Annotated in this window: 55 protein-coding genes and 1 riboswitch (1 of these 56 only partly in view); of the genes, 11 read left to right on the top strand and 44 right to left on the bottom strand. The window is 69.6% G+C overall.

Annotation, left to right across the window (positions count from 1 at the left end):
• Positions 1-54: 54 nt before the first annotated feature.
• Positions 55-162: riboswitch (TPP riboswitch) on the bottom strand.
• Between the two features lie 23 nt (positions 163-185).
• Entirely contained in the window at positions 186-1,292 is a 1,107-nt protein-coding gene (rlmN, locus tag OHU89_RS35215; RefSeq protein WP_405648989.1) for a 23S rRNA (adenine(2503)-C(2))-methyltransferase RlmN, read from the bottom strand.
• A gap of 42 nt (positions 1,293-1,334) precedes the next feature.
• The gene (locus tag OHU89_RS35210) at positions 1,335-1,868 is read right to left on the bottom strand and encodes an NUDIX domain-containing protein (RefSeq protein ID WP_405648988.1); all 534 of its coding nucleotides are present in this window, start codon (positions 1,866-1,868) and stop codon (positions 1,335-1,337) included.
• Positions 1,869-2,005: 137 nt separating this feature from the next.
• Between OHU89_RS35210 and OHU89_RS35205 the strand changes: the two genes are divergently transcribed.
• The gene (locus OHU89_RS35205; RefSeq protein WP_405648986.1) at positions 2,006-2,410 is read left to right on the top strand and encodes a hypothetical protein; all 405 of its coding nucleotides are present in this window, start codon (positions 2,006-2,008) and stop codon (positions 2,408-2,410) included.
• 34 nt (positions 2,411-2,444) lie between these two features.
• Here the strand turns inward: OHU89_RS35205 and OHU89_RS35200 are convergent, their stop codons facing one another.
• From OHU89_RS35200 to rpsB, 6 genes are all read right to left on the bottom strand, one after another.
• Positions 2,445-2,894: an SRPBCC family protein gene (locus OHU89_RS35200; protein ID WP_405648983.1), complete on the bottom strand. Its 450-nt coding sequence runs from the start codon at positions 2,892-2,894 to the stop codon at positions 2,445-2,447.
• A 133-nt stretch (positions 2,895-3,027) separates the two neighbouring features.
• Positions 3,028-4,161, bottom strand: a complete 1,134-nt coding sequence (locus tag OHU89_RS35195) for a phosphatidate cytidylyltransferase (protein ID WP_405648981.1) — start codon at positions 4,159-4,161, stop codon at positions 3,028-3,030.
• A complete protein-coding gene (gene frr / locus OHU89_RS35190; protein ID WP_266821475.1) occupies positions 4,161-4,718 on the bottom strand; it encodes a ribosome recycling factor in 558 nt (185 codons plus the stop codon). Before frr ends, OHU89_RS35195 begins: the two co-directional genes overlap by 1 nt.
• Before the next feature lie 170 nt (positions 4,719-4,888).
• Positions 4,889-5,647: a UMP kinase gene (gene pyrH / locus OHU89_RS35185; RefSeq protein WP_405648979.1), complete on the bottom strand. Its 759-nt coding sequence runs from the start codon at positions 5,645-5,647 to the stop codon at positions 4,889-4,891.
• A gap of 180 nt (positions 5,648-5,827) precedes the next feature.
• The gene (tsf, locus tag OHU89_RS35180) at positions 5,828-6,664 is read right to left on the bottom strand and encodes a translation elongation factor Ts (protein WP_266887490.1); all 837 of its coding nucleotides are present in this window, start codon (positions 6,662-6,664) and stop codon (positions 5,828-5,830) included.
• Positions 6,665-6,759: 95 nt separating this feature from the next.
• On the bottom strand, positions 6,760-7,713 hold the full coding sequence (gene rpsB, locus OHU89_RS35175; protein WP_405648977.1) for a 30S ribosomal protein S2: 954 nt from the start codon (positions 7,711-7,713) through the stop codon (positions 6,760-6,762).
• Between the two features lie 245 nt (positions 7,714-7,958).
• Here rpsB and OHU89_RS35170 point away from each other — a divergent pair, with 245 nt between their 5' ends.
• Positions 7,959-8,573, top strand: a complete 615-nt coding sequence (locus OHU89_RS35170) for a murein hydrolase activator EnvC family protein (RefSeq protein ID WP_405648975.1) — start codon at positions 7,959-7,961, stop codon at positions 8,571-8,573.
• Here the strand turns inward: OHU89_RS35170 and OHU89_RS35165 are convergent.
• From OHU89_RS35165 to OHU89_RS35085, 17 genes are all read right to left on the bottom strand, one after another.
• On the bottom strand, positions 8,545-9,102 hold the full coding sequence (locus tag OHU89_RS35165; RefSeq protein WP_405654785.1) for a TetR/AcrR family transcriptional regulator: 558 nt from the start codon (positions 9,100-9,102) through the stop codon (positions 8,545-8,547). The two genes, OHU89_RS35170 and OHU89_RS35165, sit on opposite strands and share 29 nt — an antisense overlap.
• Positions 9,103-9,195: 93 nt before the next feature.
• Entirely contained in the window at positions 9,196-10,035 is an 840-nt protein-coding gene (gene whiG, locus OHU89_RS35160; protein WP_405648974.1) for an RNA polymerase sigma factor WhiG, read from the bottom strand.
• A 283-nt stretch (positions 10,036-10,318) separates the two neighbouring features.
• Entirely contained in the window at positions 10,319-11,482 is a 1,164-nt protein-coding gene (dprA, locus tag OHU89_RS35155; protein WP_405648973.1) for a DNA-processing protein DprA, read from the bottom strand.
• Positions 11,479-13,104, bottom strand: a complete 1,626-nt coding sequence (locus tag OHU89_RS35150) for a YifB family Mg chelatase-like AAA ATPase (protein ID WP_405648972.1) — start codon at positions 13,102-13,104, stop codon at positions 11,479-11,481. Before OHU89_RS35150 ends, dprA begins: the two co-directional genes overlap by 4 nt.
• A 1-nt stretch (position 13,105) precedes the next feature.
• Positions 13,106-13,477: a YraN family protein gene (locus OHU89_RS35145; protein ID WP_405648969.1), complete on the bottom strand. Its 372-nt coding sequence runs from the start codon at positions 13,475-13,477 to the stop codon at positions 13,106-13,108.
• A gap of 107 nt (positions 13,478-13,584) precedes the next feature.
• Positions 13,585-13,893: a DUF2469 domain-containing protein gene (locus OHU89_RS35140; protein ID WP_005311352.1), complete on the bottom strand. Its 309-nt coding sequence runs from the start codon at positions 13,891-13,893 to the stop codon at positions 13,585-13,587.
• Between the two features lie 56 nt (positions 13,894-13,949).
• Complete coding sequence (locus OHU89_RS35135) at positions 13,950-14,474, bottom strand: NUDIX hydrolase (RefSeq protein WP_266887503.1); 525 nt, start codon at positions 14,472-14,474, stop codon at positions 13,950-13,952.
• Positions 14,464-15,243, bottom strand: a complete 780-nt coding sequence (gene lepB, locus OHU89_RS35130) for a signal peptidase I (RefSeq protein WP_266887505.1) — start codon at positions 15,241-15,243, stop codon at positions 14,464-14,466. The genes OHU89_RS35135 and lepB (OHU89_RS35130) overlap by 11 nt, the downstream gene beginning before the upstream one ends.
• A 94-nt stretch (positions 15,244-15,337) precedes the next feature.
• Positions 15,338-16,297 carry a signal peptidase I gene (lepB, locus tag OHU89_RS35125; protein ID WP_405648967.1) on the bottom strand — a complete coding sequence of 320 codons (960 nt, stop codon included), beginning with the start codon at positions 16,295-16,297 and terminating at the stop codon, positions 15,338-15,340.
• Positions 16,185-17,279 carry a signal peptidase I gene (gene lepB / locus OHU89_RS35120; RefSeq protein WP_405648965.1) on the bottom strand — a complete coding sequence of 365 codons (1,095 nt, stop codon included), beginning with the start codon at positions 17,277-17,279 and terminating at the stop codon, positions 16,185-16,187. The genes lepB (OHU89_RS35125) and lepB (OHU89_RS35120) overlap by 113 nt, the downstream gene beginning before the upstream one ends.
• A complete protein-coding gene (gene lepB, locus OHU89_RS35115; protein WP_267014781.1) occupies positions 17,272-17,988 on the bottom strand; it encodes a signal peptidase I in 717 nt (238 codons plus the stop codon). The genes lepB (OHU89_RS35120) and lepB (OHU89_RS35115) overlap by 8 nt, the downstream gene beginning before the upstream one ends.
• Before the next feature lie 47 nt (positions 17,989-18,035).
• Positions 18,036-18,386: a 50S ribosomal protein L19 gene (gene rplS / locus OHU89_RS35110; protein ID WP_046258836.1), complete on the bottom strand. Its 351-nt coding sequence runs from the start codon at positions 18,384-18,386 to the stop codon at positions 18,036-18,038.
• A 133-nt stretch (positions 18,387-18,519) separates the two neighbouring features.
• A complete protein-coding gene (gene trmD / locus OHU89_RS35105) occupies positions 18,520-19,353 on the bottom strand; it encodes a tRNA (guanosine(37)-N1)-methyltransferase TrmD (RefSeq protein ID WP_266887515.1) in 834 nt (277 codons plus the stop codon).
• Positions 19,350-19,895, bottom strand: coding sequence for a ribosome maturation factor RimM (rimM, locus tag OHU89_RS35100; RefSeq protein ID WP_266887517.1), 546 nt, complete (start codon positions 19,893-19,895; stop codon positions 19,350-19,352). The genes trmD and rimM overlap by 4 nt, the downstream gene beginning before the upstream one ends.
• Before the next feature lie 84 nt (positions 19,896-19,979).
• Positions 19,980-20,219 carry an RNA-binding protein gene (locus OHU89_RS35095; protein WP_005479813.1) on the bottom strand — a complete coding sequence of 80 codons (240 nt, stop codon included), beginning with the start codon at positions 20,217-20,219 and terminating at the stop codon, positions 19,980-19,982.
• A gap of 2 nt (positions 20,220-20,221) precedes the next feature.
• The gene (gene rpsP, locus OHU89_RS35090; protein WP_046258839.1) at positions 20,222-20,641 is read right to left on the bottom strand and encodes a 30S ribosomal protein S16; all 420 of its coding nucleotides are present in this window, start codon (positions 20,639-20,641) and stop codon (positions 20,222-20,224) included.
• A gap of 268 nt (positions 20,642-20,909) precedes the next feature.
• Entirely contained in the window at positions 20,910-21,506 is a 597-nt protein-coding gene (locus OHU89_RS35085) for a hypothetical protein (protein WP_046258840.1), read from the bottom strand.
• 787 nt (positions 21,507-22,293) lie between these two features.
• Between OHU89_RS35085 and OHU89_RS35080 the strand changes: the two genes are divergently transcribed.
• Positions 22,294-23,151 carry an SAM-dependent methyltransferase gene (locus OHU89_RS35080; protein ID WP_405648961.1) on the top strand — a complete coding sequence of 286 codons (858 nt, stop codon included), beginning with the start codon at positions 22,294-22,296 and terminating at the stop codon, positions 23,149-23,151.
• A gap of 42 nt (positions 23,152-23,193) precedes the next feature.
• Here the strand turns inward: OHU89_RS35080 and ftsH are convergent, their stop codons facing one another.
• The 6 genes from ftsH to OHU89_RS35050 all read right to left on the bottom strand — a co-directional run bounded on the left by ftsH (position 23,194) and on the right by OHU89_RS35050 (position 32,967).
• Positions 23,194-25,131: an ATP-dependent zinc metalloprotease FtsH gene (gene ftsH / locus OHU89_RS35075; protein ID WP_405648960.1), complete on the bottom strand. Its 1,938-nt coding sequence runs from the start codon at positions 25,129-25,131 to the stop codon at positions 23,194-23,196.
• 103 nt (positions 25,132-25,234) lie between these two features.
• Positions 25,235-26,788, bottom strand: coding sequence for a signal recognition particle protein (ffh, locus tag OHU89_RS35070; protein ID WP_266887527.1), 1,554 nt, complete (start codon positions 26,786-26,788; stop codon positions 25,235-25,237).
• 220 nt (positions 26,789-27,008) lie between these two features.
• Entirely contained in the window at positions 27,009-29,462 is a 2,454-nt protein-coding gene (locus OHU89_RS35065) for a [protein-PII] uridylyltransferase (RefSeq protein WP_405648959.1), read from the bottom strand.
• Between the two features lie 25 nt (positions 29,463-29,487).
• Positions 29,488-29,826 (bottom strand): P-II family nitrogen regulator, encoded by a 339-nt coding sequence (locus tag OHU89_RS35060; protein ID WP_003997576.1) that lies wholly within the window; start codon positions 29,824-29,826, stop codon positions 29,488-29,490.
• Positions 29,823-31,160 carry an ammonium transporter gene (locus OHU89_RS35055; protein WP_266887531.1) on the bottom strand — a complete coding sequence of 446 codons (1,338 nt, stop codon included), beginning with the start codon at positions 31,158-31,160 and terminating at the stop codon, positions 29,823-29,825. Before OHU89_RS35055 ends, OHU89_RS35060 begins: the two co-directional genes overlap by 4 nt.
• A gap of 313 nt (positions 31,161-31,473) precedes the next feature.
• A complete protein-coding gene (locus OHU89_RS35050; protein WP_405648957.1) occupies positions 31,474-32,967 on the bottom strand; it encodes a hypothetical protein in 1,494 nt (497 codons plus the stop codon).
• 434 nt (positions 32,968-33,401) lie between these two features.
• On the opposite strand from OHU89_RS35050, the gene OHU89_RS35045 reads away from it, so the two are divergent.
• On the top strand, positions 33,402-34,067 hold the full coding sequence (locus OHU89_RS35045; protein WP_405648956.1) for a bifunctional DNA primase/polymerase: 666 nt from the start codon (positions 33,402-33,404) through the stop codon (positions 34,065-34,067).
• A gap of 104 nt (positions 34,068-34,171) precedes the next feature.
• Here OHU89_RS35045 and ftsY read toward each other — a convergent pair whose 3' ends face one another.
• Positions 34,172-35,374: a signal recognition particle-docking protein FtsY gene (gene ftsY / locus OHU89_RS35040; RefSeq protein WP_365402678.1), complete on the bottom strand. Its 1,203-nt coding sequence runs from the start codon at positions 35,372-35,374 to the stop codon at positions 34,172-34,174.
• A gap of 109 nt (positions 35,375-35,483) precedes the next feature.
• Here ftsY and OHU89_RS35035 point away from each other — a divergent pair, with 109 nt between their 5' ends.
• Genes OHU89_RS35035 through OHU89_RS35025 form a run of 3 tightly spaced genes read left to right on the top strand, consistent with a single transcriptional unit; the run spans position 35,484 to position 38,450 of the window.
• Positions 35,484-36,953: a purine-cytosine permease family protein gene (locus OHU89_RS35035; RefSeq protein ID WP_405648954.1), complete on the top strand. Its 1,470-nt coding sequence runs from the start codon at positions 35,484-35,486 to the stop codon at positions 36,951-36,953.
• Positions 36,954-37,006: 53 nt separating this feature from the next.
• Positions 37,007-38,035: an LLM class flavin-dependent oxidoreductase gene (locus OHU89_RS35030; protein WP_405648953.1), complete on the top strand. Its 1,029-nt coding sequence runs from the start codon at positions 37,007-37,009 to the stop codon at positions 38,033-38,035.
• Between the two features lie 37 nt (positions 38,036-38,072).
• Positions 38,073-38,450, top strand: a complete 378-nt coding sequence (locus OHU89_RS35025; protein WP_405648951.1) for a hypothetical protein — start codon at positions 38,073-38,075, stop codon at positions 38,448-38,450.
• Positions 38,451-38,558: 108 nt separating this feature from the next.
• Here the strand turns inward: OHU89_RS35025 and OHU89_RS35020 are convergent, their stop codons facing one another.
• The 4 genes from OHU89_RS35020 to OHU89_RS35005 form a co-directional block, all read right to left on the bottom strand.
• Complete coding sequence (locus tag OHU89_RS35020) at positions 38,559-39,974, bottom strand: sugar porter family MFS transporter (RefSeq protein ID WP_266887546.1); 1,416 nt, start codon at positions 39,972-39,974, stop codon at positions 38,559-38,561.
• A gap of 239 nt (positions 39,975-40,213) precedes the next feature.
• Positions 40,214-43,822: a chromosome segregation protein SMC gene (gene smc / locus OHU89_RS35015; RefSeq protein ID WP_405648950.1), complete on the bottom strand. Its 3,609-nt coding sequence runs from the start codon at positions 43,820-43,822 to the stop codon at positions 40,214-40,216.
• A 228-nt stretch (positions 43,823-44,050) separates the two neighbouring features.
• Positions 44,051-44,254, bottom strand: a complete 204-nt coding sequence (locus OHU89_RS35010) for a hypothetical protein (protein ID WP_037649730.1) — start codon at positions 44,252-44,254, stop codon at positions 44,051-44,053.
• Positions 44,255-44,636: 382 nt separating this feature from the next.
• A complete protein-coding gene (locus OHU89_RS35005) occupies positions 44,637-44,918 on the bottom strand; it encodes an acylphosphatase (protein WP_266887551.1) in 282 nt (93 codons plus the stop codon).
• A 173-nt stretch (positions 44,919-45,091) separates the two neighbouring features.
• Here OHU89_RS35005 and OHU89_RS35000 point away from each other — a divergent pair, with 173 nt between their 5' ends.
• Both OHU89_RS35000 and OHU89_RS34995 read left to right on the top strand, forming a co-directional pair.
• A complete protein-coding gene (locus OHU89_RS35000; protein ID WP_405648949.1) occupies positions 45,092-46,264 on the top strand; it encodes a CAP domain-containing protein in 1,173 nt (390 codons plus the stop codon).
• 84 nt (positions 46,265-46,348) lie between these two features.
• A complete protein-coding gene (locus OHU89_RS34995) occupies positions 46,349-46,732 on the top strand; it encodes a helix-turn-helix domain-containing protein (RefSeq protein ID WP_266887555.1) in 384 nt (127 codons plus the stop codon).
• Here the strand turns inward: OHU89_RS34995 and mutM are convergent.
• The 8 genes from mutM to recG form a co-directional block, all read right to left on the bottom strand.
• On the bottom strand, positions 46,705-47,565 hold the full coding sequence (gene mutM, locus OHU89_RS34990) for a bifunctional DNA-formamidopyrimidine glycosylase/DNA-(apurinic or apyrimidinic site) lyase (RefSeq protein WP_405648948.1): 861 nt from the start codon (positions 47,563-47,565) through the stop codon (positions 46,705-46,707). The genes OHU89_RS34995 and mutM overlap by 28 nt on opposite strands.
• 72 nt (positions 47,566-47,637) lie before the next feature.
• Positions 47,638-48,429: a ribonuclease III gene (gene rnc, locus OHU89_RS34985; protein WP_266887559.1), complete on the bottom strand. Its 792-nt coding sequence runs from the start codon at positions 48,427-48,429 to the stop codon at positions 47,638-47,640.
• Positions 48,430-48,448: 19 nt separating this feature from the next.
• Positions 48,449-48,622 carry a 50S ribosomal protein L32 gene (rpmF, locus tag OHU89_RS34980; RefSeq protein ID WP_015657589.1) on the bottom strand — a complete coding sequence of 58 codons (174 nt, stop codon included), beginning with the start codon at positions 48,620-48,622 and terminating at the stop codon, positions 48,449-48,451.
• 2 nt (positions 48,623-48,624) lie between these two features.
• Positions 48,625-49,278 (bottom strand): YceD family protein, encoded by a 654-nt coding sequence (locus OHU89_RS34975; protein WP_405648947.1) that lies wholly within the window; start codon positions 49,276-49,278, stop codon positions 48,625-48,627.
• A gap of 133 nt (positions 49,279-49,411) precedes the next feature.
• Complete coding sequence (locus tag OHU89_RS34970; RefSeq protein ID WP_405648946.1) at positions 49,412-50,473, bottom strand: ATP synthase F0 subunit B; 1,062 nt, start codon at positions 50,471-50,473, stop codon at positions 49,412-49,414.
• A gap of 57 nt (positions 50,474-50,530) precedes the next feature.
• The gene (gene coaD, locus OHU89_RS34965) at positions 50,531-51,010 is read right to left on the bottom strand and encodes a pantetheine-phosphate adenylyltransferase (protein WP_046258859.1); all 480 of its coding nucleotides are present in this window, start codon (positions 51,008-51,010) and stop codon (positions 50,531-50,533) included.
• Between the two features lie 26 nt (positions 51,011-51,036).
• A complete protein-coding gene (rsmD, locus tag OHU89_RS34960; RefSeq protein WP_405648945.1) occupies positions 51,037-51,627 on the bottom strand; it encodes a 16S rRNA (guanine(966)-N(2))-methyltransferase RsmD in 591 nt (196 codons plus the stop codon).
• A 78-nt stretch (positions 51,628-51,705) separates the two neighbouring features.
• A complete protein-coding gene (recG, locus tag OHU89_RS34955; RefSeq protein WP_405648944.1) occupies positions 51,706-53,904 on the bottom strand; it encodes an ATP-dependent DNA helicase RecG in 2,199 nt (732 codons plus the stop codon).
• Between the two features lie 163 nt (positions 53,905-54,067).
• Here recG and OHU89_RS34950 point away from each other — a divergent pair, with 163 nt between their 5' ends.
• Together OHU89_RS34950 and OHU89_RS34945 are read left to right on the top strand one after the other, a co-directional pair.
• Positions 54,068-55,906: an HSP90 family protein gene (locus OHU89_RS34950; protein WP_405648943.1), complete on the top strand. Its 1,839-nt coding sequence runs from the start codon at positions 54,068-54,070 to the stop codon at positions 55,904-55,906.
• On the top strand, positions 55,906-56,262 hold the beginning of the coding sequence (locus OHU89_RS34945; RefSeq protein ID WP_405648942.1) for a tetratricopeptide repeat protein. Its footprint extends 3,021 nt past the window's final position; the window shows 357 of its 3,378 coding nt (coding positions 1-357); its start codon is at positions 55,906-55,908; the stop codon falls past the right edge of the window. The genes OHU89_RS34950 and OHU89_RS34945 overlap by 1 nt, the downstream gene beginning before the upstream one ends.

The raw sequence follows: 56,262 nt of genomic DNA, 5'->3' as shown, positions 1-56,262 counted from the left end.
AAGAGACGCGGCCCTGCCCGGAACCTCTGAAAGGCTCCGGGCAGGGCGCAACAGCTTGAGTAATGACCGATCTCCCTACCCAGAATGACCTGGGCCAGGTTCGGAGGGTCTGCGGCCCGATTGCCGCACTCTCAGCGCTGTGGCGCTCCCCTGTCGGAATATGAAGATGTACGTACGGGCTCAGGTTACCGCTCGCCCGCCGCCAGCTGACCGCAGGCCCCGTCGATCTCCTGCCCACGGGTGTCCCGAACGGTGACGGGCACCCCGTGCGCGGCGATGGCCTCGACGAAGGCCTTCTCGTCCTCCGGCCGGGAGGCGGTCCACTTGGACCCGGGAGTCGGGTTCAGCGGAATGAGGTTCACATGCACGGGCTTGCCCCTGAGCAGCCGCCCGAGCCGGTCACCACGCCAGGCCTGGTCGTTGATGTCCCGGATGAGCGCGTACTCGATGGAGAGCCGGCGCCCCGACTTCTCGACGTACTCGAACCCGGCGTCGAGCACCTCGCGCACCTTCCACCGCGTGTTCACGGGTACGAGGGTGTCGCGCAGCTCGTCGTCCGGCGCGTGCAGCGAGATCGCGAGCCGGCACTTGAAGCCCTCGTCGGAGAACCGGTGGATGGCCGGCACCAGACCGACGGTCGAGACGGTGATGCCACGCTGCGAGATGCCGAGCCCGTCGGGGGCGGGGTCGGTGAGGGCCCGGATGGACTGCACGACCCGCTTGTAGTTGGCGAGCGGCTCACCCATGCCCATGAAGACGATGTTGGAGAGCCGCGCGGGCCCACCGGGCACGTCCCCGTCGCGCAGCGCCCGCATCCCGTCCACGATCTGATGGACGATCTCGGCGGTGGACAGATTCCGGTCGAGCCCGGCCTGTCCGGTCGCGCAGAAGGGACAGTTCATCCCGCACCCGGCCTGCGAGCTGATGCACATGGTCACCCGGTCCGGGTACCGCATCAGCACCGACTCCACGAGCGTCCCGTCGAACAGCCGCCACAGCGTCTTGCGCGTGGTTCCCTGGTCGGTCGACAGATGCCGTACGACGGTCATCAGCTCAGGAAGCAGCGCCTCCTGCAGCTTTCCGCGAGCACCGGCCGGGATATCGGTCCACTGCTCCGGATCGTGCGCGTACCGCGCGAAGTAGTGCTGCGAGAGCTGCTTGGCACGGAACGGCTTCTCACCGATCTCGGCCACGACATCCTTGCGCTCGGCAGGCGTGAGATCGGCAAGGTGCCGCGGCGGCTTCTTGGCTCCGCGGGGGGCGGCGAAAGTGAGTTCTCCGGGCTTGGGCATGGTCATACCAGTGTCGCAGATCAACCGGAGTGCCCCAGTCGACTACCGCCACGCCCAGAGATGGGCGGAAACCGCCCCGTCGCCGGCCTCCCTGGTCCAGAAGTTCCACGAGGAGAGACCCGGCACCTGGACGTCGACGTCGTGGAAGACGTACTCGGACGCCAGACCGGGATACGACGGCGACGAGTCCCGGCGCAGACGCCGTTCGGACACGGGGCCCACGACGACTCCGGGGCCTTCGACTCCGAGCTCCTCGGCCACGCACCGCCGTGCCGTGTCCGCCGCTTGCTCTCCGGGCTTCATCTTCTCGGCGGGGGCTTCGTCCCGGGGGCGCCAACTGCCGTCGGCCATCAGCTGCGCGATCTCTACGAGCTCCTTGCCGCCCTGCCGGATGCGCAGGGTGACGACGGTGACGCGACGCAACGGCGGCTCGGAGTCCAAGGTCGTCTCCCCCGCCTCGATCTCGTCCCACAGGTGCTGTACGGACTTGGTCCCGTCGGTCCCCCACGACTCCTGGGGAATGCCGTTCCCCTCCAGCCACTCCCGGAGTCGATCCAGGCTGTCCGGAACCCACATACGCCCCGCCCCTATGTAGCCCGCTCCACCACCCATACGGGAGGCAGCTGCCTCGTCGCAGGGGACCCTACGGCGGAATCGTGGACGGCACACAGAACGCAGCAGCGCCCTGTGCCTTCCAGGAGGGGACCCGTTCCATGGCCGCCAACCGCCGACGCGGACGCCGTATCGCCGCCGTCGCCACCACCGTCGCCGCCGTCACACTGACCGCCGGGCTCCTCACCGGCTGCGAGAACACCTACGACGCGCTCGACTGTCTCACCAACGCCGACACGATCTCCGACAGTCTCAAGGCGATCCACGAGGCGGGCTGGGACGCGGCGAAGGACCCGTCGAAGACCGGCGAGTCCATCGACACCATCGAGAAGAACCTCGACAAGATCAACGACGACACGGACGACGGCAAGGTCGACAAGGCCGTCGACGACCTGGACAAGGCCATCGACGACTACAACAAGTCCATCCTCGACGGCGACACCGACCCGGACAGCAGCCGGATCGACGCCGCCGCGAATGAGCTCAAGGACGTCTGCACGTCCTAGGCGGTGGTGCGTTTCCCAGGTGGTGGGGCGCTTCCTAGGGGGTGGGGCGCTCCAGGCACTCCTTGAGCAGCTGCTCGTCCCGCGGGAGCTCCTTGCGGACCTGCGGGCGGACGACGAGGGGAACCAGGGCCTTGCCGAGGCCGTGCCCCTCGAAGTCGATCTCTATCGTCACGCGGGAGCGGCGCCCGTCGTCGAGCGACTCGATCTCGCCGTGGGTACGTGGCCTGACGGGGCCTTCGATGCCGTGCAGATCCCAGCTGTACGGCGGGTCGAGCCTGTCGAACTCGACGGTCATCGGAATCTCACGGTTCCCGATGCGCCGGGTGACCCGGACCCGGGAGCCGGCGTGGACGGGCCCCTCGTCGAGCGGCTCGGCCTTGACGGCGCTCAGCTGCCATTCCGGCAGGTGGGAGGGGTCGGTGATATACGCATAGACGTCTTCGGGACTGCGGTCGACGTCGATCACTTCACGGATGGCGGACATGACGCCCTCCTTCCAGGGCGATCCCCTTCGAGGGCTTACAGAGGAATCGTCCCACTGGACCAGCCGGTAGAACAGAACCGCCGGAACGGAAGAAGCCCCCGCCGAAGCGAGGGCTTCTCCTGTACGGAAACGATCAGCCGGAACCGACGAACAGCACCAGCAGCAGCCACACCACCGGCGCCGTCGGCAGCAGAGAGTCCAGCCGGTCCATGATGCCGCCATGGCCCGGCAGCAGCGTGCCCATGTCCTTGATGCCCAGGTCCCGCTTGATCATCGACTCCCCGAGGTCGCCGAGCGTGGCGCTGGCAGCGACCGCGAAGCCCAGCACCAGACCCTGCCACCAGGTGCCGTCATCGATCAGGAAATGCATGCACAGCGCACCCGCGACCATCGCGAACGACACCGCGCCGAGCAGGCCCTCGCGGGTCTTGCCGGGACTGATGCGCGGCGCGAGCTTGTGCCTGCCGAAGCGCCAGCCGACGGCGTACGCCCCGGTGTCGCTGACGACCGTCAGGACCAGGAACGTCATGACACGGAACGCACCGTCGTCCGCGGTGAGCATCATCGCGACGAACGTTGCCAGGAACGGCACGTAGAACGCCGCGAAGACCCCCGCGGTGACGTCCTTCAGATAGCCCTCGGGCGGCTCGGTCATCCGCCAGACCAGGACGGCCAGCGCGGTGAGCGCCATCGCCACCCAGGCACCCTCGGCCCCCCGGACGTACCCGGCGACGACCATGGCCGCACCGCCGACCGCCAGCGGCACGAGGGGCGCCTTGATGCCCTTGCGCTCCTCGAGCCGGGACGTCAGCTCCCACAGACCGACGACGACGGCGACCGCGATGACGCCGACGAAGACGGCCTTGACGACGAACAAGGACGCGACGATCACCGCACCGAGCCCGACGCCGACCCCTATGGCCGCACCCAGGTCCCGCCCCGCGCTCTTCTTCTGCGGCGCGGGAGCCGGCTGCGGGGCGTCGGGCATGGGCTCCGGATTCTGCGGCGCCGCCGCACGGGGCTGCGCCGACGTGGTCTCGTCGCGGAACAAGGGGCCGCTCAGCCGAGCGGCCCCCCGGTCGTCATCCTGGTCGTCGCCGTATCGGGGCACGGCAGGTCCGTCAGGCACGATGGGCATGGGGCGAGTGTGCTGCGCCTCAGGCGCATCGTACGCGGGACCCGCCGGGGCAGCCCCCTGGACAGGCCCCTGGTCGGACGGCCCCCAGTACCCGGCTTGTGGCGGCGCTCCCCAGGAAGAGTCGTTCATCAGACCTCGAGAAGCTCCGCTTCCTTGTGCTTCAGGAGCTCGTCCACCTGGGCGACGTACTTGTGCGTAGCGTCGTCGAGCTCCTTCTCCGCACGGCGGCCCTCGTCCTCGCCGACCTCGCCGTCCTTGACGAGCTTGTCGATCGCGTCCTTGGCCTTGCGGCGGACCGAGCGGATGGACACACGGGAGTCCTCCGCCTTGGCCTTGGCGACCTTGATGTAGTCGCGGCGGCGCTCCTCGGTCAGCTCGGGGAACACCACGCGGATGATGTTGCCGTCATTGCTCGGGTTGACGCCCAGGTCGGAGTCGCGGATCGCCTGTTCGATGTTGCGCAGCGCGCTCTTGTCGAACGGGGTCACCACGGCCATGCGCGGCTCCGGCACGGAGAACGAAGCCAGCTGGTTGATCGGCGTCGGCGCACCGTAATAGTCGGCCACGATCTTGTTGAACATCGCCGGGTGCGCACGACCGGTGCGGATCGCGGCGAAGTCCTCCTTGGCGACCACGACGGCCTTCTCCATCTTCTCCTCGGCCTCGAGGAGGGTCTCTTCGATCACCACTTGCTCCTGCGTGTCTTGAGTGAGGCCCGGCTGCGGTTCCTTGGTGAGGGGCGGCGGCCGGCTGCGTCGCGTCTTCTTCCTGCACGGTTCCCGACCGGCAGGACATTGTCCATCCCCCGGTCAGGGTCCGTCCCGTCCGTCCCCCGGACGGGTTGGTTGCCGGATCGTCAGTCCCGGCTGCCCTGGTCACCCACGAGCGTGCCGATCTTCTCACCCTTGACGGCGCGGGCGATATTGCCCTCCGCCAGGAGCTCGAAGACGAGGATCGGGAGCTTGTTGTCGCGGCACAGCGTGATGGCGGTCATGTCGGCGACCTTGAGGTCGCGGGTGATGACCTCGCCGTAGCTGAGCGAGTCGAACTTGACGGCCTCGGGGTTGGCCTTCGGGTCGGAGTCGTAGACCCCGTCCACGCCGTTCTTGCCCATGAGCAGCGCCTCGGCGTCGATCTCCAGGGCGCGCTGGGCGGCGGTGGTGTCGGTGGAGAAGTACGGCATGCCCATGCCGGCGCCGAAGATGACCACGCGGCCCTTCTCCAGGTGGCGCACGGCGCGCAGCGGGATGTACGGCTCGGCGACCTGTCCCATGGTGATGGCGGTCTGTACCCGGGACTGGATGCCCTCCTTCTCCAGGAAGTCCTGGAGGGCGAGGCAGTTCATCACGGTGCCGAGCATGCCCATGTAGTCGGAGCGGGCGCGGTCCATGCCGCGCTGCTGGAGTTCGGCGCCGCGGAAGAAGTTGCCGCCGCCGATGACGACCGCGACCTCCGCGCCGTCGCGCACAACTGCCGCGATCTCGCGGGCGATCTTGTGCACCACGTCCGGGTCCACGCCCAGGCCCCCGCCGCCGGAGAAGGCCTCTCCGGACAGCTTCAGCAGAAACCGGCCGCTCACTTTGCCGTCGTCGCTCTTCTGGGCCTTGGTGGTCATCGGATTCTCCTCATGGTGCACATACGAAGAAGGCCATTGCCTATGGGAACTGGTTCGTATCCCATGCGCGGCAATGGCCTCCTCGTCAGATCTGCTGTCGTCCGCCACGCGCGTGCGTGGCGGCGTACCGGACGACTACTGACGACCCTATAGGGCCCGTACGTCGCTCGCGGTACGGACTCAGATGCCGACCTTGATACGCGTGAAGCGCTTCAGGGTGACACCGGCCTCGTCCAGAATCTTCTGGACGGACTTCTTGTTGTCGAGCGCGTACGGCTGACCGAGCAGCGTGGCGTCCTTGAAGAAGCCGTTGAGGCGACCCTCGACGATCTTCGGCAGGGCGGCCTCGGGCTTGCCCTCGGCGCGGGTGGTCTCCTCGGCGACGCGGCGCTCGGACTCGACGACGTCGGCCGGCACGTCCTCCTTGGAGAGGTACTTCGGCGCGAAGGCGGCGATGTGCTGGGCGACACCCTTGGCCAGGTCGGCGTCGGCCTTGTCCAGCTCGACCAGGACACCGATCTGCGGGGGCAGGTCGGGCATGGTGCGGTGCATGTAGGAGAAGACGAAACCGTCGGCGAACTGCGCGAAGCGGTCCAGGACGATCTTCTCGCCGAGGTTGGCGTTGGCCTCGTCCACGAACGCCTGGACGGTCTTGCCGGCCTCGATCTCGGAGGCGAGCAGGGCCTCGAGGTCCGCCGGGGAGGTGGCGGCGACGTGCTCGGCGATCGCGGTGGCGACGGCCTGGAACTTCTCGCCCTTGGCGACGAAGTCCGTCTCGCACTTCAGCTCGACCAGCACACCGGAGGTGTTGTCGTCGGCGATGAGGGAGACCACGGCGCCGTTCTCGGCAGAGCGGCCCTCGCGCTTGGCGACGCCCTTCTGGCCCTTGATGCGCAGGGCCTCTACGGCCTTGTCGACATCGCCCTCGGCCTCGTCCAGGGCCTTCTTGCAGTCCATCATGCCGGCGCCGGTGAGCTCGCGGAGCTTCTTGACGTCGGCGGCGGTGTAGTTCGCCATGATTCCTGGAATCTCTCTCGAAGTCTGAAGATCTACGGGCTTGACGGCGGGGGCTGGTCGGCCCCCGCCGTCAAAAGACCCGAAGGGGTGAGGGGTCAGGCCTGCTCGGCCTCGGCGGCCGGAGCCTCGACAGTGGCCTCGGCGGGGGCCTCGGCAGCGGGCGCCTCGTCGGCGGCAGGCGCGGCGGCCTCGTCGGCGGCGGGGGCCTCGGCAGCAGCCTCGGCGGGCGCCTCAGCAGCGGCCGGAGCCTCGGCGGCCGGGGCCTCCTCGGCCTTCTTCTCGCCCTCGAGCAGGTCGCGCTCCCACGCGGCGAGCGGCTCGCCCGCGCCCTTGTCACCCTTGTCGCCGGTGGCGACGCCGGAGCGGGCGATGAGGCCCTCGGCGACGGCGTCGGCGATCACGCGGGTGAGCAGGGTGACGGAGCGGATCGCGTCGTCGTTGCCCGGGATCTTGTAGTCGACCTCGTCGGGGTCGCAGTTGGTGTCGAGGATGGCGACGACCGGGATGTTGAGCTTCCGGGCCTCACCGACCGCGATGTGCTCCTTCTTGGTGTCCACGATCCAGACGGCGCTGGGAACCTTGGACATCTCGCGGATACCACCGAGGGTCTTCTCGAGCTTGGCCTTCTCACGCGAGAGGACCAGGAGCTCCTTCTTGGTGAGGCCGGACGCGGCCACATCCTCGAAGTCGATCTGCTCGAGCTCCTTCAGGCGCTGCAGGCGCTTGTAGACGGTCGAGAAGTTGGTGAGCATGCCGCCCAGCCAGCGCTGGTTGACGAAGGGCATGCCGACGCGCGTCGCCTGCTCGGCGATGGCCTCCTGCGCCTGCTTCTTCGTGCCGACGAACATGACCGTGCCGCCGTGGGCGACGGTCTCCTTGACGAACTCGTAGGCGCGGTCGATGTACGACAGCGACTGGAGCAGGTCGATGATGTAGATGCCGTTGCGCTCCGTGAAGATGAATCGCTTCATCTTCGGGTTCCAACGACGGGTCTGGTGACCGAAGTGGACGCCGCTTTCCAGCAGCTCCCGCATCGTGACGACGGCCATGGCCGTTCTCCTTGTTTCTCGGTTATGTCCTGACGCCCACATGCGCCGTGCCACTAAGGACCGAGGGGCGCTGACCGGGACCGTTGCCGGCCGCCGTGTCGGGGCGTGCGAAGTCGACCCGGTGACCCGGATCGCCAGTAGAAGTGTACGGGACCCGCGGGGCACCGGGTGACGCCGCTGTCCACAAGCGGGGAGCGGTCCACAGTTCCCGGCCGTGATCACGGCCTTTCCCGCAGGCTTCCGGCATGCGAGCGATGCGATGTGTGAGTGGGGGCGGCCCGGGGTTGCTGCTGGCCCTGGTGCTGACGGTGCTGGCCGCGGGCCCGGTGTCGGGCGACCCGGCCCCGCCCCCGCCGGCCGCCCCGGACCCTTCGGTTCCTGCCATCGGCCGCGCCTGGCCGGTGGGGGTGCGTCCCTCGGTCCTACGGGGCTGGGAGCCTCCGGCGACGGCGTACAGCCGCGGCCACCGGGGTGTGGACCTCGCGGCAGCACCGGGCACACCTGTACGAGCGGTGGCGGCGGGGCGGGTGCTGTACGCGGGGCGGGTGGCCGGCAAGGGCGTGGTCTCGGTGGAACTCACCGGCACGGACCTGCGTACGACGTACGAACCGGTGACGGCGACGGTCGAGAAGGGCGACGAGGTGGCGCCCGGCGAGGTGCTCGGCACGGTGGAGGCGACGGGCTCGCACTGCACGGCTCCGTGCGTGCACTGGGGCCTGCGGAAAGGGGAGGTCTACCTGGACCCGCTGTCACTGCTGCCACCGTGGCTGCTGCACAGGGGCCCGTCGAGGCTCCTGCCGGTACTGGGAGTACCGCTGCCGAACCCTGACGTCAGCCTCGAACACCCCGCAGAGCCATAGTCACAGCGGCGTCGGTGATGACCGAAGGATCCTCCGCGGCCCCCAGCTCGATCCGCCGCACAGCCGCGTCCACAACCCCTTGCAGCAACATCGCGGCAAGTCGGGGTTCCGCGTGCCCCATCTCCCCGAGCGCCTGCCCGATCATCGCCACGAGCTCACCGTGCGCGGCCCGGATCTTCTCCCGGGCCCCCGCATCCAGCTCACTGGCCGAGATGGCCACGACAGCCCGATGCCGCCGGTCCCCGACCAGGGCCAGCTGCTGCCGCACATACGCCTCGACCTTCGCCTCGGGCCCCTCGGCCGCGGCCATCGCCGCCGACACCTCCGCGGCCCAGACCGGGAAGTCGACCTCGCACAGCTCCTCGACCACCGCGGCCCGCGACCGGAAGTACTCGTACACGGACGACCGCGCCAGCCCCGTCCGCTCGGCGAGAGCCGGAAACGTCAGCGCCTCCGTCCCACCCTCGGACAGCAACGACCGAGCCGCGTCCAGCAGGGCGGCTCGCTGCATCGACCGGTGCTCGGCCACGGAGGCCGCTCGAATCCTTGGCACGCCGTCCACTCTACGGACGCGCCACCCCTGGCGGGAGTCACTCGTCCCGACGCTCGTCATTCGGCCAGGTCACCGACCGAAGCTGGCCAGTTTCGCGCGCAGTTGCAGCACCGATTTGGTGTGGATCTGGCTGACCCGGCTCTCGGTCACACCCAGCACGTTCCCGATCTCGGCGAGCGTGAGCCCCTCGTAGTAGTAGAGCGTGACCACGGTCTTCTCCCGCTCGGGCAGCGTGTTGATGGCCCGCGCCAGGAATCGTCTGAGCTCCCGGTCCTCGGCCACCTCGACCGGATTGTCGGCGGCGGTGTCCTCCAGCGTGTCCATGACGCTGAGCCCGTCCCCGCTCTCACCCCCGACATGCAGCAGCTCCTCCAGTGCCACCACGTTCGCCAGCGACAACTGGCTGAAGACCGCGTGGAGTTCGTCCACCGCGATCCCCATCTCGGAGGCCACTTCACCCTCGCTGGGCGTCCGCCTCAGCCGCGCCTCCAGCGTCGCGTACGCCCGCTCGACGTTGCGCGCCTTCTGCCGCACCGAGCGCGGGATCCAGTCCAGCGCCCGGAGCTCGTCGATCATCGCGCCCCGGATCCGCGTGATCGCGTACGTCTCGAACTTGATCTCCCGGTCGATGTCGAACTTCTCGATCGCGTCGATGAGCCCGAAGACCCCGGAGGACACGAAGTCGGCCTGCTCCACATTGGGCGGCAGACCCACGCTCACCCGGCCCGCCACGTACTTCACCAACGGCGAGTAGTGCAGGATCAGCTGCTCCCGCAGCCGCTCGTCGCCCGTCCCCTTGTACGAACGCCACAGTTCGTCGAGGGTCGAGGGAGCGGGCGGCCGCACGCTACCGTCGCGGGCGGCTGGGTGGATCGCCGCCCGGTCGGACCCGGAGGTGTGCTGGGGCATTCGTCGCCTTGTGCCGTTCTGCCGTGAATGAGGCGTGCCTGGGTGAGCTGTCTGCCTGATGTCGAGTTCGATGCCGTGGTGCCGGTCTGTGCCGGAATCCCCGTGAGCGTAGCGTGACTGAAGTGTCGCGGTGTGCGAAGTGCGTGGCGGAAGCTGTGCGCAGATACGTTCCTTTGACCGCCCCGCCGGGTCACGGCGGTAGCTCTGCGTGACCGGGCGGCGGGGCCAACTGCGGGAATTCCCAAGGCTGTCGGGGATCCCCCGGACGGCCGAACACGCTCGGTCAACATCGACTCCGACCGCTCCGGACGGAGACCATCGCCTGGCGTGTCAACTTCCAGCCGTCGCCGTGTCGTTCGACGTAACCAAGTGATCGGAGCTCGTACAGTCTCGCGATCGCGTCGTCCTGCGTCGTCTGCGCACCGCTCCCGACCTCGGCCGCGGTCGCCGCGCCGCGTGACGGCAGCGCGGCGAGGACCCGCCGGGCGCCCGGTGGGAGCAGATCGCGCGGCAGGACGGGTCCTCTCCGGTCCGGGGCGAGCTCTCCCATGTCGCCGACCAGCTCGACGACTTCCTCGGCGTCCGTGACGAGCACCGCGTCCCCGCGCAGCAGCTCGTGCACCCCGGCGGAGAGTCCGCTGGTGGCGGGCCCGGGCACGCCCATGGTGTGCCGGCCGAGCCGCTGCGCCGCCCGCGCGGTGACGAGGGAACCGCTCCGATAGGCGGCCTCGACCACCACGGTCCCTCTGGTCAGCGCGGCGATCACCCGGTTCCGCAGCACGAACCTGCTCGGCGTCGGATGGTCGCCGGGCGGCAACTCCCCGACCACCAGGCCCTGTTCCGCGATCCTGGTGATCAACTCGGTGTGCCCCGGCGGGTAGGGCCGGTCGACCCCGCAGGCCAGCACGGCGACGGTGGCCCCGCCGGCGCCGAGGGCACCGCGGTGAGCGGCCCCGTCGACTCCGTAGGCTCCGCCGGAAACGACGACCCAGCCGCGCTCGGCGAGACCGCACGCGAGGGTGGCCGCCATATGCGCCCCGTACTCGGTGCACGCCCGGGCGCCCACGACGGCGACCGACCTGAGCGCCCACATCCGCAGGCTGGGCGCCCCGCGCACCCACAGCCCCAGGGGCCGCGCGTCACCGAGGTCGTCGAGCTGTCCGGGCCACTCGGCGTCCCCGGGACACACGAACCGCACCCCGGAGTCCCGCGCGACCCGCAGATCGGCGTCCGGCTCGGCCACCCTCCCCCGAGCCACCAGCCCGCCCCACCGCTTCCCGGTCACCCCCGGCAGCGAGACCTCCCGCCCCTCCCGCACCCGTCGGGCCACCTCACACACCCCGAACTCCCGCACCCACCGCCCGGCGACCTCGTCACCGGGCTCGACGACACGGGTGAGGAAGACACGGGCGAGGAGTTCGCCGTCCGGGTCCTGGCCTGCGTTCACGTGTGCGCTCCGATGGCCATCGGTACGCCCCTGGGGACCCCGGTGCGCAGTTGCAGCGCGAGGGCGACGTCGGTCGCGTCGGGGCGGTCGTGTCCGAGCAGGTCGGCGACGGTCCAGGCGACGCGCAGGACCCGGTCGAGTCCGCGGGCCGTCAGGACGCCGCGTTCGAGGTTGCGCTCGGCCTCGTCCATCGCGCCGGGTACCGCGTGCCAGCGGCTGCGCAGCTCACGGCCCGGCACTTCGCTGTTGGTCAGCCACGGGGTGCCGGTGAGGCGTGCCGCGGCCCGCTCCCTGGCCGCCCGCACCCGGTCGGCCACCGTCGCGGTCGACTCGCCCCGGGCGCCGCGCTCGGTGAGCTGGGCCCGGGTGACGCGGTCCACCTCCACCCGCAGGTCGACCCGGTCGAGCAGCGGACCGGAGAGCCGGGCCTGGTACCGGCGGATCGCCGAGGGCGGGCATTCGCAGAAGTCGTCGGTCTGCGAGAAGCGTCCGCAGGGGCACGGGTTGGCCGCCAGCACCATCAGGAACTTCGCCGGGAACCGCACGCCACCCGCGCTGCGGGCGATCACCACATGGCCCGCCTCCAAGGGCTGCCGCAGTGCGTCCAGGGCCTGGCTGCTGAACTCCGGGGTCTCGTCCAGGAAGAGAACTCCCCGGTGGGACAGCGACACCGCACCGGGCCGGGCGATGCTCGGACCGCCTCCGACGAGTGCCTGCATGGTGGCCGAGTGGTGCGGGGCGCAGTAGGGCGCGACGTCGATCAGCGGTTTGCCCGGCGGCAGCAGACCCGCCACCGAGTGCACCGCCGTGACCTGGAGCGACTCCACGCGGGTCAGCCGAGGCAGGACGGCGGGCAGCCGCTCCGCGAGCATCGTCTTGCCGGCGCCGGGCGGCCCCTGGAGGAACAGATGGTGGCCGCCGGCCGCCGAGACCTCCACCGCCGTACGGGCCGAACGCTGGCCCACGACGTCGGCCAGGTCGTGGCCGTAGTCCTGCTGTGCGGCGCCCATGCTGTGCATCCCCGTGGCCGCGCCGGTGCCCGGCACCCGCAGGCCCGCCATGAGCGGATCGGGGCGGCCCGGCTCGTCCGGCTCCTCGTCGGGAACCGGCTCGTCCGCGAGGACCGCGATCAGCTGTCGCAGACTGCGCACACCCAGCACGGAGACACCGGGTACCAGCGAGGCCTCGACGGCGGCGCACTCCGGCACGACGACCTGCTCATAGCCCGCGTCCGCGGCGGCCAGCACCGCCGGCAGGATGCCCCGGACCGGACGTACCCGTCCGTCGAGGCCCAGCTCTCCGATCATCACGATGTCGGCGAGCACCCGCGGGTCGATCCGCTCGGCGGCGCCGAGCACCGCACACGCGATGGCGAGATCGAAGCCCGAGCCGGCCTTCGGCACCGACGCCGGGCTGAGCCCCACCGTCAGCTTCTTCTGCGGCCACCCGCCACCCGAGTTCACGACCGCCGCCCGAACCCGGTCCTTGCTCTCCGTAAGACTCTTGTCCGGCAACCCCACCAGCGTGAACGCCGCCACCCCGGGCTCCAGATCCGCCTGGACCTCCACGACCACGCCCTCGACGCCCACCAGCGCCACCGAGCACGTACGAGCGAACCCCATGTCAGGCCACCCCCCGCGCGTGCTCGACGACGGGTGCGCCGCGGTTCGGCAGGACGACGCCCACCAGGTCGATGCGGACGCCGCCCGGCGGTGCTCCTCCGTGGGCGTGGATCCAGCAGGCGGCGAGACCCCGCAGCCGCTCCGCCTTCTCAGGGGTCACCGCGGCCATCGGATGCTCGAAGGCACCCGTCCGGCGTGTCTTGACCTCGCAGACGACCAGGACGTCCCCGTCCCGTGCCACGATGTCGATCTCGCCTGTCCTGCCACAGCGCCAGTTGCGCTCCAGGACCGTCATACCGGCCTCCGCCAGCCGCCGCGCGGCCAGCGTCTCGCCGTACCTTCCGAGTGCACTGCGTGCCTGATGTGTGTTCATGTCGGCACCACCTCCGGCGCCAACCGTCACGCACACCGGCCCACCAAGTTGATCTTGGTGGGCTACTCAGCGGTTGTGGAAAACTCCGTCACCCCGACGGGGCGACGTCAGCTGCCCGGAAGCTCCAGATCACTCTTGTTGAGCTCCTCGATGTTCACGTCCTTGAACGTGAGCACCCGCACCTGTTTCACGAACCGAGCCGGCCGATACATGTCCCACACCCACGCATCCGCCATCGACACCTCGAAGAACACCTCACCCTGAACCGAGTGCACCTGCATCTCGTAGTCATTGGTCAGATAGAAGCGCCGCTCGGTCTCGATCACGTACTTGAACAGACCGACGACATCGCGGTACTCCCGATAGAGCTTCAGCTCCATCTCGGTCTCGTACTTCTCGAGGTCCTCGGCGCTCATGGCATGTTCCCCTTCAGCCGTGCGGTCCCACCATTGTGCGCCAGTCCCGTCAGCCCCTAGACGATTTCGGGGTCGAGGGTCACGGGCGTGGCCGGGGGTCCTTCGTCGAGCAGCCTGCGGAGCAACTCGGCGAGTCTGGTCGGATACACCGTCTCATGTGCCCGGGTCAGTTCCTGACACGTCCACCAGCGCGCTCCGGAGACGCTGCGCCGCTCCAGCTCGGTCAGCGCCCCGGCCCCGGGCACCACATCCGACGTATGGGCCGTCCGCGCCAAGTAATACCACTCGTCCTGGTCCCACCGACGCCCCGCGAACGGGAAGGAGCACATCCGCCGCCAGAGCACCGGACCGAGCTCCACATCGGTGATGCCGGTCTCCTCCACGAGTTCCCGCAGAGCGGCCTGTTCACGAGTCTCGTCGCCCTCGATACCGCCGCCCGGGGTGAACCACCAGTCGTTCGTCGGATCGTCCGGTTCATGGCCGTGCAGCAGGAGGATGCGGTCGTCCGGGTCGAGGAGCACCACCCTGGCGACCTTGCGCAGTCCGCCCTCATAGGTGTCCGCCGAAGCCTCAGCGTGCACCCACGGGCTCCGTCCGGGTCCGGGAACGGCCGCGGCCGAGCAGTTTGGCGACCGGGCCGTAGGCGCCGCCGCCGAGGACGAGCACCGCACCGGCCACGATCAGGATCGTGATCGTCCGCAGCGGGCCCGGCGCGGAGAGCGCACCGAGCTTCTCGAAGCCGGTCGGCTCCTTCAGCATGCCGTTCATCGGCCATACGACGGCGTCGACGCGGGCCGTCACGGCGGACCGCGCGACCGTGCCGCTGGCGGCGTCCGTCAGATGGGCGCTGGAGTCCAGGGAGCCCTGCCGCTCGTCACCCAGCAGGAACAGACGTCCCTCGGGGACCGTCACGGACGGGATGGTCTTCCACTCGGCCGCGCTGCCCGCGGGCAGATACGGCTCGTCGATCTGCTTGCCGTTGACGGTCAGCTTGCCGTCCGTGCAGCAGGCGACCGTGTCGCCGCCGACCGCGACCACGCGCTTGACCACGGGGGCGTTGGACACCCAGGTCTTGTCGGTGAAGACGACGACATCGCCCCGGCGTATCTCACCGCCGTCGACACGCTGTGCCAGCACCCGGTTGCCGGCGTCGATGGTGGGCGCCATCGAGCTGGTGGGCACGGTGTACGGCCGGTAGACCACCGCTCCCCAGGCGAACCCGCCGAGGAACAGCACAAGGCCCAGCGCGACGGCCAGCCCGGACAGTCGCTGTCCGGTCCGGCTGCCCACCGGGCCCGTGTTCGTGCCTCCGCTGCGCGGGGCCGTACGTGTCGTGCTCTCGCCACCCATGGGTCCGCACCCTACCCGGCGGTACCCAACACGGTCAGCCCCTCACCAGCGACGAAGGTCACCCGCTCCGTAAAGGTTTCCCTAGGTCAGCCGGTCAGCGGGTCTCGGCCAGCTCGATCTTCCGCCGGCGCCAGAGCACCACCGGCACCGCAGCCGCGAGCGCGAGGCCCTGCGGGGCCACCGACAGCGCGGTGGAGGCGGCGGACCGGGCGCTCAGATCCTGGTCGAAGGTGTCCGGGACCGGCAGCGTGCCCCAGCGGTTGATCGGCCAGGCCTTCACGATGGCGCGTCCGACGACCTCGTCGACCGGGACCATGCCGTGGTACTTGTCGTCCTGGTTGTACCGCGAGTCACGCGAGTTCTGGCGGTGGTCGCCCATGACCCAGATGTAGCCCTCGGGCACCTTGACCTTGAACTGGCCGCCGATGTCGTCGACCGTGCACGGGGTGTTGCCCGGGTAGACGTACGCCGACTCGCTCAGCGCCTTGCCGTTGACCTTCACCGGACCGGTGCCCTTGCACTCGACGGTGTCGCCGCCGACGCCGACGACGCGCTTGATGAGGTCCTTCTCCTCGGCGGACGGCATCAGGCCGATCCAGCTGAGGAACGTCTGGATGGCGTTCGGGTCGGCGGTCGGCTCGCCGGCCAGCCACTGCGAGGGGTCGTGGAAGACGACGACCTCGCCGCGCTCGGGCTCCGAACCGAACCACGGGGTGAGCTTGTCGACCAGGACGCGGTCACCCTGCTGAAGGGTGTTCTGCATCGAATCGGAGGGGATCGAGAACGCCTGCACCAGGAACGTCTTGATCAGCAGCGCCAGGACGAGCGCGATACCGATCAGGATCGGCAGCTCCTTCCAGAAGGAGCGCTGGTTCTTCTGCTTGGGGGCCGAGTCGCCCGGCCCGTCGTCCCCGGGCTGTGTCCGCTCGTCCGCCGCGGAGTCACTCCCGGAGGTCACGGCGTCGTCCGTGGCCGGGTCGGCCGCGTCCACGGGGCGTCCGCGGTGCTCCTCGCCGTCGTGCCCGGACCGTGCGCCAACCGCCACATCCCCCACGCCAACTCCTTACTCTGTGCCGCCGCCTGCCCCATATACGGTGCAGGCCCACCACTCCCATAACGAGCGGGAGTTCCGCAGGGCTCGGGAGCTGGATCGTTCCGTTCGGATCGTCGGAGGCAACCCTATGCGACAGTTGGGGAGCCGCAGTCGACCCGGCGGCCGAGTCGGTAATGGATGAGTATGTTTTCGGCTCGTCGAGGCTGTTCCAGTGACCGAAGGGCCAGGCGATGACCCTCGCCCGTCCCACCACCGAGTCCTCGGAGACCGTACCGCCGTAGTCGGTGTCCTGATGCGCGCGGGAGTCCGCGGAGTTGGCCCGGTGATCACCCATCACCCACAACCGCCCCTGGGGGACGGTGATGTCGAACTCCTGCGTCGACGGAGCGTTGCCGGGATAGAGGTAGTCCCCCTCGGTGAGCGGGACGCCGTTGACGGTGACACGCCCTTCCGCGTCACAGCACTTGACCCGGTCCCCGCCGACGCCGACGACCCGCTTGATGAGGTCCTTCTCGTTGTCGGACGGCAGCAGGCCGATGAAGGTGAGCCCCTCCTTGATCTGCTTGATGACGACGGGGTCTTCCTTCTTCGTCGTCGTCTGCTCGTCCTGCAGCCAGCCGCCCGGGTCCTTGAAGACCACGACGTCCCCGCGCTGCGGCTTGGAGCCGAACCACGGGGTGAGCTTGTCGACCAGCACCCGGTCGCCGATCTGGATCGTCTGCTCCATGGAGCCGGACGGGATCACGAAGGCCTGCACGAGGAAGGTCTTCAGCACCAGGGCTATCAGCACGGCGACACCGACGAGAAGCGGTATCTCCTTGGCGGCGGAGCGCCTGCGGCGCCGCTTGACCTTGCGCTGGAGCTTGCGCCGCTCCGCGCGCGTACGACCGCCGGAGGGAGTGGAGGCACGCCGGACACCGGTGGGCAGAAGGTTGTCGGCGGCGTCGCTGGGCACACCGCGCGGTTTGCCGCGATTACCCATCGGCACCTGCCGCGGCGGGCACCCGCGCGTAGGCGTCGGGTCGGTGCAGCCGGGTCCAGTGCGCGGTCGGCCATACGACCCAGTCGGCGCGGCCGATCACCTCGGTCACGGGGATCATGCCGCCGCCGGGCGAGCCCAGGTGGTCGCGGGAGTCGCTGGACTCGCCGCGGTGGTCGCCGAGGACGAAGAGGGTGCCGTCGGGCACGACGACGTCGAAGTCCACCGAGGACGGAGAGTCACCGGGATACAGGAACGACGACTCGTCGACCGACCGGCCGTTCACCTTGATCCTCCCCTCCTTGTCGCAGCAGACCACGTGGTCTCCCCCCACACCCACTACGCGCTTGATGTAGTCCGCATCCCCGAAATACCCGGTTCCGTCGAACACCACTACATCTCCGCGCCGCGGCTCGGCACCGAAACGGTACGCCAACTTATTTACGAGAACCCGGTCCCCGATCCTCAATCCGTTTTCCATGGATCCGCTGGGAATCTGGAACGGTTGCGCCACGAAAGCGTTGAGGGACAGCAAAAACAGCAGGCAGACCAACAGGGTCAGGCTGATCCGGCCACCGGGAAGCCACTCGGTGATCCGTGACACCAACGCGAAACGCGACCGTCCCTCCTGACCCCCTGTGTCCGAGATCGCCTCGGATTCGGAAGGGCGGGAGGAGCGGTCGCGCTCCGTCTGCTGTGCTTCGGTGTCCATCGGGGCCAGATGCTATCCGGCCCCTCTGTGGACCTCGGAAGGCGAGATCAGTTGTCGCGCTTCTCCTTGATCTTCGCGGCCTTGCCGCGCAGCTCGCGGAGGTAGTACAGCTTGGCGCGACGCACGTCACCGCGGGTCACGAGCTCGATCTTCTCGACGATCGGGGTGTGCACCGGGAAGGTGCGCTCCACGCCGACGGAGAACGAGACCTTGCGGACCGTGAAGGTCTCGCGGACACCGGCGCCCTGGCGACGGATGACTACGCCCTTGAACTGCTGCACACGGGAGCGGTTGCCCTCGATGACGCGGACGTGGACGTTGACGGTGTCACCCGGGCGGAAGGCCGGGATGTCGGTGCGCAGCGACGCGCTGTCGACGGAGTCGAGCAGGTGAGACATTTCGTCTGCTTTCTTCACCCATGCCACAGGTCATAGGCGGGAGCTAGGTGTATCGGAGGATGTTGTCCGTGCCGGGGCGGGCGTCGTGTCCCCCTGTGGCAGGGGCGCACGCCGGACGACGCACAACAGCGACCTATTGTTCCACGTCGTCGACCCGACGCCAAAATCGGCCGTACGGCTCCCCTGCCGGATCGGGCGCCCAGCCCAGGATGGAGAGCATCTCGCGGTCCTTCTTGTCGAAGGCCTTGGGGTCGCAGCGCTCGATGAGGTCGGGCCGGTTGGCCGCGGTGCGCTTGAGCGCCTCGTCGCGCCGCCAGCGGGCGATCTTGCCGTGGTGGCCGCTGAGCAGCGTCTCCGGGATCTCCCGGCCGCGCCACCGGGGCGGCTTGGTGTAGACGGGGCCCTCCAGGAGGTTCGCCATGGCACCGGGCGCGAAGGAGTCGTCCCGGTGGGACTCGGCGTTGCCCAGGACACCGGGCAGCAGCCGGGCCACGGCCTCCGTGACGACGAGGACGGCCGCCTCGCCGCCGGCGAGGACGTAGTCGCCGATGGAGACCTCGTAGACGGGCATCCGGGTCGCGTACTCGTCGATGACGCGGCGGTCGATGCCCTCGTAGCGGGCGGGCGTGAAGACCAGCCAGGGCCGCTCGGAGAGCTCCACGGCGAGTTCCTGGGTGAAGGGACGGCCGCTGGGCGTGGGGACGATGAGGGCGGGCGCGTGGGAGCCCGTGTCATAGCCGTCGGCCAGCACGGAGTCCAGCGCGTCCCCCCACGGGTCGGTCTTCATGACCATGCCGGGGCCGCCGCCGTACGGGGTGTCGTCGACGGTGTTGTGGCGGTCGTACGTCCAGTCGCGCAGGTCGTGGACGTGGACGTTCAGCTGTCCACGTGCGCGTGCCTTGCCGACGAGGGAGACGTTCAGGGGTTCGAGGTACTCGGGGAAGATCGTGACGACGTCGAGCCTCATGCGCTGTCTTCCTTGGACGACGCGATCTCGGCCTGGTCGTCGATCAGCCCGGGCGGCGGGTCGATCACCGCCCGCTGCTCCTCGAGGTCGATCTCGGTGACGATCGACTCGACGAACGGGATCATCACCTCGCTGCCGTCGGGCCGCTCGACGATGAAGAGGTCCTGGGAGGGCAGATGCGAGATCTCGGTGATCCGGCCGACCTCCACGCCGTCCTTGGTGACCACGTCCAGGTCCATCAGCTGGTGGTCGTAGTACTCGTCCTCTTCCTCGGGCAGCTCCTCCGGGTCCACCTCGGCGATCAGGAGGGTGTTCCGGAGGGCCTCCGCGGCGCTGCGGTCCTTCACGCCCTCGAAGCGCACGATGAGGCGCCCGCTGTGGACGCGGCCGGTCTCGATGGTGAGGGGGCCGGTGGAGGCGGGGTCCGTGAGCAGTACGGCGCCGGGCCCGAGCCTCAGCTCAGGCTCGTCGGTGCGGACCTCCACGGTGACCTCGCCCTTGATGCCGTGGGCACGGCCGATGCGAGCGACTACCAGCTGCACTGTGCTTGTTCTCCTGTAGGTACGACTACGGGCCGGGGACGGCCCAGTGGCCCTCCCCGGCCCGAGCCGGTGCTGCGTTTGGCGTCAGCGGACGTGGTCGACGTCGACGAGGTCGACGCGGACACCACGGCCGCCGATGGCGCCCACGACGGTACGCAGAGCGCGTGCGGTGCGGCCGTTGCGACCGATCACCTTGCCGAGGTCGTCGGGGTGGACCCGGACCTCCAGCACACGCCCGCGACGCAGGTCGCGCGAGGCGACCTGCACATCGTCAGGGTTGTCGACGATGCCCTTCACGAGGTGCTCGAGAGCCTCCTCGAGCATGCTCAGGCCTCGGTCGACTCGGACTCGGCGGCAGCCTCGTCCTTCTTCTCAGCCTTCTTCTTCTGGGTGATGGCCTCACCCTTGCCCTCGTCGTCGCCACCGAGGGCGTCGAACACCGGGCGCGTGGCCTTCGGCTCGGCCACGAGCAGCGGAGCCGGGGCGGGCAGGCCCTTGAACTTCTGCCAGTCGCCGGTCAGCTTGAGGATGGCGAGGACGGGCTCGGTCGGCTGCGCGCCGACACCCAGCCAGTACTGCGCGCGCTCCGAGTCGACCTCGATGCGCGAGGGGTTCTGCACCGGGTGGTACAGGCCGATCTCCTCGATCGCACGGCCGTCACGACGGGTGCGGGAGTCGGCGATGACGATGCGGTAGTGAGGCGAACGGATCTTGCCCAGACGCTTCAGCTTGATCTTGACTGCCACGGGAGTGGGTTCTCCTGGATTTGACGTGGTTGGGCACGGCGAGATTGCCGCGTGGGGTTGCGGTACCCGAGTGCCCGATGGACGCGTCAGCCGGAGGCGAGAGGGTTCCTGTGCGGCTGTCGAGTACAGCTAGCCATTGTGCCATACCCGGCGGGTCGCGTCGGACGGAGCCCGCGGCGGGGCACGCCTGAGGGGCACCCGGCAGTGCAGGGTGCCCCTCAGGCGTCGTTCCGGCACCCACGAGATGCCGGTACTCCACCGGCCGCGACTACGCGGCCCCGAGTACCTCGGGAATCCGGAACGGCTTGCCGCACCCTCCGCAGACGATCGGCGCCTGCGCCAGGACCGACGGGACGACGCGCACATTGCGACCGCAGTCGCAGACCGCCTTGACGCGTACGCCGCCGCCGGACGAGCCGTGCCGGGCGGCCGGGCCGCGGAAGGAGCGGGCCGTGTCGGCCGAGGTGGCCGCCGTGTGGGCCTTCAGGGCGCGCTGGAGCCGCTCGATGGTCGGGCGGTAGCGGCGCTTGGCCTCGGGGTTGAGCGTGACCAGTGAGAAGCCACTGCTGGGGTGCGGCTCCTCGGGATGGTCCAGGCCCAGCTCCTCGGCGATCGCGAGGAATCTGCGGTTGTGGTAGCGGCCGGCGCGGGAGGTGTCACGGACGCCGCGGGAGGCGGCGATCCCATGGACTGCCTCGTGGAGCAGTCGCTCGAAGGAGAGCTCGTGTCCGCACGCGGACGACGACTCTCCGATCAGGGACTCTGGCGCGGCGAGATCGGGCAGCTCGGGGTGGTACCGCTGAATGTCGGCCCACGCCTGCGCCAGCTCGGCGGCGAGAACAGGTGGTGTCTGTGTCGTGCTCACGTAATGACAACGAGCCGGAGTGCTCCAGTGTTCCGATTCCGGGGCATCCCAAATAATTTGCACGTACCCGTCAGTTGCCGCTGATGCGTCCTGACGAGGGCGGGTGCGCTGATCTGCGGAGAAGCCTCACAGCTCGTACTAAGCCGGTACGTAGGCTGATATACGACCCGCCACGTAGACGGTGTCCGCGCGCCGGGGCGACTGTGGTCCGCGGATGCGCAAGAGGCGTTTCGGTCGCTCTCCCGCCGGAAGGGCGCTACCTCAATCAGCGCGCGCGACGACCGCGACGTTACCGGGCGCCTTGTCCCCGTCGCCAACCGACCCGCCCGCGGCGACCAGACACCGTACGATCACCGCGATCCCGGCCGGCATCGCCGTGCCGCTCTCCAGGTCACGGGCCCGATCCCGATCCGTCCCGGCACGCTCCGACCGCCGGGCTCGCGGACCTTGGCCAGAACCGCCTCGTCGCCCTTGATCGCCATGACGGCGGCCTGGATCCGTTCCCAACGGACCACGTTCGCCCACTGGTTGATCACCGGCAACCATCTCCGCCTGCGCCGGCTCCCACAGCCCGTACCCGTACAGACGGATGACCATGCTACGGCTCCAGGTTGCCGGGATGTGAAATCTCGCCGGGTGCACAGCGAACCCACAAGCCGGGCCCCACAGACCCTGGACGCGCGCCCGAGTGCGGAGTTATCTGGCATACGGGGGGAGAGCGAGCGCACGTCACGGGGGCTAGGGAATCGGGCACAGCAGCAACTCTCGGCGGATTGGGGCGCTTTCGATGACACCTACGCTCGTGCGGCAGCACCTGACTCATACGGGAGAGGAGCCCCGTGTGGACCGGTGTGCACGCGCGCGTGACTGGTCCGAGATCCAGGAGCGGATGCTGGTTCCGCTCTACGAGGCCGTCTACGAGCGACTCGAAGTGGGCACCGGCACCCGGGTGCTGGGCCTCGGCTGCGGCAGCGGACTCGCCCTGCTGATGGCGGCATCAAGAGGGGCCGCGGTCACCGGTGTCGACTCCTCGGCCTCCGAACGACTGGCGCTGGCCCGGGAGCGGCTGCTGCCCGAGGCGTGGGGCACGCGTACGCGTGCGGAGACCCGGATCGTCGACGGTCACCCTCGGGACGCGGCCGACGCGGAGACGCCCGCGTACTCCCTGGTGACCGCTTTCGAGCCCATCGGGTGTCTCGCGGGCGACTCGGAGGGGCTCGCCGGGCTGCTCGCCGCGGCGGCGCCGCTCGTCGAGCGGGGGGCGCCCGTGGTGCTCGCCGGCTGGGGTCCGCCGGAGCGTTGCGCGACGTCGTCCGTGCTGCGGGTGGCCACCAAGCTGGCGGATCCGCTGCGCAGCACGGGCAGTTGGCGCCCCGCCCTTCGTGACGACCTGGAGGAGGTGGCCCAGCGGGCGGGCCTCAAGCCGGACGGCTCCGGCCGGGTCGCCTGCCCCTTCGGGTACGCCGACGTGGACAGCGCGCTGCGGGGCCTGCTCTCCACGGGCCTCTTCGACGCGGCGATCTCCGCGACGGACCAGGCCCAGGTCGACAAGGAGGTCAAGGAGGCCCTCCACCCGTACCAGCGCCGGGACGGGACGGTGTGGATGCCGAACGTGTTCCGGTACCTGATCGCGCGCGTGCCCTGAACACCCACGCGGGATCGGCCTGAACGGGACAGAGCAGCGCGCCTAGCCATCGTCCTTGGTCAGCCGTGTGATCCCCGCGATCCGGTACGCGTCCGCCTCCTCCAGCGTCTCGTTCGCCAGCAGGGCCTGGGCGAGGGCGTCCAACTGGTCGCGGTGGTCGCGGAGTTTGCGGCAGGCCTCCTCGTAGCAGTCGTCCACGATCCGGCGCATCTCGTGCTCGATGACGTCCAGGGTCTGCGGGGCCGCCGAGAGACCGTAGGCCTGCTGGGCGTCACTGGGCAGCGCGGACAGCCGGCCCACGCGCTCGCTCATCCCCCACCGTGCGACCATGCCGCGCGCGATGTTGGTGACCTGTTCGAGGTCGTTCTCCGCACCGGTGGTGATGGCGTCGTAGACGACGCGCTCAGCGGCCATGCCACCGAGTGCGCCGATGATGCGGCCGCGCAGGTACTCCTCGGTGTACGCGTACCGGTCCGCGTCCGGGGTCGACAGCGTCACGCCGAGGGCCCGCCCGCGCGGCACGATGGTGATCTTGCGGACGGGGTCGGCGCCCGGCTGCAGCATGCCGAGGAGCGCGTGTCCGCTCTCGTGGTAGGCGGTGCGGCGGCGCTCCTCCTCGGGCATCACCAGCGGGCGTTCGGCGCCCAGTTGGACCTTCTCCAGCGCCTCCGACAGGTCGGTCTGTGTGACCCGCTCCTGCTTGCGCTTCACCGCCAGCAACGCCGCCTCGTTCGCCAGGTTGGCCAGTTCGGCGCCGGTCATGCCCGGGGTCGTACGGGCGACCTGGGCCAGGTCGACGCCGTCGGCGAGCGGGATCTCGCGGGTGTGGATCTCCAGGATCGCCTCCCGGCCGCCCCGGTCCGGGGGCGAGACCATGACCACCCGGTCGAAGCGGCCGGGACGGGTCAGAGCCGGGTCCAGGACGTCGGCCCGGTTGGTCGCCGCGATGACGATGACGCCCTCCGAGCCGGAGAAGCCGTCCATCTCGGTGAGGATCTGGTTGAGGGTCTGCTCGCGCTCGTCGTGGCCGCCCATGCCCGAGCCGGCGCCGCGGGCCCGGCCGATGGTGTCGATCTCGTCGATGAAGATGATCGACGGAGCCACCTTGCGCGCCTCGGCGAACAGTTCACGCACGCGTGAAGCGCCGACGCCCACGATCATCTCGATGAACTCGGACGCGGAGGCCGAGAAGAAGGGCACACCCGCCTCGCCGGCGACGGCGCGCGCGAGCAGTGTCTTCCCGGTACCGGGCGGACCCGCGAGCAGGACACCGCGCGGCATCTTGGCGCCCATCTTCCGATAGGCGTCCGGGTTCTTCAGGAAGTCGACGACGTCGTTGAGCTCACCCTCGACCTCATCGATGCCCGCCACGTCCTGGAACGTCGTGCGCTTCTCCCCCGACTCCAGCTCGACCGGCTTGGGCGGGGCCTTGCGCCCGAGCATCCCGCCGGCGCCGCCCATCCCCGCGCTCATCCGCCGCGCGATGAAGATCCACAGCACGACCAGGAGCAGCATCGGGGCCAGCGAGATCAGCAGGTTGGACAGGAAGCTGCGCTGCTGGACGACCGGCTCCGCGGTGACGGTGACGTCGTGCTTGGTCAGGTCCTCCCAGAGCTGGTCGTCCGCGAAGGTCGGCCGCTCGGTCTTGAACTTGGTGTAGGTGCCGTCGCCGTCGGGGTCGTCCTGCTTCTTCTTGAGCTGGCCCTGGATCGCGTCGCCCTTGGCGTAGATCTTGCTGACGTTGCCGTCGTCGACCTGCTTGCTGAACTCGGTGTACGAGATCGTCGGCTCGTCGCCGTCATTGAAGTACGACAGCACGAGGTTGGCGATCAGGAACACGATCAGCGCGGTGAGGAGCAGGCTCCACCAGCCCCCGCGCGGCTTCCGCCCGCCGGGCTGCGGCTTCGGCGGCTCCTGCGGGGTGCCCTCGGTACGCCAGGGCTGGTCGGGGGATTTCCGCGACGGCGCAGGGTTGGTCATATCCGGACGTTACGACAGGAAAGCGACACGGGCATGTGCGCCTACGTCGCTGGGGGCGCCCTCCACGACGGAGGGCGCCCCCAGCGGCGTACGGAACGAATCGTCAGCCCATGAACTTCTTGAACTCGTCCGGCAGCTCGAAGTCCTGCGGGGCCTGCTGGCCCGGCACACCGAAGGCGTTGCCACCCTGGGCGCCCGCGGCCTTGCGCGCGGCCTCCTCGGCCTCCTGCTGCTTGCGCTTCATCGGGTTGCCGGAGCGCTGCTTGCCCTTGGCCTGCTTCGGCTGCTTCTTGGCGCGACCGGGGCCGCCACCCATGCCCGGCATCCCGGGCATCCCCGGCATGCCGCCGCCCTGGGCCATGCGGGACATCATCTTGCGGGCCTCGAAGAACCGCTCGACCAGGTTCTTGACGGCACTGACCTCGACGCCGGAGCCCTTGGCGATACGGGCGCGACGGGAGCCGTTGATGATCGTCGCGTCCTGGCGCTCGGCGGGGGTCATCGACTTGATGATCGCGGCCGTGCGGTCGACGTCCCGCTCGTCCAGGTTGTTGATCTGGTCCTTGATCTGGCCCATGCCCGGGAGCATGCCGAGCAGCTTGGAGATGCTGCCCATCTTCCTGACCTGTTCCATCTGGGCCAGGAAGTCGTCCAGGGTGAAGTCCTGGCCCTTCTTGGACGCCAGCTTGGAGGCCATCTTCTCGGCCTCTTCCTGACTGAACGTCTTCTCCGCCTGCTCGATCAGGGTGAGCAGGTCACCCATGTCGAGGATGCGGGAGGCCATCCGGTCAGGGTGGAAGGCGTCGAAGTCGTCGAGCTTCTCGCCGTTCGACGCGAACATGATCGGCTTGCCGGTGATCTGCCGGATCGACAGGGCCGCACCACCGCGGGCGTCACCGTCGAGCTTGGAGAGCACCACGCCGTCGAAGCCGACGCCGTCGCGGAAGGACTCGGCGGTGTTGACCGCGTCCTGGCCGATCATCGCGTCGACGACGAAGAGGATCTCGTCGGGCGAAACGGCGTCCCTGATGTCCGCCGCCTGCTGCATCATCTCCTGGTCGATGCCGAGGCGGCCGGCGGTGTCCACGATCACGATGTCGTGGACCTTGGACTTGGCGTGCTCGATGGAGTCCTTGGCGACCTTGACCGGGTCACCGACTCCGTTGCCGGGCTCCGGCGCGAAGACGGCCACGCCCGCGCGCTCGGCGACGACGCTGAGCTGGTTCACGGCGTTGGGACGCTGGAGGTCGGCGGCGACGAGGAGCGGCGAGTGGCCCTGCTCCTTCAGCCAGTGGCCGAGCTTGCCGGCGAGGGTGGTCTTACCGGCACCCTGCAGACCCGCGAGCATGATCACGGTGGGCGGCTGCTTGGAGAAGCGCAGTCGCCGGGTCTCACCGCCGAGGATCGTGACGAGTTCGTCGTTGACGATCTTCAGAACCTGCTGGGCCGGGTTCAGCGCCTTGGAGACATCGGAGCCGAGCGCGCGCTCCTTCACGTTCTTGATGAACGTCCGGACGACGGGCAGAGCCACGTCCGCTTCGAGGAGGGCGATGCGAATCTCGCGGGCCGTGGCGTCGATGTCCGCCTCGGACAACCTGCCCTTGCCGCGGAGATTCTTGAAAGTCGCGCTGAGGCGGTCGGAGAGGGTATCGAACACGGCGGCGTCGGTCCTCGGAGTCGGGGGCGTTTGGACTGCCCTCCAGGGTATCCGGCCCGGCAAGCAAATCGTCCCCGCCCGCTGGGTTGAGCGGACGGGGACGGAAAGCGCCGCGCCGGCGCGGAGCGGATCGCACGCATGCCGGCCTCGCGGAGGCGTGCCGGATCACCCCCACGTCAGCGGGGAACACACCCTGCTGTCGCGCACCATGGCCGCCAGCTCACGCCCGCAGCGTCTCCTCCAGCTTCCGCGCCACGCTCGACGCCTCCTCCCCCGGTAGCGGCGCCCCCTCGGCCCCCGTGACATAGAACGCGTCGACGGCGTTGGCGCCCAACGTGGACACATGCGCGCTGCGCATCCGCACCCCCGCCTCCTCCAGCGCCCGTCCGATCCGGAACAGCAGCCCCGGTGCGTCCTGCGCGCGTACCTCGATCACCGTGGCCAGCCGGGACGCGGCCGGATGGACAGTCACCCGTGCCGCGGGCGCGATCACACCGCGCCTGCGTGGATACGCGGCGTCCCGCTCGGCCAGTCGCCCGGCGATGTCCAGCGAACCGTCCAGCGCCCGCACAAGATCCGCGCGCAGTCGCGCCGCCTGCGGCAGGGAGCCGTACTCCGCCGCCACCCGCCAGTTCAGCAGCAGCACCGAGCCGTCGACGCCGTCCGGCAGGTCCAGGGCGCGCAGCTCGGCCGTGCGGACGGTCAGGCGGTGCATGGCGAGCACGCCGGCCACCGCGGGCAGCACGCCTGCCCGGTCGGGTACGGCGATCAGCAGCTCCACACCGAGCGGCTCGGGATCGCCGGCCGGCTGTCCCTCCACGAGAGCCGGCGGCTCGGTCTGCGCGCGCAGCGACAGCACCGGGCTGCCCGTCGCGATCGCCTCGATGGCGAGCCGCTCCTGTTCGGCGGTGGGCGCGGCGGCCTCGGGTTCGTCCAGGTCGTCGCCGGCGAGCACGGCCGAGACCCGCTTGACCAGGTCGGCGACGAGCGAGCCCCGCCAGGACGACCAGGCGGCCGGCCCGGTGGCCAGCGCGTCGGCCTCCGTCAGGGCGTGCAGCAGTTCGAGGGTGCCCTGCGAACGGACCGCCTCGGCGACCGAACGGACCGTCGCCGGGTCCTCCAGGTCACGCCGGGTGGCCGTGTCCACGAGCAGCAGGTGATGACGTACGAGGGACGCGAGCACCGCCACGTCCTCGCGGTCGAAGCCGATCCGGCTCGCCACGTCGCGCGCGATGATCTCGCCGGCCACGGAGTGGTCGCCGGGCCACCCCTTGCCGATGTCGTGCAGCAGCGCGGCGACGAGCAGCAGGTCGGGACGGTGGACGCGCCGGGTGAACTCCGAGGCCCGCACCGCGGTCTCGATGAGGTGCCGGTCGACCGTCCAGATGTGCACCGCGTTGCGCTGCGGCCGGCAGCGCACCCGCTCCCAGTCGGGGAGCAGACGTGTGATCAGCCCCTCGGCCTCCAGCGCCTCCCAGACGTCGATCGTCGGGGCGCCGGAGCCGAGCAGGGTCACGAGCTGTTCGCGCGCCTCGGCGGGCCAGGGCGTGGGCAGGGGGCGCACATTGGCCGCCATGCGCCGTACGGCGTGCAACGACAACGGCAGGCCCGCCTGCGCGGCGGCCGCGGCGGCCCGCAGCGGGAGCACGGGGTCGCGCTCGGGACGCGCGGCGCGGGCGAGCACCACCTCGCCGTCCTGCTCGACCACGCCCTCCGCCAGCGGCGACCTGTCCGCCACCGGCTTGCCACCGCCCAGCATGGCGCGCAGCCGCGGCCGTACGGCCCGCGAACGCAGCACGCGCCCCACTTCGCGCCAGGTGACATCACTGGCGTACGAGATGACCCGCGCCGCCTCGTACACCTGCCGCAGCAGCGTGTCCGCGTCGAGCAGTCCGAGCTCGGCGGCGACCTGGTCCTGTTCCTGGAGCGCGAGCCGGTCGGTCGCGCGCCCGGTGGTGAGGTGCAGGGCGTCGCGTACGTCGAGCAGCCGGCGCCGGGCGTCGTCGAGGCCCTCGCGCGGGGCGTCGGCCAGCCAGGAGGCGGCGACCGCGCGCAGGGCGGTGGCGTCCCGCAGTCCGCCGCGGGCTTCCTTCAGGTCCGGCTCCAGCAGGTACTGGAGCTCGCCCTGGCGCTCGGCGCGCTCGGCGCACAGTTCCTGGAGCTCGGGGAGGCGCTTGGGCGCCTGGTTGCGCCAGTCGGCGAGGACGGCGGTGCGCAGTCCGGCGGTCAGGCCCAGATCACCGGCGAGGTGACGGGCGTCCAGGAGACCGAGTTGGACTTTCAGATCCTCCGCGGCCGTCTTGCGGGCTTCGGCAGGCGTCCGCACGGAGTGGTCGAGGGCGAGGCCCAGGTCCCAGACCGGGTACCAGAGACGGTCGGCCAGGGTCGCGACCGCGCCGGAGTCGCTGCCGTCGTGCAGCAGGAGCAGGTCCAGGTCGCTGCGCGGGGACAGCTCGCCACGGCCGTAGCCGCCGACCGCGACCAGGGAGACCCCGCGCAGTGCCTCGGCGCCCGTGTCGAAGAGCCCCGACAGCCAGTCGTCCGTCAGTTCGGCGAGGGCCGAACGGCGCGGCGGCCCGGACTGCGCCCCCTCGGTGAGGAGGCGCAGCCGGGCCGCCGCGTAGCCGCTGGGTCCCGAGTCTTCTGCTTCTTTACGCACGTCCGTACTCGACACCCAGCAGCTCCTAAATCTTCTTCTGTCAGAGCGCGTCGGGTCCGCGCTCGCCGGTCCGGACCCGTACGGCCGTCTCGACCGGAAGGGACCAGACCTTGCCGTCACCGATCTTGCCGGTGCGGGCGGCCTTGACGATGACGTCGATCAGCTGCTCGGCGTCGTCGTCCTCGGCGAGGACCTCGATGCGGATCTTGGGGACCAGGTCGACGGTGTACTCGGCACCGCGGTAGACCTCGGTGTGGCCCCGCTGACGACCGTAACCGCTCGCCTCGGTGACCGTCAGGCCGTGCACTCCGAAGGCCTGGAGGGCTTCCTTGATCTCGTCGAGCCGGTGGGGCTTGACGACTGCGGTGATGAGCTTCATGCGTCCACCTTCTTGCCCGCTCCTGCGGCGGCCGGAGCGGCCGCGGCCTTGGCGGAACCGCCACCGGCACCGCTGAAGTCGTATGCGGTCTCGGCGTGCTCTGCCTGGTCGATACCGGCGACCTCTTCGTCCTCGGTGACCCGCATGCCGATGGTCTTGTCGAGGAGGAAGGCGAGGATCGCGGAGGCGATCAGGGAGTAGGCGAGGACGCCGCCGACACCGGCGAGCTGCTTCCACAGCTGGTCGAACTTGTGGTCGCCGTAGAAGACACCGGCCACGTCCGACTGGCCCTTGCCACTGGCGAAGAAGCCGATCAGGACCGAGCCGACGACACCGCCGACGAGGTGGACACCGACGACGTCGAGCGAGTCGTCGTAGCCGAACTTGTACTTCAGGCCGACTGCCATGGCGCACAGGACACCGGCGATGGCACCGACCGCGATCGCGCCGATCGGGGTGACCGCACCACCGGACGGGGTGATGGCGACCAGACCGGCGACCGCGCCGGAGGCGGCGCCCAGCGTGGTGAACGCGCCGTGGCGGATCTTCTCGTAGATGAGCCAGGCCAGCATGGCGGCGGCGGTGGCGACCTGCGTGTTGACGAACATCAGCGTGCCGACACCGTCATCGTTGCCGAGCCACGAACCGGCGTTGAAGCCGAACCAGCCGAACCACAGCAGACCGGCGCCGAGCATGACCAGCGGGAGGCTGTGCGGGCGCATCGGGTCCTTCTTGAACCCGACGCGCTTGCCGATGACCAGGATCACGCCGAGCGCCGCGGCACCGGCGTTGATGTGGACCGCCGTACCACCGGCGAAGTCGATCACGCCCAGCTCGAAGGCCCAGCCGCCGGTGCCCCAGACCCAGTGGGCGACGGGGAAGTACACGATCGTGGCCCACAGCGCGATGAACAGCGCCCAGGCGGAGAACTTGACACGATCGGCCAGCGCACCGCTTATCAGGGCAGGCGTGATGATCGCGAACATCAGCTGGAAGACCATGAAGGCCAGGACCGGGATGTTGTACGGGAGCCAGAGGTCACCCTTGTCGATCCCGCTGAGCCCGACGAAGTCCGACGTCCAGCCGACGAGGCTGCCCTTGTCGGCGCCGAAGGCGACGGAGAAGCCGTACAACACCCACAGGATGGTGATGATCCCCATGCTGATGAAGCTCATCATCAGCATGTTCAGGGTGCTCTTGACGCGGACCATGCCTCCGTAGAAGAAGGCAAGACCCGGGGTCATGAGCAGCACCAGGGCGGAACAGATGAGCATGAAGCCCGTGTTGGCGGGCGACAGCTCTACGTCTGCCGCCATCGTGATGGCTGGTGCCATCGGCGTCTCCTCGTCGTTGGTACGGCCCCGTGCGGGCGAAGCCTGAGCGGATTGAGGGGTGGGCCGGTTATGCGCCATGAGATTGGCGCAGCGCGGTTTCGTTGGAAGCCCCTCGTTGTTTCGCCGCCGTGACGAAGGCGCCTTACGTGTTACGCCTCGATGAACTGCCGGATGTTCGCCGGAAGGATCGTTATCGTGGCGCAACCTTCGGTGAAGGCAAGAAACCGGCCGCGGTCGGCCTTCCGAGGACCTGGCATGGGGGAGCCGAGTCGGGCAGTTCGGGAGGGCCGGCCGCGGCCGGGACTCAAGGAATTCAGACCGCTTCGGCCGTCTCCGGAAGCTCGATGCCGAGCTTCTCGGTGAGATCCACAACCTCGGCGAGATCACCGAAATCGCGTACGGCCGTGTCCACCGTCTTTCGGATACGAGTGTTGACCCGCTCGGAGCGGACCTTCTTGGCGATATGCATCGACTCCTCGGCCAGCACCGCGCTGCGCTCGGGCTCGCGCTGGAGCAGGTGCACGGTGGCCATGCCGATCAGGTTGAGTGCGTACGACCGCTGGTGCTCGGCGTCCTTGGCGAAGAGGTCCACGGCCCGCTGCATCAGGGGCTCGGCCAGGGAGGCGTACGTGGGGCTGCGGCCGGCGACATAGGCCAGGTCACGGTAGGAGTGGGAGTTCTCGCCGTACAGCTCGGCCTCGGAGAAGAAGCGGATCCAGTCGGGGTCCGGCTCGTCCCATTCGTCGGAGTCTGCGAAGGTGTCCTCGGCCATCCGCACGGCGCGCTTGCACTTGCCGGGCTGTCCCATGTTGGCGTAGGCGCGGGCCTCCATCGCATACAGCATCGACTGGGTGCGCGGGCTCGCGCAGTCCCGGCTGCCGTACTGCGCGAGGTGGATCAGCTCCAGGGCGTCGTCGGGCCGGCCGAGGTGGATCATCTGGCGGCTCATGCTGGACAGGACGTACGAGCCCAGCGGCTTGTCGCCGGCCTCCTTGGCTGCGTGCAGGGCCAGGACGAAGTACTTCTGCGCGGTGGGCTGGAGCCCGACGTCGTACGACATCCAGCCCGCGAGCTCCGCCAGTTCGGCGGCGACCTTGAACAGCTTGCGGGTGGTGGTGTCGGGCTGGGGTTCCTGGAGGAGGTCCGTGACCTCGTGCAGCTGGCCGACGACCGCCTTGCGGCGCAGACCGCCGCCGCACTGGGCGTCCCACTGCCGGAACATCACGGTGGTGGACTCGAGGAGGTCCAGCTCGGGCTGGGAGAGCCGGCCGACCCGGCGGGCCGCGGCCGCCGACTCGGGCTCGTGGTGCGAGGCGGACGGGGAGGGCACGAGCCAGCGCTGCATGGGCTCGATGAGGGACGGGCCCGCGGACAGGGCCAGCGAGGTCCCGAGGAAGCCGCGCCGCGCCAGCATCAGGTCGCTGCGCGAGAACTCGCTGAGCAGGGCCACGGTCTGCGGGCCCGTCCAGGGCAGGTCCACCCCGGACACGGACGGTGACTGGCGGGCGGCGCGCAGGCCGAGATCCTCGACCGAGACGACACAGCCGAACCGCTCGGAGAACAGCTCCGACAGGATCCTGGGGATCGGTTCACGGGGATTCTCGCCGTCCAGCCAGCGGCGGACGCGCGAGGTGTCGGTGGAGATGTGGTTGGCGCCCAACTGGCGGGCCCGGCGGTTGACTTGGCGGGCGAGTTCGCCCTTCGACCAGCCGCTGCGCACGAACCACGAGGTGAGCAGCTCATTGGGGCGCTTGTCGCCGTTCGCCGCGCTGCCGGCGCCCGTTCCACTTTCGCCGTTGCCGCTCACTGGAACGCCCCCATCCCTGAGACCACTTGTCGCTGAGTGCGCCAAGCCCTATCAGAATGCCGGTAAATACGGCCGCCCGTCCGGTACTTCTCACCCTTCGAACGGGATGCCGACTTGCCTCCGGCATACCCACAAGTGCATGTGCCCCCAGGACTCGTGCACTCAAAGTAATCCTACGATCACCCCTCCAGCCATGGCGATCCCGGAAACGCCACCATTCGCCACCCCTTCGAATGAACTCACGGTCGCCCGCACGCGATTCACTTGACATAGGACAGCCGGGAGTGGGCGGAACGGTGCACTCAGGGGCGCGCGAGGCCGGGCACACCACCCGGGGCACATCCGGGCGCCGAGGGGACGTTCGGGGGCACCGCTCAGATCACTTTCCGTGCATGTCTCGTAACCACCGGTGCGGCGGACCCGTTGGAGGGGGCATGGGCTTCACGATCGGCAGCAGTCGGGGGATCCGCGACATCCGGTCCTCCTCGCGTCGCCGCGGCCGCTCGTCGGAGTGCACCGCCGTGGCCGAGTTCACCGGGCTCTGGGGCTGGGACGTCGTCCCGGGCGCCCGGGCCGCCGCGGGCGCCTGCTCGTGCGGCCGGGCGGACTGCCGGGCACCGGGCGCGCACCCGCTGGACTTCGCCCCTGAGGTGCCCGCCGGGGCGACGCTGGACGAAGTGACCGGTGCCTGGGCCGAGTTCCCGGGCGCCTCGGTGATGCTGCCGGTCGGCAGGGCCTTCGACGTGATCGAGGTGGCGGAACCCGCCGGCCGCCGCGCCCTGGTCCGCCTGGAGCGCATGGGCCTCCCCCTCGGCCCGGTGACGGCGACCCCCGAGGGCCGCGCCCAGTTCTTCGTCGCCCCCGGCGCCGCCGCCGAACTCCCCGAGCTCCTCTACCGCATGGGCTGGGACGACCCGACCTCCCTGGACCTGCGCGGCCTGGGCTCCGGCACCCACATCACGGCCCCGCCCTCGGACCGCGCCGGCCTGGGCCCGGTCGACTGGCTGCGCTCCCCCGCGCTGGACTCGGCGACGAAACCGCCAGCGGCGAGGCTACTGCTGGGGACGCTGGCTTACGTGGCGCACCGGTCGCGGGCGTAGCCGTACGAGCAGGCGTACACGGCGAAGTGCCCGACCCCAACTGCACCTTGGGGGCGGGCACTTCTTCATGTGGAGGCATTCTCCCCACCGACAGCGGGTGAGTTCTACTCACCGATAAGTGCATCCACGAACGCTTCCGGCTCGAAGGGCGCCAGGTCGTCCGCACCCTCACCAAGACCCACCAGCTTCACCGGCACGCCCAGCTCCCGCTGGACCGCGATCACGATGCCGCCCTTGGCCGTGCCGTCCAGCTTGGTCAGCACGATGCCGGTGATGTCGACGACCTCGGCGAAGACACGGGCCTGCACGAGGCCGTTCTGCCCGGTCGTGGCGTCCAGCACCAGCAGCACCTCGTCGAGCGGCGCCTGCTTCTCCACGACCCGCTTGACCTTGCCGAGCTCGTCCATGAGCCCGGTCTTGGTGTGGAGGCGCCCGGCGGTGTCGATCAGCACGACGTCCGCGCCGATCTGCTTGCCCTCCTTCACCGCGTCGAAGGCGATGGAGGCGGGGTCACCGCCCTCGGGGCCCCGGACGGTGTGGGCGCCGACCCGGTCGCCCCAGGTCTGGAGCTGGTCGGCGGCGGCGGCACGGAAGGTGTCGGCGGCGCCGAGGACCACGCTGCGGCCGTCGGCGACCAGGACCCGGGCGAGCTTGCCGGTGGTGGTGGTCTTGCCGGTGCCGTTGACACCGACGACCATCACGATGCCGGGCTTGCTGGTCTCGGGCTCGGTCCTGACCGTGCGGTCGAAGTCGGTGCCGAGCAGCTTGAGGAGCTCCTCGCGCAGCAGGCCGCGCAGCTCCTCGGGGGTTCGGGTGCCGAGCACCTTCACGCGCTCGCGCAGGCCCTCGACCAGTTCCTGGGTGGGGGCGACGCCGACGTCGGCGGTGAGGAGGATGTCCTCGATCTCCTCCCAGGTGTCCTCGTCGAGGTGCTCGCGCGACAGGAGCGTGAGCAGCCCCTTGCCGAGCGCGTTCTGGGAGCGGGAGAGGCGCGCGCGCAGGCGGACGAGCCGTCCGGCCGTGGGCTCGGGGACCTCGATCTCGGGGACTTCAAGAGCCGGCGGCTCCTCGACGGCGACCGGGGCCGAGCCGTCCGGGAGATCCACCTCCTCTATCGTCCGGCGCGGTTCGTCGCGGGGCGTCTCGGCCTCGTCGCCGACGTGCGGCTCGGCCGGAGGGGCGGTGATGTCGGGCGCTGCGGGAGGCGGCGGGGGCAGCGGCTTCTTACGTCGGCTGCCGACGACGAGCCCGCCGAGCACACCGAGCACGACCACGGCGATGACTACAGCAAGGATGACGGTTTCCATAACCTGTCCAGTATCAGTCATGGGCCCCTGCCGGACCCAGCCTGCACTTTCCACCAAAGGACAAAGGGTCCCGTAGAGGATTAATCAGACCAAAGTACGATGGCGTCCCATGAGCACCACCGCTCCCCACGATGGCGCCCTCGAGAAGGCCCTGGAGAACCACGGCCTCGAGACCCGGGGCATCGAACCGGTCCCGGACGCCGAGCGCACCGCCCGCCCCCGGGAGCTGTTCCCCACCTGGGTCGCCGCCAACATCAGCGTCCTGCTCCTGACCATGGGAGCGACCCTGTCCGTCGGCTACGGACTCAACTTCTGGCAGGCCCTGGTGGTCGGCGTCGCGGCGCCGATCGTCTCGTACGGCCTGGTCGGTCTCGCCGGAATCGCCGGCAAGCGCGGCGGCGCCCCCGGCATGGCCCTGTCCCGGGCGGCGTTCGGGCAGCGCGGGAATCTGCTGCCGGGATCGCTGATCTGGATCGCCCGCTGGGGCTGGGAGACGATCAACGCGGTGACCGGCGCCTACGCACTGCTGACCGTCCTCGACATCCTGTTCGACATCAAGAGCAGCACCCCGCTCGTGGTCGCCACTCTCCTGCTCTTCGTGATCACGACGTTCGCGATCTCCGGCATGGGCATCAACGCCGTGCGGAAGTGCAACAAGTGGGCGACCTGTCTCTTCGGGGGCTTCTCCGTCCTCGTCCTCGGCCATCTGGTCGTGGAGACGGACTGGAGCAGGGTCTTCGGGCAGAGCGCGGGACCGACGTCGGCGATGATCGCGGGCGTGGGTCTGATCGCGGCGGGCGGGATCAGCTGGGTGCCCTCCGCTCCCGACTTCACGCGCTATCTGCCGGCCTCGACGTCCTCGGCGGCGATCGTGCGCAACACGGTGGGCGGCGCCGGGATCGTCGTGCTGCCGATGGTCCTGATGGGCGTGGTGATGGCCTCGGCCACCCCTGACCTGGCCTCCGCCCCGGACCCCGTGTCCTTCCTCGGCGAGATCCTCCCGCTGTGGCTCGCGGTGCCCTATCTGCTGATGGCCCTGATCGGCACCCTGCTGATCAACTCGATGTCCATGTACTCGGCGGGCTTCACCGCACAGACGCTCGGCTTCAAGGTCCCGCGCCACTGGGCGGTCTCGGTCAACGCGGTGATCTCACTGGTCTTCGGCAGCGTCCTGATGCTCGCCGCGACCGGCTTCATGGGCCCCTTCGTCACCTTCCTCTCGCTGCTCGCGGTGGCCTTCTCTGCCCGGCTCGGCGTCTTCGGCGTCGACATGCTGCGCCGTACGGAGTACGACGCCGAGGCCCTCCTCGACACGGGCCGCACGAGCGCGTACTGGTACCGGGGCGGCTTCGGCCCGGCGGCGGTCGCGGCCTGGGCGACCGGTCTCGGCACCGGGCTCCTGTTCACCACGTCCGACTGGTTCACCGGGCCGCTGGCCTCGAACAACCCGATCGGCGAGTACGGCCTCGGGTGGGTCGCGACGATCGTGGTCTCGGGCATGCTGTACGCGGTGCTCCCGAAGCCGGCGGTCGGTGAGAAGGCGGCCCCGACCGAGGAGCCCGCGACCATGGCCATCTGACGCATCGTCAGCTAGCGTCCCCCTCCACCGCCCAGTGCATCGAGGGGGAACCCATGCCCGTCACGGTCGTACGCTTCAACCTCGTCGAACCCGGCGCCACCCCCGCCTCCCTCCGCGCCCGCTACCAGGCCGCCCTGGAGATGGCCGCGTACGCCGACGAGCACGGGATCACCACCGTGCAGACCGAGGAGCACCACGGCGTCGCCAACAACTGGCTGCCCTCGCCGTTCGCTTTCGCGGGCGCCGTCTTCGGCGCGACTCAAGGAAATTCAGCGGCTCGCAGCGCCTCGTTGAGGGGCGGTGGTCGGGAGACGGGCGGGCGTATCGCGGTCACGGTCTCGGCGATCATCGGCCCGCTGCACGACCCGTTGCGGCTGGCCGAGGAGATCGCCGTACTGGATCTGTTGAGCGGCGGCCGCCTGGTGACGGTCGCGGGAATCGGCTACCGGCCCGAGGAGTACGCCCAGTTCGACGTGGACTGGAAGCGGCGCGGCAAGCTCCAGGACGAACTGCTGGAGACGCTGCTCAAGGCCTGGACCGGCGAGGAGTTCGAGTACCGAGGCCGTACGGTACGTGTCACCCCGCGCCCCTGCACCGACCCGCACCCCCTGCTCCTGGTCGGCGGCTCCTCCCGGGCCGCCGCACGCCGGGCCGCCCGCCTGGGCCTGCCGTTCTTCCCCAGCGCGCATCTGCCGGAGCTGGAGGCGTACTACAAGGAGCGGCTCGTCGAGTACGGCACCGAGGGCTGGACCATGATGCCCGCCGCTGAGACACCGCTGCTGCACATCGCCGAGGACCCGGACCGGGCGTGGGACACGTACGGCTCCTGCTTCCTGCACGAGGCCCGGACGTACGCCTCCTGGCAGTCCGGGGACATCCGGTCAGCCGTGAAGTCGGGGGCCACGAGCGTGGACGAGCTGCGCGCCGAGGGCGTGTACCGGATCCTGACTCCGGCCGAGTGCGTGGCACAGGGCCTCGACAACCTCGTACTGCATCCGCTGGCGGGCGGCATGCCGTTGGAGGAGGGGTGGCGGAGCCTGCGGCTGTTCGCGGAGGAGGTACTGCCCGCGCTGGGGAATTGACCTGCGCGGGTCTCTGGTGCGGTGATCCACTGGTCCCATGAGTCTGTGCGTGGATGTGTTCGTGCGAGACACGAACGGCCAGTTCCGGGTCCTCGACGTCCCGGAGGGCTGCGACGACTCGGCCGGCTTCGAGAGCTGGCGCCAGTCGGTCTGGGGCTCCGACACGGCGCGTTCGCTGGGCGCCCGGTTCCTGCCCGTGCTGGCCGAGCGCGACCTGTACGTCGAGGCGCACGAAGTGGTGGACTTCCTGGGCGAGGTCACGCTGCTGCGGGCGAACCTCGAACGCATCGCCACCACCACATGGCGCCCCCGGGAGCTCGCCGAGCACCGGAGCCAGATCGAGCGCCGGCTGGACAACATCGAGGCGACCGCCCGGCGCGCCCAGGAGCTGGGGGCCGGCGTCCTCATCTGGTGACAAGGAGCCGCCCCGGCTCGGGCAGTGGCCGAGCCGGGGCGGCGGTGAGGGGTCACGGGGAGAGGGGCAGCGGGGTTGGGCCCTTCTCCCCGAGTTCGTGCGGGCCGTTCAGCCCATCTCCTCCAGCGCCTTGCCCTTCGTCTCCTTCACGAACTTGAGGACGAACGGGATGGAGAGCGCGGCGAAGACCGTGTAGATCACATAGGTCAGGGAGAGGTTCCAGTCCGCCAGCGACGGGAAGCTCGCGGTGATGGCCCAGTTGGCGATCCACTGCGCGGAGGCGGCCACACCCAGGGCGGCGGCGCGGATCCTGTTCGGGAACATCTCGCCGAGGAAGACCCAGACCACCACACCCCAGGACAGGGCGAAGAAGAGGACGAAGATGTGGGCGGCGATCAGGGCGGTCCAGCCTTGCGCGGCCGGCAGCTTGCCGTCGACCAGGTCGAAGGAGAAGGCCCAGGCCTCCAGGCCGAGACCGATCACCATGCCGACCGAGCCGATGAGGGCCAGCGGCTTACGGCCGACGCGGTCCACGAAGATCATGGCGATCACGGTGCCGACGATGTTGATGATCGACGTGGTGAACGAGTAGAAGAACGACTCCGTCGGGTCGACACCGACCGACTGCCACAGGGTCGAGGAGTAGTAGAACGCGACGTTGATGCCGACGAACTGCTGGAAGACCGAGAGGCCGATACCGACCCAGACGATCGGCTTGAAGAAGAAGCCGCCGCCGAGCAGGTCCTTGAACGTGGACTTGTGCTCACTGTTCATGGCGTGCTCGATCTCGGTGACGCGGGCGTCCAGATCGATGTTGTCGCCCTCGACCTCCTTGAGGATCCCGCGGGCACGCTCGTGCTTGCCGACGGAGATCAGGAAGCGCGGGGACTCGGGGATCGCGAAGGAGAGCAGGCCGTAGAGGACGGCCGGGATCACCATGACGCCGAGCATGACCTGCCAGGCCTCGATGCCCATCAGCTTGCCGCGCTGGTCACCGCCGGCCGCGTTCAGCAGGCCCCAGTTGACCAGCTGCGAGATGGCGATGCCGATGACGATCGCGGCCTGCTGGAAGGAACCGAGGCGACCGCGGTAGGCCGGTGGGGCGACCTCCGCGATGTAGGCGGGGCCGATCACGGAGGCCATACCGATGGCGAAGCCACCGACGACGCGCCAGAAGGCGAGGTCCCACAGGGCGAAGGGCAGCGCCGAACCCACCGCGCTGACCGTGAAGAGGACGGCCGAGATCTGCATGCACCGGATGCGGCCGATCCGGTCGGCGATCCGGCCGGCGGTCGCGGCGCCGATGGCGCATCCGATCAGGGCGATGGCGATGACCTGGGCCAGCGCTGCGGAGCCGATGTCGTAGCGATCCCGGATGGCCTCGACCGCGCCGTTGATCACGGAGCTGTCGTAGCCGAAGAGGAAGCCTCCCATCGCGGCCGCCGCCGCGATGAAGATGACATGCCCGAGGTGCTCGGGCTGAGCCGACCTGGCTCCTGACTTGGGTGCCGCTGTGCTGGTCAAGTGAAACTCCTCGGGCCACCGGCAGCGCTGCCGGGTGGGGGGTGAGCCCTTCCAGTGGCGCATAGCTTCACGCCGCCCACCACCTGAAGGTAAAAGCAACGTCGCAGAGACTATGCCTTCAAGTTTCTAAGTCAACAGGGGGGCTGCTGTGAATTTTCCGCACCCGCGAGGTGTCGGTTCATTCAAGACTTGAAGTCAATCAGAAGACGCAGGTCGCGATAGGTGTAGAGGCCACGCGACTAGCGGAGTCGCTGCGAGATGACCTTCGACACACCGTCGCCCTGCATGGAGACGCCGTACAGCGCGTCGGCGACCTCCATCGTGCGCTTCTGGTGGGTGATGACGATCAGCTGCGAGGCTTCCTGCAGCTCCTGCATGATGCGGATCAGCCGCTGCAGGTTGGTGTCGTCGAGGGCCGCCTCGACCTCGTCCATGACATAGAACGGGCTGGGCCGGGCCTTGAAGATCGACACCAGCATCGCCACGGCCGTCAGCGACCGCTCACCGCCCGAGAGCAGGCTGAGCCGCTTCACCTTCTTGCCCGGCGGACGCGCCTCGACGTCGACGCCGGTGGTGAGCATGTTGTCGGGGTCGGTGAGGATCAGCCGCCCGTCACCGCCCGGGAACAGCCGGCTGAAGACACCCTCGAACTCCCGGGCGGTGTCCCGGAAGGCCTCGGTGAAGACCTGCTCGACGCGCTCGTCGACCTCCTTCACCACCTGAAGCAGGTCGGCGCGGGTCTTCTTCAGGTCCTCCAGCTGCTCGCTGAGGAACTTGTGCCGCTCCTCCAGCGCCGAGAACTCCTCCAGCGCGAGCGGGTTCACCTTCCCGAGCTGCTGATAGCCCCGTTCGGCCGCCTTGAGCCGCTTCTCCTGCTCGGCCCGGTGGAAGGACTTCGGCTGGTTGCGCGGATGCTCCGGGTCATCCGGCAGCTCCTCGCCCTCGGCGGGCGGAGAGGGCGGTACGAGCTGATGGGGCCCGTACTCGGAGACTAGCCCGGCGGGCTCGACGCCCAGCTCCTCCAGCGCCTTGGTCTCCAACTGCTCGATCCGCATACGCTTCTCGGCGCCGAGCACCTCACCCCGGTGGACCGAGTCGGTCAGCTTGTCGAGCTCGCCCTTGAGGTCCCGGCCGGCGTTGCGGGCGGCGGCCAGCTCCTGCTCGCGGCGCGCCTTGGCGGCCTCGGCGGCGGCCCGCTCCTCCTCGGCTCGCCCGACCGACACCTCGACGTGCACGAGGAGTTGCCGCGCACCGGACGCGACGGCCTCGGCGACCGTGGCCTCGTGCCGCAGCCGCGCCCGCCGCTGCTCGGCACGCGCGCGTGCGTCGCGCTCGGCTCGGGCGGCGCGGTCGAGGGAGTCGGCGCGGCCGGCGAGGCCCTTGACCCGCTCCTCGTGCGTGCGCACTTGAAGCCGAGCCTCCATCTCCGTCTGCCGGGCGTTGGCACCATCGGCGGCGAGCCGGTCCCGTACGGAGGTGTCCGGCTCTTCCTCGACGGGCATCTCCTCGGCGACGGCGAGGCGTTCGGCGAGTTCCTCTACGTCTTGCAGGGCCTTGTCGAGCGATTCCTGTGCCCTCGTGGCGGCGGCGACGGATCGCTCGGCCTCGCCTGCGGCGCCGCGTGCCTGTCCGGCCAGCCGACCGAGCTGCTGGGCCACGGTCGACTTCTCCCGGTCGGCGGCGCGGCGCTGCTCGCTGAGCTCCTCGACCAGGGCGGTACGTTCTTTCCGCCGCTCCTGGGCCTCGTGCTGGGCCTCGCTCAACTCCTCGCAGCGGACGGCGAGTTCTTCCAGCTCGGCTGCTGCCTCGTCGACGGATGCCTGTACTTCGAGGAGGCTGGGGGCGCCTGCGGAGCCGCCGTGGGCGAAGTGCGCGCCGAGGAGGTCACCTTCGGCGGTGACAGCGGTCAGGTCGGGGTGGCCGTAGACGAGGTCCTCGGCGTCCTCGAGGGTGCCGACGACGACGATGCCGTGGAGCAGGCGGCGTACGGCCGGCATGAGATCTGAAGGGCCGCGGACGAAATCTGCCGCGCGAGGTCGTGTGGCGTCTGCGGGTTCTTCGTGGCTGGTCGCGCCCCGCGGCGGAGCCGCAGATTGATACAGCCCCGCGCCCCTGAGGGGCTCCTCAGGCACCCCGGTCAGCAGGAGCGATGCCCTCCCGCCGTCCTGCTTCCGCAGCAACCGGATCGCGTCCGCCGCCGCCGACGGTGATGTCACCGCCAGTGCGTCCGCCGCAGCTCCGAAAGCCGCCGCCAGCGCCACCTCGTAGCCCGGTGTCACCGTCAGCAGCTCTGCCGCCGGGCCCAGCAGGCCGGTGAGGCGGTCCTTCGCGCCCAGCAGTATCCCGGTCCCGTCCTTCCTGCGCAGCCCCAACGCGAGCGCCTCGTGCCGGGCCTGTGTCGCCGCCCGCTTCCGCTCCACCGCCGTGGCCGCCTCGCGGGCTGCCGTCAGCGCGGCCTCCGCCTCGGCCAGCGCCGCCTTCGCCGCGTCGTGCTGCTCCGCCAGTTCGGCGTCGCCCGCGTCGAGCCCGTCGACCTCCGCCTTGAGCACCTCGTACTCCTCCTGCGCGGCGAAGGCCCGCTCCTGGGCCTCGTCCCGCGTGGCGGCCAGCCGGTCGATCTCGGCCTGGGCCGAGGCGGCGCGCGAACGGGCTGCGTTGACCTGCCCGTTCAGCCGGGCCAGACCCTCGCGGCGGTCGGCGATGGCGCGGGCCACGTCCTTCAGGCGCCGTTCTTCCTGGGTGAGTTCGCGTTCCAGGTCGGCACGGTGCGTGACCGTGTCCTCCAGGGCATGCTCGGCCGCCTCCAGGGCCGCTTCGAGCTCGGCCTCCTGCTCACGGATCCGGGCGGCCTCGCGCTCCATGTCCTCGGGGTCACGGCCACGCCGTTCCTCCGGTGGCGCCGAGGTCGCGCTCTTCACGCGCGCGTCGGCGAGCGAGACCGTGCCGCGCACCCGCTCGGCGAGCTGGGAGAGCTCGTACCAGGTCTGCTGGGCCCGCTGGAGCCGCGGCGTCAGCTGCCGCACCTCGTCCTCCAGGAGAGCCTCCCGTTGCAGGGCCTTCTTCAGCTCCTGCTCGGCGGCTTCCTTGCGCTCCTTCAGCGCGGCCTCGTCGGCGATCTCGGACTTGAGCGCCTGGCGCAGTCGTACGAGATCGTCGGCCAGGAGCCTCAGGCGGGCGTCGCGCAGATCGGCCTGGATCACCGCGGCCCTCCGCGCGACCGCCGCCTGGCGGCCCAACGGCTTCAGCTGTCTGCGCAGCTCGTCCGTGAGGTCCTGCACGCGCGCGAGGTTGGCCTGCATCGCGTCCAGCTTCCGCAGCGCCTTCTCCTTGCGCTTGCGGTGCTTCAACACACCCGCGGCCTCTTCGATGAAGGCCCTGCGGCCCATCGGATCCGCATGCAGGACCGAGTCGAGCTGGCCCTGGCCGACGATGACATGCATCTCGCGGCCGATGCCGGAGTCGGAGAGCAGTTCCTGGATGTCCAGCAGCCGGCAGGTGTCGCCGTTGATCTGGTACTCGCTGCCGCCGTTACGGAACATGATCCGCGTGATGGTGACCTCGGCGTACTCGATGGGCAGCGCCCCGTCGGAGTTGTCGATGGTCAGCGACACCTCGGCACGGCCCAGCGGGGGCCGCCCTGTGGTGCCGGCGAAGATGACGTCCTCCATCTTGCCGCCGCGCAGCGACTTGGCACCCTGCTCGCCCATGACCCAGCTGAGGGCGTCGACGACATTGGACTTGCCCGAGCCGTTCGGTCCGACGACACACGTGATACCCGGCTCGAACCGGAGCGTGGTCGCCGAGGCGAACGACTTGAACCCGCGGAGGGTCAGGGCCTTGAGGTGCACGCCGCTGGACTCTACCTTCCGGGGTTGTCTCACTCCATGAACGCGCTGTGTCCCGCGGTTTCACCAATGAACGTGCAGGGCACATCAGACGTTAAAGAGAGCGGGAAGGTGTACGCGGGGGAAAGAAAGAAGGGACGCCGAAGCGTCCCTTGCAAACTCAAACTCTGACAACTTAGCGGTTGATACGAGCAGCCCAACCACTGCGTATGTCGTGATGCGATGCAGTGATCAGGTGAGCGCAGGCTCCGCCTGGTGTGCGTCGATGCTCTCGAGAAGCGAGTCGTGAGAAGCGGCAGCCGCGAGCGCGTCGTTCTCGGCCTGAATCCGTACGAGCTCGGATTCGAGGTCCTGTACACGCTGCTGGAGCCGTCGCATCTCGGCAATGAGTCGCGGGTCGGAGCCGCCGACGTAACCGAGAAGCGCCTTTGCCATGATGGATGGTCCTCCACACTGAGTGACCGACCGAAGCGGTGTGGGTCGTGAGGGATTCGCACCCGCGATGCTTGGCACTGTTGAGTTCGTACTGCCGTTCATCCATGCCAAACAGCTAAGGTGCGCGGGGTGCATTCAGCGTCTCACCAAAAAGTTTGACGGTCAACACGATCACGCCCTGTATTGGCGGCAACCCGGGGGCACGCGGCCGGGAATCGGCGGCGCAGCGACTCCTGCGGGGCACTCAGGGCGTAGCGATCATCCTTAAGTGCGGAGCCTCCCAGGAAATGCCGTTCTTGGCAACCACCAGGGCCTTTCTGCTTCGGGCAGGTGCCAGTGGCATGTCCCTCAGGTCCCACCTGGCCCGCTTTACAGAACCGGCTCAGCGGATGGCGAAGCCGTCGTAACCCCCGCGGGGTGTGTCCCAGATCTCGGTGACACCGTCCACACGCCCGGGCGTGTCCTCGCCCTGGAGCCAGTCGAGGAGTCCTTCGCACCGCCCCTTCGGGCCCTCCGCGACCACCTGGACCCGTCCGTCCCCCAAATTGAGAGCAAAACCACTCAACCCACCGAGCTCGAGGGCCTTGGCCCGCGTGAACCAGCGGAAACCCACACCTTGGACACGTCCTCGCACCCAGGCGACCAGTCGCACATCCTCGCTCATAGATGCAACCTAACCAACCAATGTCTCTCTGGGCTCTCCCTCCCCTGGCGCCATGCGGTACCGTCCCCTGCCAATGAATCTCATACGAAACTCACTCGATCGTGTGAGTTTTGTGAGTTCGGTCCGACCGCTGGGGACGAGTCGGCCACAAAGGACGAGGAAGGCCAGGACACATGGGACGCCACCGACGCTCCGCCGCCGGCCGCGCCGCCACGGGCCGCGCCACGGGGGTCACAGAAACAGACGGCTCGTACACGAGCGGCTACGACCCGCAGCACTCGTACAACTACGACCCGCAGCACTCTTACGGCTTGGACCAGCAGTTCTCGTACGACTTCGACGCCGACGCCCGGGGACACCACACGGGCGAGCACCCCACGGTGGGCATCGCGCCCTATCTGAACCCCGAGGCGCACTCCCGCAGTGACGCCTACCTCTACGCGACCAACGACGACTACGCCCAGGCCACGGGCACCACGAGCACCGCGGTGTTCGCCAGCGAGGGTTTCTCGCCGGGTGACGGCCCGCGGCGCGGCGGGGGTTCGCGCCGTCGCCGTAAGAAGAGGGTCGTGACGCCGGTCAAGACCGGTCTGCTCGGGGTCTCCGCGGCGGTCGCGATCGGCACGGTCGCGGTGGCCACGGGTGTGGTGCCCGGCCTCGACAACTACAAGCTCGGCGGTGGCAACGCCGACAACGTGCAGGCCGCGGACACCCCGACCAACTCCGCGACCGAGCAGGGCGGCACCTCCGGCAGCGCCGACGACAGCCGGGACGACGAGGCGGCCAGCCGCGACGGCGAGCGCTCGGCCTCTCCCACGCCGTCCGTCTCACCCTCGACGGCCGCGCCGACCAAGACGCCGTCGAAGAAGCCGACGGCCACGCCCAGTGAGAAGAAGCCGGAGACGACGCCTTCACGCACGGCCACGAAGGCGCCGGCGAACACCAAGGCCCCGGTGGCGGTCTCCGCGGAGGTCCAGGCCGAGGCCGAGGTGCTGAAGCTCGTGAACGAGGAGCGGGCGAAGGTGGGCTGCAGCCCGGTGGCCGCGAACAGCGCGCTGGGCAAGCTCGCCGAGGAGTTCAGCGACGCGATGGCCGCCGAGGGCTTCTTCGACCACACCGACCCCAGCGGCAGGACCCCCTGGGACCGGGCCGAGGCAGCCGGCATCACCAGCCTCGGCGGCGAGAACATAGCCCGGGGCCAGACCGACGCGGCCGCGGTGATGGAGGCCTGGATGAACAGCCCGGGCCACAAGGCGAACATCCTGAACTGCGACTACAAGACGCTGGGGGTCGGCGTGCACTTGGGGTCGGGTGGCCCGTGGTGGACGCAGGACTTCGGGTACTGACCGGAACAGTCCGAAAATAGGGAGCACTAACTCATGGTTAGTGCTCCCTTTTCGTTAGCACTGCGCTCCCGTACGCTGGGGTGTATGGACACCACGCTCGACATCTCCTACGACGTGTTTGCCAAGGCCTGTCCCTCGCGCAACACGCTGGAGCATGTGACGGGACGCTGGGGCGGGCTGACGCTCTGCGCCCTGCACGAGGGCTCCCTGCGCTTCAACGAGCTGCGCCGTCGGGTGGACGGCGTGAGCGAGAAGATGCTCTCCCAGACATTGCAGGCACTGGAGCGCGACGGCCTGGTGCACCGCGAGGCCCAGCCGACCAACCCGCCCCGCGTGGACTACGAACTGACCCCGCTGGGACGCGGCGTGGCCGAGCGACTGGTCGGCCTCATCGAGTTCGTGGAGGGCCGCATGGACGACGTGCTCGCGGCACGTCAGCGCTACGACGAGACGCGCGGCGCCCGCTGACACTTCGGGCAGAAGTAGCTGGACCGGTTCATCCAGGGCGCTCGCCGCATCGGCGTACCGCACCGCTTGCAGGGCAGTCCCTCGCGGCCGTACGCGTCGAGCGAGCGGTCGAAGTAGCCTGACTCGCCATTGACGTTGACGTACAGGCTGTCGAAACTCGTGCCGCCCACCGCGAGCGCCGAGTTCATCACATCCCTTACGTGGCCCAGGAGTTCGGCCGTGCGCGGGCGCGTGAATCCCGCGGTCGGACGCTCGTAGTGGACGCGGGCGCGCCAAAGTGCCTCGTCCGCATAGATGTTGCCCACGCCGCTGATCAACGACTGGTCGAGCAGGGCCCGTTTGATGGTGCTGCGCTTACGGCGCAGCGCCTGGTGGAACGCCTCGTCGTCGAAGAGCGGGTCCAGCGGATCGCGGGCGATGTGCGCGATGACGTCGGGCAGACCGTCCTCGGTGTTGTCGTGCAACGACAGGCCGCCGAAGGTGCGTTGGTCGACGAAGCGGAGTTCCGTACCGAGGCCGTCGGCGAAGCGGACGCGGATGCGCAGATGCTTCTCGTCCGGGGTCTCGTGCGGCTGGACCAACAGCTGGCCGCTCATGCCGAGGTGCGCCAGGACCGACTGGTCGGTGTCCTCCAGCGGCAGCCACAGATATTTGCCGCGGCGGCTGGGCACGCCGATGCGATGCCCCTTGAGGCGGTGCGTGAAGTCGTCGGCGCCGGCGATGTGACGGCGTACCGCACGCGGGTGCAGCACCTCGGCCTCGGCGACGGCACGGTGGGCGACCCACCGCTCCAGACCTCGTCGTACGACCTCGACCTCGGGCAACTCGGGCATGGGATCCCCCGGTGTATGAGTCGAGCGCCCGCCCCGGTGCGGGACGGGCGCTCTGGGTATCGCGCTGTGCGGTCAGGCGGAGGCGGGCGCCTCATCGGCGCCGGCGTCGGCCTCGGCGGCCTTCGCTGCAGCCTTGGCTCGCTCGTCCGCCGCGGCCCGGATGGACCGCCATGCGGACTCGGCGGCCTGCTGCTCCGCCTCCTTCTTGCTGCGGCCGGTGCCGGTGCCGTACGAGACGCCTCCGACGCGGGCGGCAGCAGTAAAGGTCTTCTCGTGGTCGGGGCCGGTCTCCGAGACCTGGTACTCGGGCACGCCGAGCCCTTCGGTCGCGGTGAGCTCCTGGAGACTGGTCTTCCAGTCCAGGCCGGCACCGAGGTTGGAGGACTTCTCGATCAGTGGGTCGAAGAGCCGGTGGACGAGTTCGCCCGCCGCTTCCAGACCCTGGTCGAGATAGACCGCGCCGATCACCGCTTCAAGGGTGTCGGCAAGGATGGATGCCTTGTCCCGGCCGCCCGTACCCTCTTCACCACGGCCGAGCCGGATGAAGGAGCCCAGGTCGAGCCCACGGCCCACCTCCGCCAGCGCACGAGAGTTGACCACCGCGGCCCGCAACTTGGCCAGCTGGCCTTCGGGCAGGTCGGGGTGGGTGCGGTACAGCGTGTCCGTGACCACGAGGCCGAGGACGGAGTCCCCGAGGAACTCCAGGCGCTCGTTGGTGGGCAGACCGCCGTTCTCGTACGCATAGGACCGGTGGGTCAGCGCACGCACCAGAAGGGCGGACTCGAGTTTGTACCCGAGCCGCCCTTCCAACAGCGTGTGGGACGAGGCCGTGTTGTCCGCAGAATTCTTCTTCGGAGTGGACACAGTGCCTCTCACCAGCCGCTCAGACCTCGAGGACCTGGCGCTTGTTGTACGTGCCGCAAGACGGGCACGCGATGTGCTGCTGCTTGGGCTCGTGGCAGCGCTCGCACGCAACCAGGGGGGTGACCGCAGCCTTCCACTGCGACCGGCGGTGGCGCGTGTTGCTGCGCGACATCTTCCGCTTCGGAACAGCCACGGCTACTTCTCCTGCTTCTCGTTGGCGCGCGCCGGTCGAGGCGCTTCGCCACTGATCTCGTCCTTCTCGCCATCTTCGAGTGAACCGGCGAGTCCCTGCAGTGCCGCCCAACGGATGTCGACGGCGTCGTGGTGGTGGTCCGGGGCGTCCGCCAGCCGCGCTCCGCACTCGGAGCACAGGCCGGGGCAGTCGTCCTGGCACACCGGCTGCATCGGCAGGGCAAGCACCACCGCGTCACGCAGCACGGGTTCGAGGTCGAACAAGCCGTCCTCGATGAAGAGCCTGTCCTCGTCTTCCTCGGCGTCGTCGGCCGGCTCCGCCTTGGGGCGGCCCCGGTCGTCGGCGTCAGGGTACGAGAACATCTCCTGGAAGTCCGCTGCGAGCTCCAGCTCAAGCGGCTCCAGACACCTTACGCACTCCCCCTCGGCCTGTGCACGGGCGGTGCCTGTGACAAGCACCCCTTCCATGACCGACTCGAGCCGGAGGTCGAGCTTCACCGGGGCGCCTTCCGGCACTCCGATCACTCCCGCGATCCCGAGATCCTTGGGAGCGTCGATCTCACGGGTCAGGCGCTGCAGCGCACCAGGCCGCCGCCCCAGCTCGTGTGTGTCGAACACGAGAGGCTTGCGGTGGTCGAGGCGGGCGTTCAGAGCCATTCCTGCTTTCGATCTTCGAGCTCAGAGGGACGCTGCCCTTCGGTGTTCCCCGGGCAGCGCTGATCGCGGACGTACACGCGACCGAAGAGCCAGGATACTGGACCTTTCCCTCACGGCCCAATCCGGCGGTTCCTTACTGGCCGCGACCCTGCTCGTAGGCCCTGAGCTGCTCCGGCGTGATCATGCCGGTGTCGAAGAGGCTGGTCTCGTCGAGGGCGTACGACTGCTGGGCCTGCTGCTGGGCGTGCTGCTGGTCCTGCTGGGTCTGTCCGGCGTCGTAGGCGCCCTGCTGGGCGTCGTAGCCCTGGTAGGCATAGGGATCGGCCTGCTGGTAGCCGTAGGGATCCTGCTGCTGGGCGTAGGCCTGCTGCTGCGGGTAGCCGCCGCCGTAGGTGTCCGTCTGCTGGTAGCCGTAGGCCGGCTGCGGCTCGTACTGCGGCTGGGCGGGCTGCTCGGCGGCGGCCCGGTTGTCCTGCTCGGCGAGGGCCGTGAGGTCGGCGAGGTAGTCGGCGTCGCTGGAGTGCTGGACGGTGGTGTTGTCGTCGGCGAGCGCGCCGAGGTCGTCCGAGGCGATCCGGCCGTGCAGCTTCTGGCGGCCCTTGCCGACGGCATCCAGGGTCTTGCTGAGGACCGCCTCGAAGGCGCCGAGCTTGGAGTCGACGTAGGTGTCGGCGTCCCGGCGCAGGGTCTCGGGGTCGTGGCTGCGCTCGGGGGCGTCCTCGTCCTCGTAGCCCTGCTCGTCGAGGCCCGGGCCGGTGCCGAGGAGCTTCTCGCGGCCACGGCCGACGGAGCCGATGGTCTTGGTGAGGACGACCTCGAAGTTGGCGAGCTTGGAGTCGACGTAGTCGTCGGCCTCCGCGCGGACGTCCTCGGCCTCCCGGCGGGCCTCGGTGAGGATGCGGTCGGCCTCGGTCTGGGAGCGGCGGGCTACCTCGGTGTCGGAGATCAGCGAGCCGCGCTCGGCGTGCGCGGTCGAGATGATCCGCTCGGCCTCCTGGCGGGCCTGCTCGACCATCTGCTCACGGCCGCCGATCAGCTCCTGGGCCTGGGCGAGGGAGTCGGGCAGGGCGGCCCGCACCTCCTCCAGCATCGCGAGCAGCTCGGCGCGGTTGACCACGCACGAGGCCGACATGGGCATCGACCGGGCGCCGGAGACCGCGGCGACGATCTCGTCGAGCTTCTTCTGCACGTCCACCTGTGCTCGCCACTCTCTACAGCTGTGTTGGAGACGGACGGAACGACTGTAGCCCCATCAGTCCTTGCGCAGGCGCTCGTTGAGCGCCTCCAGAACCAGCGGCGGCACCAGGTGCGCGATGTCTCCGCCCCAGGTGGCGACCTCCTTGACGAGCGAGGAGGAGAGGAAGCTGTAGGTGGGGTTGGTCGGCACGAAGAGCGTCTCGACGCCGGACAGGCCGTTGTTCATCTGGGCCATCTGCAGCTCGTAGTCGAAGTCGCTGACCGCGCGCAGGCCCTTGACGATGGCCGGGATGTCGCGCTGCTTGCAGTAGTCGACGAGGAGGCCGTGGAAGGCCTCGACCTTGACGTTGCCGTATTCGGCGGTGACCTGGCGGATCAGCTCGATCCGCTCCTCGACCTCGAACAGGCCCTTCTTGGACTTGTTGATCATGACCGCGACATAGACCTCGTCATACAGACGGGAGGCGCGGGAAATGATGTCGAGATGTCCGTTGGTGATCGGGTCGAACGACCCGGGACAGACGGCGCGGCGCACTTGAGATCCCTCGCTCTCCGGTCCGGTCATCGTGCGTCTTCGCACGTAGAGGCGGCGCGACCGTACCAAAAGGTTCCTTCGCCGTAGCGGCGGGACCGGAGCGCTTCGAAGCCGTCCGGCCAGTGGAACTTTCCGCCTCTGGTGCTGCGCTCCACGGTGACCAGGGCTTCGGCCGTGAGCCAGCCCTGGGTACGGAGTGTGAGCAGAATCTCCCGAAGATCGTCGTCCGGGACGGCGTACGGGGGGTCGAGAAAGACGATGTCGTACGGCTCGGTCGGCGCCGGCGACTGGATGATCTGTTCGGCTTTGCCCGCCCTCACCTCGGCGCCGGGGAGACCGAGAGATTTCACGTTCTCGCGGATCGTGCGGGCCGCTCGGGCGTCGGCCTCGACGAGGAGGGTGTGGCCTGCGCCACGGGAGAGGGCCTCCAGGCCCACGGCGCCTGATCCTGCGTACAGGTCCAGGACGCGTTCCCCGTGGAGGGGGCGGCCTCCGAGCAGGGACTGCCAGGTGGAGAAGAGACCTTCGCGTGCGCGGTCGGAGGTGGGGCGGGTTCCGGTCCCTGGCGGGACGGCCAGTCGACGTCCGCCGGCTGCGCCGGCGATCACGCGGGTCATCTTCGGTCCTTGGTTGTGGGCGGCTTCAGGTTCAGTGTGGCTGGTCGCGCAGTTCCCCGCGCCCCTGGCAAGTCTCCCTCACCCCTTTTCCAAGTACTGCTCTCTCTCCTCGTCCAGGAGGGCGTCCAGGGCTGTGCGCAGGCCGGGGAGGTTGGTGAGCTCCGGATCCGCCGCCACCACTGCCGCCGCCTCCTCCCTCGCCTCCGCGATGATCTCCTCGTCCTCGATGACGGCCAGCATGCGCAGGCTGGTGCGGGCACCGGACTGGGCCTGGCCTAGGACGTCGCCCTCCCGGCGCTGTTCGAGGTCGATACGGGAGAGTTCGAAGCCGTCGAGGGTGGCGGCGACGGCGTTGAGGCGCTGGCGGGCGGGGCTGGCCTCGGGCATCTCGGTGACCAGGAGGCAGAGGCCGGCCGCCGAGCCGCGGCCCACGCGGCCGCGGAGCTGGTGGAGCTGGGAGACACCGAACCGGTCGGCGTCCATGATCACCATGGCGGTGGCGTTCGGGACGTTGACGCCGACCTCGATGACCGTGGTGGCGACCAGGACATGCGTCTCACCGGCGGCGAAGCGGCGCATGACCGCGTCCTTGTCGTCGGGGTGCATCCGCCCGTGCAGGACCTCGACGCGCAGGCCCTGCAGCGGACCCTTGGCCAGCTGGTCCGCCACCTCGAGAACGGCCAGCGGCGGGCGCTTCTCGGCTTCGTCCTCGGCGGACTTCTTCTTTTTCGGATCCACCTCCTCGTCGCCGATGCGGGGGCAGACGACGTACCCCTGGTGGCCGTTCTCGACCTCTTCCCGTACGCGTTCCCAGGCCCGGGCCAGGAAGTGGGGCTTGTCGGCGGCCGGGACCACATGGCTGGCGATCGGGGAGCGCCCCGCCGGGAGCTGGTCCAGGACCGAGGTCTCCAGGTCGCCGAAGACCGTCATGGCGACCGTGCGCGGAATGGGGGTGGCGGTCATGACGAGGAGGTGGGGCGGCTGTTTGCCCTTGCCGCGCAGGGCGTCCCGCTGTTCCACGCCGAAGCGGTGCTGTTCGTCCACGACGACGAGTCCGAGGTCGTGGAACTGCACCTTGTCCTCGATCAACGCGTGCGTGCCGATGACGATCCCGGCGTCCGCGGTGACGAGGTCGAGCAGGGCCTGGCGACGGGCGGCCATACCCATCGAGCCGGTCAGGAGCACCACCTTCGTGGCGTGTTCGGACCCGCCCAGCATTCCGCCCTCGGCCAGCTCACCCATCATCTCGACGATCGAGCGGTGGTGCTGCTGGGCGAGGACCTCGGTGGGGGCGAGCATGGCGGCCTGACCGCCGGCGTCGACGACGGCGAGCATGGCTCTGAGGGCCACCATCGTTTTCCCGGAGCCCACTTCTCCCTGCAGCAGCCGGTGCATCGGGTGCTCCGTGGCCAGGTCGTCGAAGATCTCCTTGGAGACCTTCTGCTGGCCCTCGGTGAGGGTGAAGGGGAGGCGTGCGTCGAAGGCGGTCAGGAGGCCGTCCGGCTTGGGTTTGCGGGCCACTGCGGGGAGTTGGGCGTCGGCGTGGCGGCGGCGGGCGAGGGCGACCTGGAGGACGAAGGCCTCGTCCCACTTGAGGCGGGAGCGGGCGTCCTCGATGTCGGCCTTGGTGTGCGGGCGGTGGATCTTGAGCAGGGCCTCGGGGAGGGGGACCAGGCCACGGCCGTCACGGAGGGAGTCCGGGAGGGGGTCCACCGCCTCCTGGGCGCTGGGGAGGACCGTCTGGATCGCCTTGCCGATCTTCCAGGACTCCAGCTTGGCCGTGGCGGGGTAGATGGGGATCAGGGCGCCGGCCCAGGTCTCCACCGTCTCCTCCGCTTCTCCGCGCAGCAACTCATAGGCAGGGTGCGCCAGTTGGAGGCGGCGGTTGAAGACCGAGACCTTGCCCGAGAACATCGCGCGGGTGCCCGGCAGGAGGTCCTTGTGGGGCTTGTGGACGCCGGCGCCGAAGAAGACCAGCTGGAGGCGGCCGTTGCCGTCGGTGATGGTCACCTCCAGGCGCTGTCCCTTGCCGCGGGGGGCCTTGGCCGAGGCGAAGGTGTGCAGACGGGCGTCGGCGACCTGGGCGACCACGGTGACGTGCTCGTCCATGGGGAGGTCGGCCAGGTGTGTGAGCTGGCCCCGCTCCTCGTATCTGCGCGGGTAGTGGTGCAGGAGGTCGCCGACGGTGTGCAGGCCGAGATGCTCGGCCATCACCTTCGCGGTGGGTGGGCCGAGCACCTTTTTCAGTGGTTCTTCGAGTGCGGGCACGAGATCCATTGCACACCACCCCACTGACATTGCCGTATACGTCTCGGGAAACCCCTGGTCAGACGGGCTGTTCCGGCTCTAGGATGACGCGCTCCGGCCATCCCGCGGTCACCGCCCCACCGGGACCGCCCTACCCCGCGCCGAAGACCTCCCCACCCTCGGCGTTGCAGCGATGGACTCCCAGACCTCACAGTCATCCCAGGCATCCCCGTCACCTCATACGTTCCAGGTCGACCTGCGTGGCCTGGTGGACCTGCTGTCCCATCACCTCTACTCCAGTCCGAAGGTCTATCTGCGCGAGCTGCTGCAGAACGCCGTGGACGCCATCACCGCCCGGCGCGCCGAACAGCCCGACGCCCCGGCGAAGGTGAGGCTCTACGCCCAGGAGGGCACCCTGCGGGTCGAGGACTCCGGCGTGGGGCTCACCGAGGCGGATGTGCACACCCTGCTGGCGACCATCGGCCGCAGCTCGAAGCGGGCCGACGGACTGCAGGATGGGCTCCAGGAGGTCCGCTCCGACTTCCTCGGCCAGTTCGGCATCGGCCTGCTCGCCTGTTTCGTGGTGGCCGAGCGGATCCGGGTCGTCAGCCGCAGTGCCCGTACGCCCGAGGCGGCGCCCGTGGAGTGGACGGCGAGCGAGGACGGTTCGTACACCGTACGGACGTTGACGCACGAGGCCCGTCCCGAGCCCGGTACCACCGTGCATCTGACGGCTCGGGCGGGAGCCGGGGAGTGGCTCACCCCCGAGCGGGTCCTCACGCTGGCGCGGGACTTCGGCTCGCTGCTGCCGTACGACGTGCGGGTGGGCGACGAGGCGGTCACCGACCTGCCGGCGCCCTGGGACCGGCCCTACCCCTCCCCCGCCACCCGAAGGGTGGCCCTGGCGCGGCACTGCCACGACCTCTTCGGGTTCACCCCGCTGGACTCGATCGAGCTGACCGTGCCGCTCGCCGGGATCCGCGGGATGGCGTACGTGCTGCCCTCGGCGGTCAGTCCGGCCACGCGCGCGACGCATCGCGTCCACCTCAAGGGCATGCTGCTGACCGAGCGCGCCGAACAGCTGCTGCCGGACTGGGCGTTCTTCGTGCGCTGCGTCCTGGACACGGACAGTCTCCGGCCGACGGCCTCGCGGGAGTCGCTGTACGAGGACGAGACGCTGGCGGCCGTGCGGGAGGCGCTGGGCGAGAAGATCCGGTCCTGGCTGACGGGGCTGGCCGCCGGTGATCCGGAGCGGCTGGCGGCCTTCCTCTCCGTGCACCACCTGGGCGTGAAGTCGCTGGCCCGGCACGACAGGGACATGCTGCGCACGATGCTGCCGTGGCTGCCCTTCGAGACGACCGACGGACAGCTGTCCCTGGAGGAGTTCGCACAGCGGCACCCCGTCGTGCACTTCACACGGACCGTGGAGGAGTACCGGCAGGTCGCGCCGATCGCGTCCGCCCAGGGCGTGGGGGTGGTCAACGGCGGTTACACGTACGACAGCGACCTGGTCGAGGCGCTGCCGTCGGTGCGGCCGGGGACGGTGGTCGCCGAGCTGGACACCGACACCGTGACCGCGCACCTGGACGCGGTCGACCCGGCCGACGAGCTGGCGCTGTCCGGCTTCCTGGCGGCCGCGCGGGCCAGACTCGACCCGCTGGGCTGTGACGTCGTACTGCGTGCGTTCCGCCCGCTCTCCGTGCCCGCGCTGCACCTGGACGACCGGTCCGCCCGGCACGAGCAGGCGCGCGCGGAGGCCGAGGCGCAGGCCGACGATCTGTGGGCGGGCATCCTCGGCTCGCTGCGCGGCAGCGCGCCACGCGCGCGTCTGGTGCTCAATCACCTCAATCCGCTGATCCGGCGGATCAGTTCACTCGGCGATCCGGAGCTGATCGGCACCGCGACGGAGTCCCTGTACGGACAGGCGCTGCTGATGGCGCAGCGGCCGCTCAGGCCCGCGGACTCGGCATTGCTGAACCGGGCCTTCATGGGCCTACTGGAGTGGGCCACGAACGGCGAGGAGGGGCGCTGATGAGCGAGATCACGGACTTCGACACCCTGCGCCGGGCGATGGCCGAGAACAGCGAGCAGCCGGAGGGTCCCGCCCGCAACGCGCGCGCGGAGCAGCTGCTGGTGGCGGCCGAGAAGCTGAACGTCCCGCTCGCCGTGATCGAGGCGCTCGGACACCAGCTGAAGGTCTACAACTACAGCTCCGAGAAGGACAAGATGTTCGTCCCCTTCGCGCGTCTGCTGCGCATGTGGGACGAGCGGCCCGAGGACTTCGACGAGTACGAGACCCACACCCTGCACTGGGTCTTCAAGTGGATGTCGTCCGGCATGCTCGACCAGCCGCATGTGCCGCTCGCCTCCATCGAGAAGTGGCTCGGC

It is taken from the genome of Streptomyces sp. NBC_00019 (genome assembly GCF_045041015.1).
In the GTDB taxonomy this organism is placed as follows: Bacteria; Actinomycetota; Actinomycetes; order Streptomycetales; family Streptomycetaceae; genus Streptomyces.
This window is presented reverse-complemented; position numbering and strand designations above follow the sequence as displayed.

Bases quoted from the DNA above. Each gene is read 5' to 3' on its own strand.
- rlmN (WP_405648989.1), bottom strand. From the start codon at position 1,292: ATGCCCAAGCCCGGAGAACTCACTTTCGCCGCCCCCCGCGGAGCCAAG.
- OHU89_RS35210 (WP_405648988.1), bottom strand. From the start codon at position 1,868: ATGTGGGTTCCGGACAGCCTGGATCGACTCCGGGAGTGGCTGGAGGGG.
- OHU89_RS35205 (WP_405648986.1), top strand. From the start codon at position 2,006: ATGGCCGCCAACCGCCGACGCGGACGCCGTATCGCCGCCGTCGCCACC.
- OHU89_RS35200 (WP_405648983.1), bottom strand. From the start codon at position 2,894: ATGTCCGCCATCCGTGAAGTGATCGACGTCGACCGCAGTCCCGAAGAC.
- OHU89_RS35195 (WP_405648981.1), bottom strand. From the start codon at position 4,161: ATGAACGACTCTTCCTGGGGAGCGCCGCCACAAGCCGGGTACTGGGGG.
- pyrH (WP_405648979.1), bottom strand. From the start codon at position 5,647: ATGACCACCAAGGCCCAGAAGAGCGACGACGGCAAAGTGAGCGGCCGG.
- tsf (WP_266887490.1), bottom strand. From the start codon at position 6,664: ATGGCGAACTACACCGCCGCCGACGTCAAGAAGCTCCGCGAGCTCACC.
- rpsB (WP_405648977.1), bottom strand. From the start codon at position 7,713: ATGGCCGTCGTCACGATGCGGGAGCTGCTGGAAAGCGGCGTCCACTTC.
- OHU89_RS35170 (WP_405648975.1), top strand. From the start codon at position 7,959: ATGCGAGCGATGCGATGTGTGAGTGGGGGCGGCCCGGGGTTGCTGCTG.
- whiG (WP_405648974.1), bottom strand. From the start codon at position 10,035: ATGCCCCAGCACACCTCCGGGTCCGACCGGGCGGCGATCCACCCAGCC.
- OHU89_RS35150 (WP_405648972.1), bottom strand. From the start codon at position 13,104: ATGGGGTTCGCTCGTACGTGCTCGGTGGCGCTGGTGGGCGTCGAGGGC.
- OHU89_RS35145 (WP_405648969.1), bottom strand. From the start codon at position 13,477: ATGAACACACATCAGGCACGCAGTGCACTCGGAAGGTACGGCGAGACG.
- OHU89_RS35140 (WP_005311352.1), bottom strand. From the start codon at position 13,893: ATGAGCGCCGAGGACCTCGAGAAGTACGAGACCGAGATGGAGCTGAAG.
- lepB (WP_266887505.1), bottom strand. From the start codon at position 15,243: ATGGGTGGCGAGAGCACGACACGTACGGCCCCGCGCAGCGGAGGCACG.
- lepB (WP_405648965.1), bottom strand. From the start codon at position 17,279: ATGGGTAATCGCGGCAAACCGCGCGGTGTGCCCAGCGACGCCGCCGAC.
- lepB (WP_267014781.1), bottom strand. From the start codon at position 17,988: ATGGACACCGAAGCACAGCAGACGGAGCGCGACCGCTCCTCCCGCCCT.
- rplS (WP_046258836.1), bottom strand. From the start codon at position 18,386: ATGTCTCACCTGCTCGACTCCGTCGACAGCGCGTCGCTGCGCACCGAC.
- trmD (WP_266887515.1), bottom strand. From the start codon at position 19,353: ATGAGGCTCGACGTCGTCACGATCTTCCCCGAGTACCTCGAACCCCTG.
- OHU89_RS35095 (WP_005479813.1), bottom strand. From the start codon at position 20,219: ATGCTCGAGGAGGCTCTCGAGCACCTCGTGAAGGGCATCGTCGACAAC.
- OHU89_RS35080 (WP_405648961.1), top strand. From the start codon at position 22,294: ATGACACCTACGCTCGTGCGGCAGCACCTGACTCATACGGGAGAGGAG.
- ftsH (WP_405648960.1), bottom strand. From the start codon at position 25,131: ATGACCAACCCTGCGCCGTCGCGGAAATCCCCCGACCAGCCCTGGCGT.
- OHU89_RS35060 (WP_003997576.1), bottom strand. From the start codon at position 29,826: ATGAAGCTCATCACCGCAGTCGTCAAGCCCCACCGGCTCGACGAGATC.
- OHU89_RS35055 (WP_266887531.1), bottom strand. From the start codon at position 31,160: ATGGCACCAGCCATCACGATGGCGGCAGACGTAGAGCTGTCGCCCGCC.
- OHU89_RS35045 (WP_405648956.1), top strand. From the start codon at position 33,402: ATGGGCTTCACGATCGGCAGCAGTCGGGGGATCCGCGACATCCGGTCC.
- ftsY (WP_365402678.1), bottom strand. From the start codon at position 35,374: ATGGAAACCGTCATCCTTGCTGTAGTCATCGCCGTGGTCGTGCTCGGT.
- OHU89_RS35035 (WP_405648954.1), top strand. From the start codon at position 35,484: ATGAGCACCACCGCTCCCCACGATGGCGCCCTCGAGAAGGCCCTGGAG.
- OHU89_RS35030 (WP_405648953.1), top strand. From the start codon at position 37,007: ATGCCCGTCACGGTCGTACGCTTCAACCTCGTCGAACCCGGCGCCACC.
- OHU89_RS35025 (WP_405648951.1), top strand. From the start codon at position 38,073: ATGAGTCTGTGCGTGGATGTGTTCGTGCGAGACACGAACGGCCAGTTC.
- OHU89_RS35010 (WP_037649730.1), bottom strand. From the start codon at position 44,254: ATGGCAAAGGCGCTTCTCGGTTACGTCGGCGGCTCCGACCCGCGACTC.
- OHU89_RS35005 (WP_266887551.1), bottom strand. From the start codon at position 44,918: ATGAGCGAGGATGTGCGACTGGTCGCCTGGGTGCGAGGACGTGTCCAA.
- OHU89_RS35000 (WP_405648949.1), top strand. From the start codon at position 45,092: ATGGGACGCCACCGACGCTCCGCCGCCGGCCGCGCCGCCACGGGCCGC.
- OHU89_RS34995 (WP_266887555.1), top strand. From the start codon at position 46,349: ATGGACACCACGCTCGACATCTCCTACGACGTGTTTGCCAAGGCCTGT.
- mutM (WP_405648948.1), bottom strand. From the start codon at position 47,565: ATGCCCGAGTTGCCCGAGGTCGAGGTCGTACGACGAGGTCTGGAGCGG.
- OHU89_RS34975 (WP_405648947.1), bottom strand. From the start codon at position 49,278: ATGGCTCTGAACGCCCGCCTCGACCACCGCAAGCCTCTCGTGTTCGAC.
- rsmD (WP_405648945.1), bottom strand. From the start codon at position 51,627: ATGACCCGCGTGATCGCCGGCGCAGCCGGCGGACGTCGACTGGCCGTC.
- recG (WP_405648944.1), bottom strand. From the start codon at position 53,904: ATGGATCTCGTGCCCGCACTCGAAGAACCACTGAAAAAGGTGCTCGGC.
- OHU89_RS34950 (WP_405648943.1), top strand. From the start codon at position 54,068: ATGGACTCCCAGACCTCACAGTCATCCCAGGCATCCCCGTCACCTCAT.